Source organism: Marinobacter sp. MBR-105 (assembly GCF_053628895.1).
Genome location: NZ_JBRJHG010000018.1, coordinates 1 through 57,671 on the forward strand (window position 1 = coordinate 1; position 57,671 = coordinate 57,671).

Annotated in this window: 45 protein-coding genes, 1 tRNA gene and 2 pseudogenes (1 of these 48 running past the window's edge); 15 read left to right on the top strand and 33 right to left on the bottom strand. The window is 57.5% G+C overall.

Annotated features, from left to right (window positions below):
* Positions 1 to 721: 721 nt before the first annotated feature.
* The 6 genes from ACSSVV_RS17640 to ACSSVV_RS17665 form a co-directional block, all read right to left on the bottom strand.
* Entirely contained in the window at positions 722 to 1,393 is a 672-nt protein-coding gene (locus tag ACSSVV_RS17640; protein ID WP_454106663.1) for an OmpW/AlkL family protein, read from the bottom strand.
* Between the two features lie 85 nt (positions 1,394 to 1,478).
* Positions 1,479 to 3,113 carry a long-chain-fatty-acid--CoA ligase gene (locus ACSSVV_RS17645; protein ID WP_072678642.1) on the bottom strand — a complete coding sequence of 545 codons (1,635 nt, stop codon included), beginning with the start codon at positions 3,111 to 3,113 and terminating at the stop codon, positions 1,479 to 1,481.
* Positions 3,114 to 3,202: 89 nt separating this feature from the next.
* A complete protein-coding gene (locus tag ACSSVV_RS17650) occupies positions 3,203 to 4,807 on the bottom strand; it encodes a GMC family oxidoreductase (RefSeq protein ID WP_454106664.1) in 1,605 nt (534 codons plus the stop codon).
* A gap of 27 nt (positions 4,808 to 4,834) precedes the next feature.
* A complete protein-coding gene (locus tag ACSSVV_RS17655) occupies positions 4,835 to 6,289 on the bottom strand; it encodes an aldehyde dehydrogenase family protein (RefSeq protein WP_454106665.1) in 1,455 nt (484 codons plus the stop codon).
* Between the two features lie 51 nt (positions 6,290 to 6,340).
* On the bottom strand, positions 6,341 to 6,859 hold the full coding sequence (locus ACSSVV_RS17660) for a rubredoxin (protein ID WP_454106666.1): 519 nt from the start codon (positions 6,857 to 6,859) through the stop codon (positions 6,341 to 6,343).
* A gap of 137 nt (positions 6,860 to 6,996) precedes the next feature.
* Positions 6,997 to 8,217 (bottom strand): alkane 1-monooxygenase, encoded by a 1,221-nt coding sequence (locus tag ACSSVV_RS17665; protein ID WP_454106667.1) that lies wholly within the window; start codon positions 8,215 to 8,217, stop codon positions 6,997 to 6,999.
* A gap of 220 nt (positions 8,218 to 8,437) precedes the next feature.
* Between ACSSVV_RS17665 and ACSSVV_RS17670 the strand changes: the two genes are divergently transcribed.
* Positions 8,438 to 11,074, top strand: coding sequence for a helix-turn-helix transcriptional regulator (locus ACSSVV_RS17670; protein ID WP_454106668.1), 2,637 nt, complete (start codon positions 8,438 to 8,440; stop codon positions 11,072 to 11,074).
* A 166-nt stretch (positions 11,075 to 11,240) separates the two neighbouring features.
* Here the strand turns inward: ACSSVV_RS17670 and ACSSVV_RS17675 are convergent, their stop codons facing one another.
* Both ACSSVV_RS17675 and aupA (ACSSVV_RS17680) read right to left on the bottom strand, forming a co-directional pair.
* Positions 11,241 to 14,438 (bottom strand): Ig-like domain-containing protein, encoded by a 3,198-nt coding sequence (locus ACSSVV_RS17675; protein ID WP_023008021.1) that lies wholly within the window; start codon positions 14,436 to 14,438, stop codon positions 11,241 to 11,243.
* Between the two features lie 11 nt (positions 14,439 to 14,449).
* The gene (gene aupA, locus ACSSVV_RS17680; protein WP_031209721.1) at positions 14,450 to 15,790 is read right to left on the bottom strand and encodes an alkane uptake protein AupA; all 1,341 of its coding nucleotides are present in this window, start codon (positions 15,788 to 15,790) and stop codon (positions 14,450 to 14,452) included.
* A gap of 242 nt (positions 15,791 to 16,032) precedes the next feature.
* On the opposite strand from aupA (ACSSVV_RS17680), the gene ACSSVV_RS17685 reads away from it, so the two are divergent.
* On the top strand, positions 16,033 to 16,434 hold the full coding sequence (locus ACSSVV_RS17685; RefSeq protein ID WP_454106669.1) for a TetR/AcrR family transcriptional regulator C-terminal domain-containing protein: 402 nt from the start codon (positions 16,033 to 16,035) through the stop codon (positions 16,432 to 16,434).
* A gap of 99 nt (positions 16,435 to 16,533) precedes the next feature.
* Here the strand turns inward: ACSSVV_RS17685 and ACSSVV_RS17690 are convergent, their stop codons facing one another.
* The 4 genes from ACSSVV_RS17690 to slyA all read right to left on the bottom strand — a co-directional run bounded on the left by ACSSVV_RS17690 (position 16,534) and on the right by slyA (position 20,447).
* The gene (locus ACSSVV_RS17690; RefSeq protein ID WP_011784156.1) at positions 16,534 to 16,929 is read right to left on the bottom strand and encodes an ectoine synthase; all 396 of its coding nucleotides are present in this window, start codon (positions 16,927 to 16,929) and stop codon (positions 16,534 to 16,536) included.
* Positions 16,930 to 17,148: 219 nt separating this feature from the next.
* Complete coding sequence (locus ACSSVV_RS17695) at positions 17,149 to 18,780, bottom strand: DHA2 family efflux MFS transporter permease subunit (RefSeq protein WP_454106670.1); 1,632 nt, start codon at positions 18,778 to 18,780, stop codon at positions 17,149 to 17,151.
* Complete coding sequence (locus ACSSVV_RS17700; protein ID WP_198324799.1) at positions 18,773 to 19,963, bottom strand: HlyD family secretion protein; 1,191 nt, start codon at positions 19,961 to 19,963, stop codon at positions 18,773 to 18,775. Before ACSSVV_RS17700 ends, ACSSVV_RS17695 begins: the two co-directional genes overlap by 8 nt.
* 13 nt (positions 19,964 to 19,976) lie before the next feature.
* Positions 19,977 to 20,447, bottom strand: a complete 471-nt coding sequence (slyA, locus tag ACSSVV_RS17705; RefSeq protein ID WP_091706665.1) for a transcriptional regulator SlyA — start codon at positions 20,445 to 20,447, stop codon at positions 19,977 to 19,979.
* Positions 20,448 to 20,594: 147 nt separating this feature from the next.
* Between slyA and ACSSVV_RS17710 the strand changes: the two genes are divergently transcribed.
* Positions 20,595 to 21,029 carry a universal stress protein gene (locus ACSSVV_RS17710; RefSeq protein WP_011784160.1) on the top strand — a complete coding sequence of 145 codons (435 nt, stop codon included), beginning with the start codon at positions 20,595 to 20,597 and terminating at the stop codon, positions 21,027 to 21,029.
* A 77-nt stretch (positions 21,030 to 21,106) separates the two neighbouring features.
* Here the strand turns inward: ACSSVV_RS17710 and ACSSVV_RS17715 are convergent, their stop codons facing one another.
* The 4 genes from ACSSVV_RS17715 to ACSSVV_RS17730 form a co-directional block, all read right to left on the bottom strand.
* Positions 21,107 to 21,391: a type II toxin-antitoxin system RelE/ParE family toxin gene (locus ACSSVV_RS17715; RefSeq protein WP_011784161.1), complete on the bottom strand. Its 285-nt coding sequence runs from the start codon at positions 21,389 to 21,391 to the stop codon at positions 21,107 to 21,109.
* Positions 21,384 to 21,677 carry a type II toxin-antitoxin system RelB/DinJ family antitoxin gene (locus ACSSVV_RS17720; RefSeq protein ID WP_011784162.1) on the bottom strand — a complete coding sequence of 98 codons (294 nt, stop codon included), beginning with the start codon at positions 21,675 to 21,677 and terminating at the stop codon, positions 21,384 to 21,386. Before ACSSVV_RS17720 ends, ACSSVV_RS17715 begins: the two co-directional genes overlap by 8 nt.
* 79 nt (positions 21,678 to 21,756) lie before the next feature.
* Positions 21,757 to 21,879, bottom strand: coding sequence for a helix-turn-helix domain-containing protein (locus ACSSVV_RS17725; RefSeq protein ID WP_431474633.1), 123 nt, complete (start codon positions 21,877 to 21,879; stop codon positions 21,757 to 21,759).
* Between the two features lie 7 nt (positions 21,880 to 21,886).
* Positions 21,887 to 22,060 carry a hypothetical protein gene (locus tag ACSSVV_RS17730; protein ID WP_431474634.1) on the bottom strand — a complete coding sequence of 58 codons (174 nt, stop codon included), beginning with the start codon at positions 22,058 to 22,060 and terminating at the stop codon, positions 21,887 to 21,889.
* 169 nt (positions 22,061 to 22,229) lie between these two features.
* Between ACSSVV_RS17730 and ACSSVV_RS17735 the strand changes: the two are divergent.
* Both ACSSVV_RS17735 and ACSSVV_RS17740 read left to right on the top strand, forming a co-directional pair.
* Positions 22,230 to 22,594 (top strand): annotated as a pseudogene (locus ACSSVV_RS17735) (transposase); the annotation flags it as partial.
* 230 nt (positions 22,595 to 22,824) lie between these two features.
* Positions 22,825 to 23,898, top strand: coding sequence for a phospholipase A (locus tag ACSSVV_RS17740; protein ID WP_036149235.1), 1,074 nt, complete (start codon positions 22,825 to 22,827; stop codon positions 23,896 to 23,898).
* A 46-nt stretch (positions 23,899 to 23,944) separates the two neighbouring features.
* Here ACSSVV_RS17740 and ACSSVV_RS17745 read toward each other — a convergent pair whose 3' ends face one another.
* The 4 genes from ACSSVV_RS17745 to ACSSVV_RS17760 form a co-directional block, all read right to left on the bottom strand.
* Positions 23,945 to 25,066, bottom strand: a complete 1,122-nt coding sequence (locus ACSSVV_RS17745; protein ID WP_011784164.1) for an ABC transporter permease — start codon at positions 25,064 to 25,066, stop codon at positions 23,945 to 23,947.
* Positions 25,067 to 25,069: 3 nt separating this feature from the next.
* A complete protein-coding gene (rbbA, locus tag ACSSVV_RS17750; protein WP_023008018.1) occupies positions 25,070 to 27,853 on the bottom strand; it encodes a ribosome-associated ATPase/putative transporter RbbA in 2,784 nt (927 codons plus the stop codon).
* Positions 27,850 to 28,908 (bottom strand): HlyD family secretion protein, encoded by a 1,059-nt coding sequence (locus tag ACSSVV_RS17755; RefSeq protein ID WP_454106681.1) that lies wholly within the window; start codon positions 28,906 to 28,908, stop codon positions 27,850 to 27,852. Before ACSSVV_RS17755 ends, rbbA begins: the two co-directional genes overlap by 4 nt.
* Before the next feature lie 413 nt (positions 28,909 to 29,321).
* Complete coding sequence (locus tag ACSSVV_RS17760; protein WP_014420403.1) at positions 29,322 to 30,200, bottom strand: universal stress protein; 879 nt, start codon at positions 30,198 to 30,200, stop codon at positions 29,322 to 29,324.
* A 146-nt stretch (positions 30,201 to 30,346) separates the two neighbouring features.
* Here ACSSVV_RS17760 and gmk point away from each other — a divergent pair, with 146 nt between their 5' ends.
* The 4 genes from gmk to ACSSVV_RS17780 all read left to right on the top strand — a co-directional run bounded on the left by gmk (position 30,347) and on the right by ACSSVV_RS17780 (position 34,061).
* The gene (gene gmk, locus ACSSVV_RS17765) at positions 30,347 to 30,979 is read left to right on the top strand and encodes a guanylate kinase (RefSeq protein ID WP_023011593.1); all 633 of its coding nucleotides are present in this window, start codon (positions 30,347 to 30,349) and stop codon (positions 30,977 to 30,979) included.
* Positions 30,980 to 31,067: 88 nt separating this feature from the next.
* Positions 31,068 to 31,280, top strand: a complete 213-nt coding sequence (gene rpoZ, locus ACSSVV_RS17770) for a DNA-directed RNA polymerase subunit omega (protein WP_011784168.1) — start codon at positions 31,068 to 31,070, stop codon at positions 31,278 to 31,280.
* 121 nt (positions 31,281 to 31,401) lie between these two features.
* The gene (locus ACSSVV_RS17775) at positions 31,402 to 33,600 is read left to right on the top strand and encodes a RelA/SpoT family protein (RefSeq protein WP_022991872.1); all 2,199 of its coding nucleotides are present in this window, start codon (positions 31,402 to 31,404) and stop codon (positions 33,598 to 33,600) included.
* A 74-nt stretch (positions 33,601 to 33,674) separates the two neighbouring features.
* Entirely contained in the window at positions 33,675 to 34,061 is a 387-nt protein-coding gene (locus ACSSVV_RS17780) for a RidA family protein (protein ID WP_011784170.1), read from the top strand.
* Between the two features lie 3 nt (positions 34,062 to 34,064).
* On the opposite strand, the gene ACSSVV_RS17785 is transcribed toward ACSSVV_RS17780, so the two are convergent.
* Complete coding sequence (locus ACSSVV_RS17785) at positions 34,065 to 34,931, bottom strand: NAD-dependent epimerase/dehydratase family protein (protein ID WP_022991873.1); 867 nt, start codon at positions 34,929 to 34,931, stop codon at positions 34,065 to 34,067.
* Positions 34,932 to 35,007: 76 nt separating this feature from the next.
* Here ACSSVV_RS17785 and ACSSVV_RS17790 point away from each other — a divergent pair, with 76 nt between their 5' ends.
* From ACSSVV_RS17790 to ACSSVV_RS17800, 3 genes are all read left to right on the top strand, one after another.
* Positions 35,008 to 35,967, top strand: coding sequence for a hydrogen peroxide-inducible genes activator (locus ACSSVV_RS17790; protein ID WP_011784172.1), 960 nt, complete (start codon positions 35,008 to 35,010; stop codon positions 35,965 to 35,967).
* Between the two features lie 7 nt (positions 35,968 to 35,974).
* Positions 35,975 to 38,050, top strand: a complete 2,076-nt coding sequence (recG, locus tag ACSSVV_RS17795; RefSeq protein WP_022991874.1) for an ATP-dependent DNA helicase RecG — start codon at positions 35,975 to 35,977, stop codon at positions 38,048 to 38,050.
* Positions 38,051 to 38,166: 116 nt separating this feature from the next.
* Positions 38,167 to 39,537 (top strand): HDOD domain-containing protein, encoded by a 1,371-nt coding sequence (locus ACSSVV_RS17800; protein ID WP_454106671.1) that lies wholly within the window; start codon positions 38,167 to 38,169, stop codon positions 39,535 to 39,537.
* 277 nt (positions 39,538 to 39,814) lie between these two features.
* Here ACSSVV_RS17800 and ACSSVV_RS17805 read toward each other — a convergent pair whose 3' ends face one another.
* From ACSSVV_RS17805 to rpsU, 9 genes and pseudogenes are all read right to left on the bottom strand, one after another.
* Positions 39,815 to 40,273: a DUF2489 domain-containing protein gene (locus ACSSVV_RS17805; RefSeq protein WP_014420409.1), complete on the bottom strand. Its 459-nt coding sequence runs from the start codon at positions 40,271 to 40,273 to the stop codon at positions 39,815 to 39,817.
* A 32-nt stretch (positions 40,274 to 40,305) separates the two neighbouring features.
* Positions 40,306 to 42,600, bottom strand: a complete 2,295-nt coding sequence (locus ACSSVV_RS17810; RefSeq protein WP_113880578.1) for a molybdopterin-dependent oxidoreductase — start codon at positions 42,598 to 42,600, stop codon at positions 40,306 to 40,308.
* 164 nt (positions 42,601 to 42,764) lie between these two features.
* Positions 42,765 to 45,955 (bottom strand): annotated as a pseudogene (aupB, locus tag ACSSVV_RS17815) (alkane uptake protein AupB).
* Between the two features lie 11 nt (positions 45,956 to 45,966).
* Positions 45,967 to 47,304 (bottom strand): alkane uptake protein AupA, encoded by a 1,338-nt coding sequence (aupA, locus tag ACSSVV_RS17820; protein WP_023008010.1) that lies wholly within the window; start codon positions 47,302 to 47,304, stop codon positions 45,967 to 45,969.
* Between the two features lie 299 nt (positions 47,305 to 47,603).
* Entirely contained in the window at positions 47,604 to 48,158 is a 555-nt protein-coding gene (locus ACSSVV_RS17825) for a PEP-CTERM sorting domain-containing protein (protein ID WP_022991880.1), read from the bottom strand.
* A 210-nt stretch (positions 48,159 to 48,368) separates the two neighbouring features.
* Positions 48,369 to 48,445: transfer RNA gene (locus ACSSVV_RS17830), tRNA-Ile, on the bottom strand.
* A gap of 60 nt (positions 48,446 to 48,505) precedes the next feature.
* Positions 48,506 to 50,362, bottom strand: a complete 1,857-nt coding sequence (gene rpoD / locus ACSSVV_RS17835) for an RNA polymerase sigma factor RpoD (RefSeq protein WP_011784189.1) — start codon at positions 50,360 to 50,362, stop codon at positions 48,506 to 48,508.
* A 118-nt stretch (positions 50,363 to 50,480) separates the two neighbouring features.
* Positions 50,481 to 52,232 (bottom strand): DNA primase, encoded by a 1,752-nt coding sequence (dnaG, locus tag ACSSVV_RS17840; RefSeq protein WP_022991890.1) that lies wholly within the window; start codon positions 52,230 to 52,232, stop codon positions 50,481 to 50,483.
* A gap of 154 nt (positions 52,233 to 52,386) precedes the next feature.
* Positions 52,387 to 52,602 carry a 30S ribosomal protein S21 gene (rpsU, locus tag ACSSVV_RS17845; RefSeq protein ID WP_007153483.1) on the bottom strand — a complete coding sequence of 72 codons (216 nt, stop codon included), beginning with the start codon at positions 52,600 to 52,602 and terminating at the stop codon, positions 52,387 to 52,389.
* A 233-nt stretch (positions 52,603 to 52,835) separates the two neighbouring features.
* Here rpsU and tsaD point away from each other — a divergent pair, with 233 nt between their 5' ends.
* On the top strand, positions 52,836 to 53,891 hold the full coding sequence (gene tsaD / locus ACSSVV_RS17850) for a tRNA (adenosine(37)-N6)-threonylcarbamoyltransferase complex transferase subunit TsaD (protein WP_011784191.1): 1,056 nt from the start codon (positions 52,836 to 52,838) through the stop codon (positions 53,889 to 53,891).
* Positions 53,892 to 53,903: 12 nt separating this feature from the next.
* Here tsaD and plsY read toward each other — a convergent pair whose 3' ends face one another.
* Entirely contained in the window at positions 53,904 to 54,497 is a 594-nt protein-coding gene (gene plsY, locus ACSSVV_RS17855) for a glycerol-3-phosphate 1-O-acyltransferase PlsY (protein WP_011784192.1), read from the bottom strand.
* Positions 54,498 to 54,638: 141 nt separating this feature from the next.
* Between plsY and folB the strand changes: the two genes are divergently transcribed.
* Both folB and folK read left to right on the top strand, forming a co-directional pair.
* Positions 54,639 to 55,010: a dihydroneopterin aldolase gene (gene folB, locus ACSSVV_RS17860; RefSeq protein ID WP_011784193.1), complete on the top strand. Its 372-nt coding sequence runs from the start codon at positions 54,639 to 54,641 to the stop codon at positions 55,008 to 55,010.
* On the top strand, positions 55,007 to 55,531 hold the full coding sequence (gene folK, locus ACSSVV_RS17865; protein ID WP_011784194.1) for a 2-amino-4-hydroxy-6-hydroxymethyldihydropteridine diphosphokinase: 525 nt from the start codon (positions 55,007 to 55,009) through the stop codon (positions 55,529 to 55,531). The genes folB and folK overlap by 4 nt, the downstream gene beginning before the upstream one ends.
* Here folK and pgi read toward each other — a convergent pair.
* Positions 55,505 to 57,166 (bottom strand): glucose-6-phosphate isomerase, encoded by a 1,662-nt coding sequence (gene pgi / locus ACSSVV_RS17870; protein ID WP_454106672.1) that lies wholly within the window; start codon positions 57,164 to 57,166, stop codon positions 55,505 to 55,507. The genes folK and pgi overlap by 27 nt on opposite strands.
* A 47-nt stretch (positions 57,167 to 57,213) precedes the next feature.
* Positions 57,214 to 57,671, bottom strand: partial view of a pantoate--beta-alanine ligase gene (panC, locus tag ACSSVV_RS17875; protein WP_454106673.1) — the 3' portion only. The gene runs 391 nt beyond the window's last position; the window shows 458 of its 849 coding nt (coding positions 392-849); its start codon lies beyond the right edge, outside the window — the gene reads right to left on this strand; the stop codon is at positions 57,214 to 57,216.

Genomic DNA, 57,671 nt, shown 5'->3' on the forward strand with positions numbered 1-57,671 from the left:
CCGTCATCGTGGCGCATGTGTGTAGATATCCGATAAGCTTGGCGAACGACCGCTATATTATAAATAATGTTCGCTTACTTTCGTACCCATTAGTAATTCTCTATATGTCCCACTAATAACCTCACCTTGCAATTACCGACGAAAATATGAACTTGATTTTACCCACAAAGAAAAAGCGAAGTCTCTATCGGCCATTATGGGTAGAGGTTCCGATCACTCAATCCTTCATAAGCAACATCGCCCATTCGGTGTCGACCTCTTGTTTTGGTTCATCTGAGCATATGCTTTTTCATGCGGATGGGTGGTGGCAGCCAAGACAGGGCTTTTCAGACTGCAAGCTTCAAGCGGTGTGTAAATCAAACACAGTAAGATTCCGGCTTATTGATGGTGGACATCAAGAACCGATAGTTACGAGCGGTATTAATGTTAAGACACTTGCTCGATTAAATGAAACTTGCGGGACTACTGAAAAGGTTTTCTATAGTAAGGACGTGCCGGTCCTGATGGCTATATACTACTCGACTAAACGATACGAGACCTTTAAATGATGCATAAGGCTGGGGCTATATACCTAAGGAAGATCTGAATAACCGCTGGTTTTTGCCCCTTTTCCGCAATCTTGGCGGAAAAGGGGCGCATTGGTCTTACGCTGCAGGTTTTTTATCAATCAGCAGGTTGCTGAAAGCGACCAGCAAATGCAGACGGTTGGTATACTTGGCATTTAAAAGCGATATGCAACACCGATGCTCACGATAGTGGGGTCCACTTCCAATTTTGCCTGAACAGGGGCCGGGCCCAGGTTACCGGTGATATCCGCCTCGAAGGGTGCATATCTAACGTCAAAATTTGCCGACCAGTTATTGTGTATCCTCCAGCGAAAACCAGCCTGAACCGCAGGGGCCCATGTATCTTCGACGTCGAAGTCGGTTAGTGCGCGATCCTTCTCATCTAAAAAGAGAATCCGTCCTACACCCGCTCCAAAGTACGGAGAGAAGTTGCTACCCGTCAAAACATGATACTGAAGCGAAAGAATTACCGGACCATAATCTGTTTGACCAAGAAAAAGACCGGAGAGAGACTCTTCGCCCTGGAGGTCCGCACTAGCGGGAATGCCGCCAAAAATGTTAAATGCCAGCTGATTACTCAGAAAATACGACACGTCGAATGAAACGGTCGTATCGTTGTTAATAGACAGGTTGGAATTTGGAACGGGGGCACCCCCCGCAGAGGCTGATCGCAAATCTTCATCGGTTAAAACTCTAGTGGCATTCAGTCCAACCACCCAGTCGCCTCTACTGTAAACCGGCTCAGATTGAGCGTTGGCCAGGCTCGCAGCAAGTGAAAGTAAAAGGAACGCCACTAACGAGACTTTACTAATTATTTTAGGTTTCATTTTTTTATTATCCTTTTTGGTATTAAAACAAATTGGCTTTAGGTAAAACTGCAATTTTTCGTAACACAAATGCCACTCATTGATGCTAGCTTGCCGGTTTATTGACTAATACTTCCCCATACTCAGAACGCAGCTTGTTTTTTAATACTTTCCCCGTGGCATTGCGTGGCAATCCTTCCACAAAGATCGCGCGATCCGGGATCTGCCACTTGGCGACTTTCCCCTGATAATGAGCAAGAAGTTCCTCCTCAGTAATATTTGCGTCGGGTATTTTTACTGCCAACAGGATCGGTCGTTCGTCCCATTTATCATGGGAGGCCGCCACTACGGCAGCTTCATTGATGGCAGAATGGCCCATTGCGATTCCCTCCAATTCGACTGTAGATATCCATTCACCACCAGATTTAATAATATCTTTTGAGCGGTCACGTATTGTCATAAATCCATCATCATTGATCGAAGCAACATCACCTGTCTCGAACCAACCGTCTTCCTCAAGAGTCTGATTTGGTTCAACACCGAAGTAATCGGCTACCACCCAATGACCACGGATGCGGAGATTTCCCTGAGCAATGCCATCTTCGGGCAGTTGATGACCGTCTTCTCCTACAATTTTGAGCTGCACCCCGTAGGGAGGCCGTCCCTGGCTTTCACGGATTTTGTTTCTTCCTTCCTCCGAAAGAGTATTGTGTTTCGACAGCAGTGCGTTGACGGTTCCGATCGGTGATGTTTCTGTCATTCCCCATGCATGGACAACTTCTACGCCATACTTACCACGAAACTCCGACATCATTGAGGGCGGACAAGCGCTACCCCCTATCACCGTCCGTTTAAGCGACTGTGCCGAGGAGCCAAGCTCGTCCAAAGCCGAGAGAAGTCCCTGCCAAATCGTAGGCACACCCAGCGCAATCGTTACGCTTTCTGAATCGATCAGCTTGACCAAACTTTGCCCATCCAGGCCAGGACCAGGCAACACCAGTTTGGCTCCAACCATCGCCGTAATGTAGGGTACCCCCCACGCATTTACGTGAAACATAGGAACAACCGGCATCACCACGTCCCGTGCCGATAAATTCAGTGCGTCGGGTTGAGCAGCTACCAGCGCGTGCAGAACGGTGGAGCGGTGTGAATAGAGCACCCCTTTGGGATTTCCAGTGGTGCCCGATGTATAGCAGAGGCTTGAGGCCTGGTTTTCGGCGATTTCAGGCCAATTCGCGTTAGGCGTTCCTCGCTGGAGAAACTCTTCATAAAACAACAATCCTGGAAATTGCGCTGCAATTTCTTCGTCCGGTTCGGACATCAATACAAATTCCTCAACCGTCTCCAGTCGGTCACGGATATTTGAAACAATCGAAAGGAACGTTTTGTCAAAGAATATGGCTTTGTCTTGAGCATTGTTGATAACGTAAACGAGTTGTTCTGGAAACAGTCGCGGGTTAATGGTGTGACACACCATCCCGCCACCAGAGATGCCAAGATAACATTCCAGGTGCCCCACGTTATTCCAACAAATGGTCGCGCACCGATCCCCCTGGACATAGCCTGCCGTTCGAAGCGCCGACGCAAGTTGTCGCGACCGCCTCGAAACAGTTGCCCAGTCAGATCGACTGGGATTTCCATCCGTTCCTATCGACACAATCTCAGCGTCTCCATGGTAGCGAGCAGCATGGTCGATCAAAGAATTCACGGTGAGTTCTACGTTCATCATTTTGCCAAGCACGTTTATCTCCTCTCCATTTCTACTGCTCGTGGGACGGAATAGTTGGCGTCAGTAGTGTCCGCGGTGGGCGTGGGCGTCATAACCCGAGCCTAAACCGTGACATTTCCCAGGAGGATGTCGGCTGCATTTTCGGCAATCATCATGGTGGGTGCGTTGGTGTTACCGGCAACCAAACTGGGCATTATCGAAGCATCGACGACTCTAAGCCCTTCAATGCCTCTGACTTTCAACTCTGGATCAACGACTGACTCCGGATCCACGCCCATACGGCAGGTGCCAACGGGGTGGTAGATAGTCTCTGCATTTTCCCGGATGAAGTCCGCAATCTGATCGTCCGAGGACACAGAGTTTCCGGGCATGACTTCTCGCTTACTATGCAAAGCCATTGTCGGTGCCGCGAGTACTCGTCGCCCGAATTTAACGGCGGAAATCATTGTCTTGATGTCTTCGGGGTCACTCAGATAATTGGGCTGAATCAACGGATCGGCTAATGGATCAGGGCTTTTCAGTCCAATAAAACCCCGGCTTTTGGGCAGCAGATCGCAAATGTGTAAGGTGTAGCCATACCCGGTCATCACTTTTCGCCCATGATCCTTCAAAAAAGTTGGCAAAAAATGGAATTGCACATTCGGTCGTTCACACGAAGGGCTGGATTTAACAAAGCCTCCTGCCTCGGCTACATTACTGGTGAGAAACCCGCGTCGCGCAAAAATATAGGAAAAAAGTGCGCTCACTCCCCGAAGCAGGAAGCTGGGGGCAACACCAATAGGCAAACGTGAGTTCGCCGCGTGCATCAGCGTAATATCCAAATGATCGACCAGATTCTTGCCCACCTCAGGAAGGTGATGGACCAGAGGGATTCCGTGTTTCCGAAGCTCTTCGCTATCACCGATTCCCGAAAGCATAAGTAGTTGTGGTGAATTAACCGCACCACCAGACAATATGACTTCACCGCCGTTATTGAGTCTAAGCTGGCGATATTCGCCCCCCTGGTTCAGTGTCACGCCGACTGCCCGCTTACCGTCCATTACCACCCGGGTTACCCGAGCGTCCGTTAGCACATCGAGGTTAGGCCGTTTCTCTGCGCCACGCAGAAACGCCTGCGCCGAACTCCAGCGCCGACCATTTTTTTGTGTCACCTGGTAGAGGCCCAGTCCCTCTTGCGTTTCGCCATTGAAATCCGTGTTCACCGGGACATCCACATGGGAAGCGGCGCGAACAAAATCCCGACTTAACGGATTGACCGATCTCAGATCGCTTACGCTGAGTTCACCGCCCTTGCCGTGGTAAGCATCCGGTCCGAAACGTTCGTTATCTTCCAGCCGACGAAACAATGTTAATGCGCGGTCCCATCCCCAAAGGTCGGTCCCGGCAGCTTGCCCCCAGCGTTCATAATCGGCTTTGTGGCCTCTGATATAGACCATGGCGTTGATAGAAGAGGAGCCGCCAAGTGTCTTTCCCCGCGGCCAGAACAGTCGACGCCCCTTGAGGTGTTCTTGAGGTTCGGTTTCGAAAGCCCAATTCAGCTTCTTGCTATTGGCAAGAAGTGCAATGCCTATGGGCATATGTATGAGCGGGTTCTTATCCCCAGGCCCCGCTTCAAGCAACGCCACTCGCTTCGAAGGATCTGCAGTAAGCCGGTTAGCCAATAAACAGCCAGCTGATCCCGCACCAACAATAATGTAATCGTACATAATACCTCTCTTGTTATTTGATTATGCTCAGCCCAAAATACGAACAGCAGCATCTATGAGCCGCCGGACCCAGCGTGTATAGGGAGGAAAAAGAAGGTGGATAAGAGAATGCTTATCCTCCATCAACGCCTTTTCATGGGAAAAAGCGCGGAAACCGTATTCACCGTGTGCCGCCCCTATCCCGGAATTATTCACTCCACCAAAAGGCAGGTCCGGATGTAGAAAATGCACGACTGTAAGGTTGACCCCTACAGCGCCGGAACTTGTTCGTTCGATAATACTCCTGGCAAAAGACTTGTTTTTGTCGAATACGTAAAGCGCCAGCGGCTTGGGGTTATCATTTATTTTATTGATAACCGAATCAATATCATCGAACTCAATAACCGGTAATATCGGGCCGAATAACTCCTCACGTGAGATATCCATGTCGCTGGATACATTTGCAATCAACGTCGGAGCAATAAAATTTTCTTCAGCATCTGTAACGCCACCTTCAAAGACTTTTGCGCCTTTGCTTTTGGCATCATCTATAATGTTTGATACGCGCTGGAAATGACGGGCATTTACAATCCGGCAATAGTCAGCCGTCGATTTTTGAGCTTCCGGTGTTTTTCCGTAGGTGCGCCCGATTTGCTTTTTAAGTGCTTCATTGAATTGGTCTGCGATACTTCTGTGTACAAAAACGTGGTCTGGAGCGATGCAGGTCTGGCCGTTATTGGCAAACTTCCCCCAGACAATATATCTGGCAGCCTTCTTTATGTTGGCATCCGGGCCTACGATGGTCGGGGATTTCCCGCCCAGCTCCAGTGTCACTGAGGAAAGGTTCCTGGCAGCAGCCTCCATGACCAGCTTGCCTACCGCAGGGCTACCAGTGAAGAATATGTGGTCGAAGGGCAAGGTCAACAGTTTCTGCGCTACCGCAGCATCCCCCTCAACCACGGAAACCAGGTCAGGAGAGAAGGTTTCGGCGACAATATCAGCGATCACCTTTGAGGTATGGGGTGTCATTTCCGAGGGTTTGATGATCGCACCGTTTCCTGCAGCCAACGCCGAGACCAGAGGTCCCAGCGCGAGATTGAGCGGATAATTCCACGGTGCAATGATCAGGCACACCCCCTTTGGTTCTGGCCGAACATAAGATTTCGTACCCAGAACGCCAACGGAGGCAGCCACCCGCTTCGGACGCATCCATTTACGCAAGTGTTTTTTAGTGTGTCGAATTTCCTGAAGCACCGGCAGGAGTTCAGTTAATTTGACTTCTGGAGCGGGTTTTCGAAAGTCCGCCGCGCAAGCCGCAATGATGTTTGATTCGTAGCGTTTAATTGAATCCCGCAGCTGGTCGAGCTGCGCTATTCGAGCCTCTAAGGTAAAACTTCCGCGACGCGCAAGTTGTGCCCGCTTTAGGGCCGCGAACGTTGAATCAATCGTATCGCTGGTTGACACATTGGGCAGCCCAACCTCCGCCAGACTAGCAATCTGCATTATAAAATCACCTCTTTCCGAACGAGACTGTTGTTATTTTAAATCGGATTATTAGTCTTCATAGAGGACATAGTCCTCTTTTGTGGCACCACAGTCCGGACAGCACCAATCGTCTGGAATATCTTCAAAACGAGTGCCGGCAGGGAAGCCTTCGGCTTCATCTCCGAGAGCTTCATCGTAGATATGGCCGCAAGTGATGCAGACCCACTTCCGATAGGTATCTTTTTGAGTCGAGTCTTTGGGCGATTTTGAAGAGGTAGGCTTCGGTTTCGCTTTGGGCTTTGTTTTATTTTTAGCTGAAGGAGTAGATGCGTCCGTTGCTTTCTGCGATGCTCCCTCGGTCTTAGCTTGGCTGGCAGTACGGACCGCTATATTGGTTGCGGACACCGAAAGTTCCGAGTTCGCTTCTTGAAGCGCAACGAAGTCAACCTTATCCCTGACGGCACAGTCTGGACAGGACCAGTCTTCAGGAATTTTTTCCCATGTCGTTCCTGCAGGAAAGCCTTCGTGCGGATCACCAACCACTTCGTCGTATACATAACCACAATCAGGGCATTGATATTTAGCCATTTAGAGCACCTTTCAAACGATCTTGTTGTCTTTGTTTTGGTAGCGCCCGACGCGCACCTTTTCAGGTGCACGTCAGACACGCTCCTTTATCTACAACGTAAGTAACGTAAACGAGGTATATAACCCCAGCTACCCGCTCATTTAGCAGCTGCGGTATTGGCCTGTTGATGGCCCGTCACACCAAATTTATGCTCATAGTACTCACGCTTGCCGGGCTGGATCTGAATCTTGTCGAGATCTCCTTTCGCCCATTCCACCACCCGGTGATCCATGATCGACCGAAACCATGAGGGAAACATTGCGACCAGGAACATTCCGGGATATCCCGATGGTAAGGAAGGCAGGTCTTTGAAGTCGCGAAGCGATTGATAGGACCTTGTAGGATGGGCGTGATGGTCGGAATGTCGTTGCAAATGAAACAGAATCAGGTTCGACATAATGTGGTTTGAGTTCCATGAGTGGTGCGGTTGTTGACGCTCATAACGTCCATCCGGCATCTTCTTCCGCAGCAGGCCATAATGCTCAATATAGTTGGCGCTGGTCAACTGCCACCAGCCAAAGGCCATCTGGATGGGCAGGAAGATCAGCATTAACGGACCAAAAAACGCCAGCAATGCGGCATACAGCACGACCGTCAGAATCATCGGCTGAAGCACTTCGTTCTCCAGGCTCCAGACACTTTTGCCGCAACGGCTCAGGCGCTGCTCTTCCAGCGTCCATGCCCGCTTGAAAGCACCGGGAATTTCACGCAATGAAAATGCGTAAATGGACTCGCCCATGCGGGATGTCGCCGGGTCCATCGGTGTTGCCACATCACGGTGATGCCCCTTATTGTGCTCAATGAAGAAATGACCATATCCGACCACGGCGAGAACCAGTTTGGCCATCCAGCGGTCAAACGTCTCTTTTTTATGGCCGAGTTCGTGGCCTGTGTTCAGAGCCAGGCCATTGATGATGCCCATGGAAAAGGCCAGTGCGACGAACTCGAAAACATTCATTGGATGCGTGGCCACCCACCAGCAACTGACAATCAGAGATGCGTAGTGAACGGGCACGGTCAGGTAGGTCAGCACCCGATAGTAACGGTCCTGCTCAAGCCGGGGCACAGCCGACTCGGGGGGGTTGGAAAAATCTTCTCCGAACATGGCATCAATCAAGGGAACGGCACCATACCAGAAGATTAACACCAGCCCGTACCAGATGCTCCATCCGGTCTGGGCGACCAGATAAAGGCTGATAAGGGGTGTCGCTGGCCACAGCACGGAAAGGACCCACAGGTGGCGCTTTCTGTCCACATAGTTTTCGGCACCAGGGTCCCTCTGAAGAGACTCTGTTACTACATTTTCTGACATTGACATGAGGATCACCTTATTGTTATCGGATTCATCATCTTTTTACATCTTGTTCTGACCGGGCCACTCAGATGAGCGGGCCGGTTGTACGCAGTTACAGGATTGGCTATAAGTTGGGGTCAAACAACTACCCGAACGGGTAGGTTTGGCGCCGGATAACGGTCGATATACGTCATGCCCTGGCGCGCTCGCGTTCCGGGGTGGCAAAGCAGGAGACTTGACTGTCATGACACGCCATAGCCTGGAAGATTGGTGCAGAAAGATGTCCGCCCGGATGTGGGGTCGTCAGCGTTTCATTACTCAAGGCTGTACAGACCGCCAGCGCCTGAGTGCTTCCGCGGTGCCTGGAGCAAAAGTCGTTCTGTACCGGGCTCCGCCGGGCTACGGAAAATCTGTACAGGTAGCCCTGGCAGCGAACATCCGCGATCCGGAACACGAGAGTGCCGTCTATATCAATAGACGATCGTACCCGGACGCACGGGATGTCACTGACAGCCTGTTTGCGGCGTTGGTTTTATATCAGCTTGAAGGACCTGAATCCCGGGGAGCGCTGAAAAGCGACACCGACACCATCGAAGCGCTTCGGGATGCCTTATTCAATGCAAAAAAGACCATAAGAATTTGCCTTGACGGGCCCGGTGAAGGGGCAGATAACGGGGATCTGATTGAGGATCTGATCTGTGAAACACCGGACAATGTAAAATTTTTTATTGCGCCCGGCAGCGCCGGGGCATTGCCGCGTTTGTCGCTGATGACGGGTGTTGTGACCTATGGTGCTGATGAGCTTGCCTTTACAGAAGAGGACCTAAAGGAGCCGGAGAAGCTTGGTGAGGTAACGGGTATAGGTGGCTCCGAAGCAGGCAACATTATACAAGCCACGGGCGGATGGCCCGCACTCGTCAGACTGATGCGCCAAACCCCGAACCCGGACCTGCCTCCCGAATCCTGGCCGGAAACCCGCTCGTATTTCAGAGACAATCTCTTGTCCGTGCTACCCGATAATGCGCGAAGGTTTGTTTGCAACGCAGCGATGCTCGAGGAGATCAGCGCTGAATGCTATGACTATGTCTATAAAACGCAACAGGCTGATCAGGAAATTTCGTTTCTTAACGAAAAATTTGCACTTTTAGCCCCCACCGCCGCCTCCGGCAAGCACCTGACCATGCACCCTGTGCTGAGAGAGTATTTGCGCAGTGTGTTTAGCGCCACTCAACGGGAGCGCCGTTCGTATGTGCTGAAACGCGTTGCCTTCTGGCATTGGCGCAGGGGAGAGTACCTCCATTCAATCAACGTCGCCCTGGAAGCCAGTGACCATCGCTGGGCGCGCGTGGTCAGTGACAGCATTATTCTGGATGTGGCGCTCCGGCAAGGTGAAATTGAAGTGCTTCGCACATGGTTTGAAAAGGTGCCGGCCCGCACGATAAAAAAAATCGCTTCCTTAAGCATAGGCTATGCCTGGACTCTGTATTTCAGCCAGCAAGCGCGGCAGGCAGAGGAAATGCTGGCGAGTTCCCGCCATCCGATTTCCAGGGGGCTGGGCAGCCTTGATGAGGAAGGGTGGCGGGAACTGGTTAAGGCAATAGGTAAAGCCACACACGATGAATTGCCGGAGAGTCAGGCGCTCTGTGAAAAGTGGATTGACGCCTTTGGCGATCGCAACCTGGTGGGTAAAGGCGCGGCCCTTACATGCCAGGCATTCATTGCCTCCAGCGACCGCCGCTTTGAAGAGTTAGAAGAATTATTGCACAAGGCGGCTGTGGTCAATCAGTCATCCAATCAATTCTACGCGTTTATCTGGCTTAAAACGGCGGAAATTCAGACAGAATTGTTCAAAGGCGACATGGTCCGGGCAATGCACCTGTTGCGTCAGGCGAATAAAACCGCAGAAAAGATTGGCGTACCAAAAAGCTTTTTAAGCAAGATGCTTGGTGTTCTTGAGTTACAAATCCTGCTCGAACAGGATCATCACCTGGTTTCCCCGGAATCTGCACAGGCATCCTTTGATTTCGCCTTGAATTATGGCGTTACCGACATTCTGTGGGGATGTACACAGACCTGCAGCCGTTTGCTGTACCACCAGGGATTCCGGGACAGAGCCATGGCCCTGTTGGAGCAAGCCCGCCTGGCCGCCAGCGAGCGCGAGCTCCCGCGCCTCAATATCCTGACGAAAGTTCAGCTGGCTGAGTTCACTCTCCTGAACAACGAGGAATTGGAGCCACCGATACTTCCCGATGAATCCGAGCTGACATTTACGCCGAATCAAAACCGGGCCATTCAGGCGCACATTGCTTTAGTGCGCTCAATGTACAGGCTAAGGCTTGGGAAGCAGTTTGGTGTGGCCGGGAACTATGCCAGAGAGGCGCTTCAGGCTGCCAGTGCCATCTCAGATGCCAGAACCAGGGTCGCCGCTCAGTATTGCCAGGCCCTGGCAGCCTTTGCCCTCGGTTCCTCAAAACCGGCGAAGCGCATGATGCTTGATGCCAACCTGCATGCGGAGCATCTGAATTGCCACTTTACACCGCTGTGGATAAAAGAAACGCTGCTTTCCCTGAGTCCCCTTGCCCGGAATCTTTTTGATGATCTGCCGGACACCGCTGAAGCTGCCACTACAAAGGACCCCGAGGTCCGGGCAGGCGACCTCAGCGCTGCACCGGTACCGGGACATACCGACGCCGCCATCACGGTCAGGCAGATTTCCATACTGAAGTGCATAAGCAACGGAATGACCAACAAAGCGATCGCTGAGCGGCTTCTTGTGACCGAGGATGCTGTCAAATGGCATCTGAAGAAGATTTTCAGCGAACTTGGAGTAACCAACCGGGTTCAGGCGGTCACTGAAGCGCGACTGCGCGGACTTCTATAGTGAGACGTAACCGGTGCTCTGCTGGTTGCGGAGCCGGGGTATGGGCAGGGGTGTATGGGCAGGGGTGTATGGGCAGAGAGTGCCACCTTTTCGCGGCGCTGGCAGGCGGCCCGGCTTCGCCGGGCAAACAAAAAGCCCTGGCTGGTAAGCCAGGGCTTTTTGGGGGTTACTGCTGTGTCGTTGGTGAGAGATAGGTGAGAGAAAGCTTACCTTCAGGGATTTCAAGACGGATGACGGTGTTTGCGTTCAGTCCCAGCAAATCGATGAGCGGGTTACAAAGGTTAGGAACCAGACTGCATATACCACCTACATTGTTCGAGTTGAGCTTAATATCTCCCCGCACTTCAACGTCAATCGGGACCTTCTCGACATTAAGCAGTTGGATCTGTATGCGGCCATCCGGGAGAAAGGTCACAGGCCCTCTCAGCGTCAGGCGGTCACCACCCAGGTCGTGAATGGGATAGCTGCGCAGGTTATGGTCAAGATAGGCCGGGCCAATGCTCGGGTTGAGGTAAGGTGCATCCAGATAGACGTCCAGAATGAGCTCGAAGGTAAACTGACCCTGATCGTTGGTATAGAGAAAGCCATTCAGCGGTTCCACATTGCCATTGGCATCCCTTGGGTATCTTATGCGCATCATGAGCGGGCCGGTCGGGATACGTTCGTTGGCCTCAATGCCGGTGTTTGCGATATTGAACTGGGCAAACAAATCCAACAACGTAGTATCTATTTTGGCCCACACATCGGTGGATGTGGTGGCTAACACAGAGGGCAGAATTTCCACCGGTACCCGGCCCTGCTCATCCGGCTGTCCTGCTACGATGGTATCGAGCATGGCTGTCAGATAAATGAACTTGTCTTCCGGGCAGCTTTCCCCGACTTCACATCCAATTCCAGCGTCAACAACAAGAGAATCCTGTTGAGGAGGATCCAGTGAGCTGACCCCATTGGATGCCAGGCCTACCGCGTTGGCAACGCTTTCTCCTGCTTGAGAGCCGGCCTCAAGATCTTTTGTATAGTCCAGATCCGCATTGGCATCGGCCGCCGGCAGGTTTCTCAGCGGCAGGTAGGTGGCATTCTTTTTCTCGATGCCGGTGAAGTAGTTCACCAGCGCCGTGCCGCCCTCGGTTCTGTGGGTTGCCTCCCATTTATCCTGGGTGAGCAGGACGGTTTGCAGAGGCAGCCCCGCGGCTGACTCTATCGCGGAGTCATTGGCATTCAGCGTATAGCGGTAAAGCCTGCCTGTCTCCCACGGAACCAGGGGCGTAATGGTCAGGGACCGTGGCTCGGTGGTGAGGGTGTATTCGGAGATATCAAGTTTTTCCCATTGGCCAGTATCCGTTTGCCTTTCAACGGTCAGACTGTCGCCGGGGATGATGGTTTCCGGGTTCATGTTCTGGGAGAAACGGACGATAATGGGCTTGTCGGTTTCGAGTTGACCAATGGGTAGCAGGTCGTCATCGTCTTTGCCCCCGGTACAACGTCCCTGGTTACCATTACTGACATTCGTATCGGTAATATCTTTGGCACAGGGGAACCCCGGGTGGGTTATCAGGGCAAGCGGTGACTGGTCCGTTGGCGTGCCCGGTTCGGTCGGGCTGAGTTGGAAGGGGAGGGCAACCTGGCTGGCAAAGGTGTTTCCGGCCAGATCCCGCAAACCGGACCCGTTTTGCGACGAGGCACCATCGGGATTGAGCCTGAGAACGTAGGCCGGACCATGCTCCAACGGCTCCACGGGATCAATGACAACACTGCCGCCATTGGCTTTCAGGTTCGCATCAACCGGTACTCCATTCTTTTCCAGCTGAATGTTGTCTGAATGGATGGATGAGGGGAGCAGCGGTTCGTTGAAGTAGACCACCAGATTATCGCCCGGGCGAAGCTTGTCCTGATTATCATCCCCGGGCACCCAGCTCTTGATGAAGGGCGCTTCGGTGTCCGCGAAGCCGGCCTGCAGCGGGGCATCTTCGACGTTGCGGAAGCCGTTCAGCTTGAAGGAGATCAGGCCTGAGGCCGTGTCAATGCCCATCACGTCCGGCTCAATAACGCCAACGGCTTCGATGCTCAGCTTGCCGTCCTCGACGATGGCGGTACCCACCAGCTGCACGTGCATGAGCTGCTGGCCAAGGGCACCGTTGGCAATGGTGTTCCCGGTATTGAGGGCCATATCGACGTAGAGTTCGAGCGATCGGGGTGCATCCACTGCATCGGTGTAGGGATTGGGCATCAGGAAGCCATTGGCGTCCGAGAGAAAGCGAACCTCGACGGCGTCGGATTCAAACCCGGCCGGTACGGCACCGGCGACCTTGACCACTACGGAACTCCCGGTCAGCAGGGTGCCCCGGTCGATCCTCAGGGGAATGCTCTGGCCGGCCGCTTCAAATTTGGGAATAAAACCCAGCTCCGCGAACACGGTGCCGGTGACGGCCGTCGGGTTGTCCGGGCCCAGGAGGGGAGAACTCAGGTTCACCGAGTTGTAATCCTCGCCCGTCAGCGGTAGCTGGCCAGACAGGGTTTCAGCAGCCTGGGCCATAATCTGCCGCTTGCCCGTCGGGGAGCGGGAGTCGATCGGGTTGAAGGTCAGTGTGCGATCTTCGGACAGGGCATCATCGAGCAGAGCGCTTTTGATGCCGGTAGTCACTTTCAGGGTATAGGTTTTGGTGGGGTCCAGGTAGCCTTCCGGGTCCACCGTGACCCGGTGACCCCTGACGTATACTTCGGCATTCACCGGTTCACCGGCCTGGTCCGTCAGGCGGATGGTGTCGCCGTAAACCACCGATTGCGGGTCGACGGGCTCGGTAAACTGAAGCCGGAATGTCGTGAAATCCGTGACGGGGTAGTCGCTTCCTCCGTCCGGAATGGTCCGCGCCAGTTCAAATCCGGTGCCTTCGGTCTGGCTCAGAATCGGGCCGGATGTGGCCGGTGCTGTCCTGAATCGGATGCCATCCGCGGTCAGTGACACCGGTGTGCCGCCAACCTCAAGGCCCTCTGCGGTCAGGGTGTAGCTGGTTCCCGGCGCAAGCGCCGTGTCCGGCTTTGCCGCCAGCCCCATCTTGTCTTCACCAGTGAACATCACGTCGGTGAGGGTAACCTCGTTCCCGGTGGCATCCTTCAGGACCAGGACATCGGGAAGGTCAGTCAGCGGTGTATCGATGGACTTGTTGAAGCGCAGGAAGACCGGTGCTGTTGTGGGGACGGTGGACGTGACACCGGGCTGATCGCCGCCGGGGGACGTACTGTCAGCCGGATAGGTAAATGTCAGCGATCCGGGTGTCGGAGCCCGGGTAACGGTCTGCTTGTCTCCGCTACCCCCGCAGCCTGCGAGTGCTGTGGTGACAATCAATGCAATGGTTGTTTTTTTCATGCCGCACCTCTTCAGAATTTCAGCGTAACCGAACCGCTGAACACGTGAATGTCGCCGTCTGCGGTAACGTCTTCTTCATTGCCGTTATAGTCGACAATGGTGAAATCACGCTCTTGCAGCTTCTGGTACTGGTAACCAAGGTCCACGCGAACGGGGTAGGCCAGAAGACGGGTGCGGTTGAATGTGGCGCTTAAGCCAAGCCCGACAGAAATCTTGTCTGTGTCCAGGTAGTTGATTTCCGGGTTTCGGGTGGTTTTCAGAGGGGATTCTTCATAGGCGACGCCGGCACGCAAACTGAAGTTATCGTTCAGCATAAACTCGCCACCGAGACGGGGAATCAGGGTGTCGTCAAACTGCATGCGGGCAGCAGGGGAGAGGCGGTTCTGATCCTTGATGGTGTCGCTGGCAAATTCATCTTCCAGTTCTGACCAGTTCTGTTGTTCTACGCTGCCCCCGATACGCCAGCCGTCACCCTGATACTGGGTACCAATGACCCAGGTTTCCGGCTGAAAGGAGTCGATCGTGGTGACCGCAAGCGCAAGCCCCGGGTCGGGAATCGTCTGGTCGACAATGACGTTTGCGTCGACACTGGTGGAAGCCGATGATTTTGCGCGGTAAGCCAGGGCCGTTTCCCAGCCGCTCAACCAACAGCCGCTTTCAGAGCAGAAGGTTTTGCCCCAGTCGATGGAGGTACTGAGGATCGACTTTACAGAGGGTTCGGCATTGACTGACAGGCGCTCACGCCGTGTCTCACCGGCCAGGTTCGATATCGTATCGAGCTCGGCCGTGGCTTCGAGGGTGACCCTTGCCGAGATGCCGGCATCAATGCCCCGCCAGATATTGGTGGCACCACCGATATTGAGGAACAGGGGTTCCTTGCCATACTCCATGAACTGGCCGCTTTCCGATGTGTTTGAACCGAAGGCCAGCAGTTCCTTGCCATACTTCTCCACTCCCGCGATGAAGCCAAAGTAGATGGGGTGCTTGAAACGGGTCAAGGAAGTAAGATTTGTTTTCATGCCGATCAGCACATGCTGGCTCGGCGAGTCGGCGAGTACGTCGCCATCCCGCAGGGGGCCATCCACTCTCAGTTCCTGTTCTGCATGAAGCAGGCCTAGGGTCAGCTCTCCCCGGGGATCTTTTGTCAGATAAGCCGGGTTATAGTAAGTGGCAGACACCTGATCGTTGAACATAGACAGGGATTGCGCTGTAGCCACGTCGGCTGCCATTACCCCGTAGGTGGTGCCGATGTTGCCCATGCTGGCCTGAGTGGGAAAAGAACCCCCAGCGGACAGAATTGCGATTGCAAGGCAAGAGGTAGGGCCCTTAGTAAAAAGGGGAGTCTTAGGCATTAATATGCTCCGTTTTCTCGTTATTGTTGTCAGTACATCTATACAGCGCTTGTTGAGGCGGTCAGATGCTGTTCAGCAAAAAAGCTTACTTAAACTGTTTTTTCGGAACATTGGCCCTCTTGACGCCACAGATCGTCTTTAACGCAGCCAGGCTTTTTCGTGAGAAAGGTTTTGAAAGGACGTCGCTCAAGTAGATTGCCGAAGCGCTGCTTGTCGAGCTGATGCGCCGGGGAGTCGACCTGGTGACCGCAGAGGTCGAGTCGGCTTACGCCAGCTCGGACGACCCGGTTGAGCGTTTGCGTCTTTGTATCAACGCACATCTGCGAGCCCTGTTGTTAGATTCGGATGCGGTTTACGTGCTGTTGTTTGAATGGCGGGCGCTGGGCCCGGAGGCTAGTAAGGAAATCATCGAACTGCGTGACCAGTACGAGTCCCTATGGGCCGGTATCCTCGAAACAATGATTGCGCAGGGCGTGGTCCGGAAGAATGTTGACGGCCGTTTGCTTCGCCTGATCGGCCTTGGGGCGCTCAACTGGGTTGCAACCTGGTTCGACCGGAACGGAGTCCATTCACTCGACGCCATTGGTGATTTTATCTGGCAGATCGCTATGGACGGTGTCATCAATAAAGGTGTCCAGGCATGATCTGGATTCGCCGGCATGGACGTACCAGTCAAAGCAACAGCGCTACCGCCAGCAGTCGCTCTGGCAGTGTCCCAGCGATCAGATCGGCAGTCAGTCGGATCAGTTATCGCTGCTGTCCGACAGGTAGGCGCCGTCCTCGTCATGGACTTCCTGGCCGGTCACCGGCGGGTTGAAGGCGCAGATCAGGCGCATGTCCTCGGTGCCACCGTACAGGGTGTGCTTGTCGTGGTTGTCCAGGGCGTAGAGGGTACCGTCGGTAATCTCGTGAACTTCACCCGTGGCGAGGTCCTTGATGCGCCCGTTACCGGCAACGCAGTAAACGGCTTCCAGGTGGTGCTTGTACCAGAAAGTGTGCTCGGAGCCTGCCTTGATGATGGTTTCGTGGAAGGAAAATCCCATTCCGTCCTTCTTGAGCAGCAGGCGGCGGCTGGTCCACTGCTTGTCGCTGACTTCACGCTCGGTACCAATGATGTCCTGAACTTTAACGATTTTCATGGGCGTATCTCATGGTTGGTTGGTCAGAATCGGGTGAAACAACTTTATAGTATAAACATTAGGCATCTATATATTTCAAGTGGCCCTTTCCTCCTGCCACTGGTCATACCCCTCTAGCGCTTCCCGGCTGTCATTGCCCGGTGTGGCCCGCTCCGCACGCCGCGAGAGGCTTAACGTACGCTATTTTCCGTTTCGTGAGGTGGCCCCTTGACACGTGCGTCACCGACTCTGCTGAATCGCGTTCTGCGACGATGGCGGGTGACGCATGGCCTCGCTGGCCGGCAGCGCCGGAGGCGTGGACCTCCGGCGCATCATCAGCGCCGGAACAAGGGCGGCCAGGAAGATCGCGCCGACGATAAAGAAGCTGTCCCGGTACCCCAGCATGTTGCCCTGGCTGTAGATCACGCGGCCAAGATAGTTCATCGCCCCGGCCTGGCGTATCGCCTCCGGCACGCCAGCCTGTGCAAACAAGCCGGTTACTTCGTGCAGCATAGCGGTCGTTGCACTGTTGCCTGCATGCTGTGCCGCCGTGAAGCTGTCTACGTAGAGCTGAGATCGCCGCTCCAGAGCGATGGAGAGCAGGTTGACACCAAACGCCCCGCCGAGTTGGCGCACGAAGTTGATGGCGCCGGAGCCCTGACTGAGTAGCGTCATGGGGAGCGCCTTGAGGGCGCCGGCGTTCAGGCTCGGCATGATGAAACCAAGGCCGATACGCCCCAGCATGATCCACCAGGCGAACAGCCAGAACGAGGTATTGGTATCCACGTTGCTCATAAGAAACGATGACAACGCGAAAATCACAAGCCCAAACATGACCGTGGCATAGGCGGGTGTCCTGTCAGTCAGCCGCCCCGCGATGGGGAAGACCAGGGCCAGAATCAGCCCCGCCGGCATTAGCAGCAGGCCCGAGCGGGTCGGCGTGTAGCCCTGGATCGTCTGGACGAACAGCGGGATCAGGAAGGTCGAACCGAAGATGCCTGCTCCGAAAATGAAGGCCACGACGGAGGCGCCCGCATAGACCCGGTTCGTGAAGAGCTTGAGATTGAGCATGGGTGCGGACGTGCGCAGCTCCCAGACGATGAAGCCGATGCCCGCGACCAGGGCGATGGCGAAGTCGCGCAGGATGGGGTCGGAGATCCAGCCGTCACGCTGCCCGTTCGACAACCCGTTGAGCAGGGTCACGAGAAACACCGTCATCAGTCCAAAGCCGATCCAGTCGAATTTGCGCGGCGGACCGGAGGTTGCGCGCCCCGGCATCAAGATCGCGGCCATAAACAGGCCGATGAAGCAGAAGGGCACGGCCATGAAGAAGACATAGCGCCAGCTGAAGCTGTCGACCATGATGCCGCCAAGCGTCGGGCCAAGCGCCGGGGCCAGCACCACGCCGATGCCGTAAATTCCCATGGCCGACCCGCGTTTCTCCGGCGGAAAGACCTGGAAGATCGTCTGCATGGCGAGCGGCTGGAGGATGCCGGCCGCGCCGCCTTGTAAAACACGGGCCAGGATCAGCACGCCCTCGGCGGGGACGAGCCCACCCATGATGGAGGCGGCGATAAAGATGGTTATCGCCAACATAAAGGTCGCGCGCTGGCCGAGGGTATCGACCATCCAGGCATTGAGCAGCATGGTCCCGGTCATCGCGGCGAGGAAGCCGGTGGAGAGAAGTTGCGCCTTGTCCTGGCCCATGCCGAAAGCGCCCATGATATCCGGCAGGGCTACATTGACGATGGTGGCGGTCAGGATAGTGGCGATCGTGCCCATCATGACCGTCGCTGTGACCAGCCAGCGATAGGACGGGCCGAAACGGGCGAATAGCCCCTCGATACTGTCCGGCCGGGGCGCGCTAGTCATCGGCTCTCGCCTCCAGCTCCACCATCATACCCGGCTTGAGTTCGCCGCCGTCCTGCTGCACCGCGATGCGCACTGGCAGGCGCTGGGTGATCTTGGTGAAATTGCCGCTCGGGTTGGGGTTGGGCAGCAGGGCGAACTCGCTGGTGGCGGACTGCCCGACGCGCGTGACCCTGCCCTCAAAGCGCCGCCCCGGCAGGGCATCGACAGTGATCATCACGCTCTTTCCCGGCCGGAAGAAGCGGATGTCGGTCTCCTTGACGTTCGCTTCGACACGCACCCGCTCGGGATCATGCACCATCAGCAGGCGTTGGCCGGGGGTGACATATTCGCCCTTGTCCACAAATACCCGGTCCACCACGCCGTCGAATGGCATGACGATGGTGCGATCTTCCAGGTCGAGTTCGGCCTGGGCTTTTTGTGCACGTAGCCGCTGCTCCTCCGGGCCGAGTTCGGCGAGCTGGGTGCGCAGCACCGTGAGTTCCCCGCGCGCGGCTTCAGCCTCGGCCAGGGCGGCGCGGGCATTTTCCAGGTCCGCCTGGGCGCTCAATGTCTGCTGCTTTGCCGTCTCCAGCGCCGCCCGCGTCTGGTCCAGGCGCGCACGGTTGATGGCACCGCTCGGCGCCAGCTTCTCCGCCCGGTCATTCTCCTGTCTGGCAAGATCGAGTTGCGCTGCCGCTGCTGCCAACCTGGCCTCTGCCGCCCTCACCGCTGCCTGTTTGGCGGTAATGCGGCTCTGTGTCTGACGGTCGGTGAGTGCGATGCGCGCTTCGATCTCCTCGCGGCGGCGGGCAATCCCGGCGAGTTGCGCGTCAAGCGCCTCGACACGGAGACGGCTTTCCCGGTCGTCGATCCGGATCAAAACCCTGCCTCTCTGCGCGGCATCGCCATCGGTCACTTCAAGTACCGTCACCCAACCGGGAACCCGGCTGCTCATGGCAACAATGTCGGCGGCGACACGGGCATCCGTCACAACGACATGGGTGAGCTGCTGATACAGCCACCAGCCGCCACCTCCGAGAACGATCAGCGTCGCCAGGATCGCGCCATACCATCGCCATGGCCGAGGGCGGGCAGGAGGTAAAGCCGTCTCTGACTCAGCCTCCCTCTTCTTGTCGGGGGCGGTGCGTAGATCGGTTTCCTGATCGTCGTCCTGGTGTTCCCGGTGGGTCATATGCTGGTTCACGCTCTAGCTCTCATCAGTTTTTGTCCACAGGCTGCATCGCCCTTGGGGTGCCGCCCAGCTTGTCGGCGATCTTCTCGAAGACCTTCAGACAGGTCGCCACCTCGGCATGGGACAGGTCGGATAAGATTTCCGCCCGCACCGCCGCTGTGGTAGCTTCGATCCGTTCCAGAACAGGGGCAGCCTCCGCACGCAGGTGAACCGATTTGGTGCGCCGGTCGGCGGCTTCCGTGCGGCGTTCGATCAGCCCCTCCGCTTCCAGCCGGTCCAGCGCGCGTACCAGGGTCGGCCCCCGCACCCCGACCGCCTCGGCCAATTCACGCTGGGTTGCCGCCTGGGGCAGGCGAGAGAGATGTAACAGGGTCAACCAGCGGGACTCGGTGAGGCCAAAGGTGGCCAGCCGCCGGTCGATTTCGGCGCGCCACAGTCGGGCAACCAGCCCGAGGCGAAGTCCGAACTGTTCCTGATCGTCGAGAGGTTTGGTCATCGCATTGCCTGCATCATTATGTAGCTGTACTATAATCAATAGATAGCTAAGTATCAAATGGCGAGGGATGTAGCCCCGAAGGCAGCACTGTCTAGAGCAGAGGACCGGGAAAGGCGTTCCATCCCGATCACAGAAAGGAGCACCACGATGTACAGGACGATCCTCCTAGCCTATGACGGCAGCCGGCAAGGCCGTGAGGCGCTGGACCAGGGGGCCGAGCTGGCTTCGCTTTGCCAGGCTCGTGTCTATCTCCTCGCCGTCGTCACCCATGAACTGGGTGTCGCGCTCGCTGAAGCGGCGGCACCCTCAGACCTGCCGGAGCGAGAATATCAGGAAGTGCGCCGCGTGCTGACGGAGGGCGCGGAAGCGCTGCGGCGGGCGGGGCTTTCCGTCGACACGCGCCTCGCTGCGGGCAACCCCGCCGAGGAGATCGGCCGAATGGCGCACGAGGTCGGCGCGGATCTGGTCGTGGTCGGTCACCGTGAACAGAGCGCGATGGCCCGGTGGTGGCACGGCTCCGTCGGCGCTTCGCTGCTCGCCCACGCGCCATGCAGCCTGCTGGTGGCCGTTGCGGACCGGTAGTTGTCAAGGAATATGTCGCAGGGTCTTCATCAAGGTCTTCGCCGGCTAGGCTGAGGAGAAAGCCCTTGATTCAGGTGTTAATCGGTTGGCGGCCACTGCTGCGCAGCATGTAACACGCGCAGTATTCGTACCGTCAAGGCATCCTCCTGGTACACGAGGATATAGTTCGACCAGGCGACGAGTTCCCGGGTCCCTTCAACCCGACCAGGGCGGCCTATTGTGGGGAACTCCGGCAGCTTTTCAGCTTTCATCTCGATATCATCTTTTACGCGCTGTGCTGCATCGGGATTGTCATCAGAGATGTAATCGACAATCCCTAGCAGATCGGTACGAGCCAGTTCCAGCCATTCCAGTTCAGGCACGGCGACGCTTTCTGTCGATCAACGCTTGTGCCTCATCCATTACCTGTTGATGAGGAACGGTAGGTCGGGCATCAGCCAGGGCCTCTTTCACTTTATCGCGGAACCAGGCGTCATGGGCTTCCGGATCAGCCGTTAACCCAACGGGCAATCCGCCCTCTTTGGTTACGCGGGTTAGAAGGATGCGGACGGCATCTGATACCGTCAAGCCGAAGCTGGCGAGCTTTTCCGCTGCATCAGCCTTCAGCTCGTCGTCCACACGAACGTGCAGCATTGAAGTGTGAGCCATGATGAATTCTCCGTTTGTCATGCGTAACTCTACTTTGTATCTCAAATGCGATACAGTCAAGCTGTAGATATTAGCAAAATCACTGCGTTTGGTCAGATGCCAGTATTTTATAGATTGTTGACCGGCCTATCTTTAACCTCCTGGCGATCTCCGTAGCCCCCACTCCCTGGCTGTGCAGGGCACGGACTCTATCCTTGTCCACCCTGGGTTTACGGCCAAACTTGACCCCTTTGGCCTTGGCCTCCAGGCGGCCCTCGTTGGTGCGTTCCAGTATGCGCTGACGCTCGGGCTTGGGCCACGGCCGACAGGATGGTGACTACCATCTTGCCCATGATCCCCTCGGTGCTGATCCCATCGTCGAGGAACCGGATAGCCACACCCATGTTGTCGAACTCTTTGATGAGCTGGCCCGGAGTTGCGTCAATACAAGATCGAATAGCACTGGGATGACATTATTCACATTGCCGGTTCGCTCAAACTGGGGACCGTGCAGGCCTCCGTGGGATGCGCTGGAAGCGTAACTGGAAGCGTTTTACCCCAAAGGCGGTGGGCCGGGGGCGCCCACCCATGGGCCTGGGACGAATGTTGCGGCTGTATGTTAGTGGCCCCAACAGTGCTTTGGCTTCTCGGACCAAGGCATCGAGGATGCGATTTACGACAATCAGGCGATCCGGCGTTTCGTTGGCATTGACCTTGGCCGGGAGTCAGCACCGGATGCGACCACCTTGCTCAAGTGTCGCCGATTGCTGGAGCGCGAAGGGCTCACCGGCAAGCTGTTTGAGGCGATCAACGCTCATCTGGCTGGGCAGGGGCTGATGCTACGCGAGGGCACCGTGGTGGACGCGACGCTGCTTGCCGCATCGCCGTCCACGAAAAACCGGGCCAGAAAACGCGATCCGGAAATGCACCAGGCTCGCAGCCTGCTTCACGGCGAAGAAACAGACGTTATGTACCTGTGCTGGGTTGTGTCAGCCAGCGGTTAAGCTAACATCCGGCACAAGCTGATTTTTCTTCTGCTGGCATTGAGCCTGCTGGGGTCCGGATTTGCAGCATTGCCAACACCTGGATCAGCCTGACCGCTGCCAATTGAGAAGACGCGATGAAAAGATATCCTTACGGTTTTTCAGCAGCCTGGGCGCTTACGCTGATGTTCGCGATGGCCAGCCCCACGGTGGCAGCTCAGGCTGCACCGGATGAACAGAAAGAAACCGTTAACTGTGCGTTGATCCGGGACGGCATCCAGCGACTTGCCTGCTATGACGCCCAGAATGACCCCATTGCCGCCAGAAAAGCGGCGGACGAAGACACGTTACAGCAGGCGGATGAGGAAGCCGCTATTCCGGTGGCTGATGATGCCCGGCGGGAGCAGATCGTCAGCGATGCTCTTGAGGACGACTCAGACACCGGTCTGATGACAGCCCTGGTGGATAATTACCTGACCGCGGAGAAGGCAATTTTTTCATTCACCGGCAGTTTTGTGACCCACCGCCCCAACTACATCCTGCCATTCACCTATGTGGACGACCCTAACCCAAGGCCCACCAGCCCGAGACTGGGCCCCGCCGGCTATGACTTCGCTCTGGAAGAGGAAGAGGCGAAATACCAGATCAGTTTCAAGATTCCACTGCTGACTGGCATTTTTGATGATCGAACCACCTTCTGGTTTGGCTATACCCAGCAGTCCTACTGGCAGGTGTACAACACCAAAGACTCCGCTCCCTTCCGTGAAACCAACTACGAGCCCGAGATTTTCTTCCGGCACCGGCTGGACTGGGATCTTGGGCCTGGCACTCTGAGTGCGGTGTCTCTGAGCTTCAATCACCAGTCTAACGGTCAATCAGAACCCCGGTCGCGCAGCTGGAACCGGATCATGGGCACCGCGGCTTACAGCTATGACCGCTGGCTGTTTATGGTTAACCCCTGGTTCCGGCTGCCGGAGAGTGGCAGCGATGACGACAACTCGGATATCGAGAAGTATCTCGGACATGGTAGTTACCACGCGGTTTACAAGCTGACAGAGGACCGCACGTTCTCGCTGAAGCTTTTGAACAATATGCGTTCTACCAATCGGACGTCGGTGGAGTTCGGGTACAGTTTCCCGATGGGGGATACGATGAAGGGCTTTTTCCAGTACTACAACGGGTATGGGGAGAGTCTGATTGATTATAACGAGCGTATCGAGCGGTTTGGCGTGGGGATTCTGCTGAATAACTGGTTCTAGTCGGAGTGTGCCCGGCGCAACTCCACGCTGCCATGCATCAGGTCCGTCAGGCCATGGTGCTGAGTGTTCGCCGGAAGCGGGTCAGGGCCAAGGCAAAAAGGGTACTCCCGATAACGGCGATGGCCAGGAATTGCGGCCACACGGTGGCGAGGCCCGCGCTACGATACAGAATGGCCTGGGCCAGCATTACAAAGTGGGTGTTGGGCGCGGCGAGCATGATGTACTGGACGGCCTCCGGCATGCTCTCGCGCGGCGTCGAGCCCCCGGAGAGCATCTGCAGCGGCAGCAGCACCAGCATCAGCAGCAAGGCAAACTGCGGCATGGACCGGGCGACGGTGCCCAGGAAGATGCCCATCGAGGTGGTCGCGAACAAATGCAGCGCAGTCCCGACCAGGAACAACGCGAGCGAGCCTTCGATGGGCACGGACAGCCAACCCTGCACCACCGCAGTCAGTGCGAAGGCGGTGGCGGCAAGGACGACCAGCGCCATCGCCCATACCTTGCTGCTCATGATCTCGAAAGGCGTGACCGGCATGACCAGCAGATGCTCGACGGTGCCGTGCTCGCGCTCACGGATGAGCGCCGCGCCGGTGAGGACGATGGAGAGCATGGTCACGTTATTGATGACCTGCATGATGGCGCCGAACCACGACTTGTTGAGCTGGGGATTGAAGCGCATCCGCAGCGCCAGATCGACCGGCAACTCCGGAACCTCGCGATAACGCTGCGCGAAGGCGCGCACCTCGTCGGTGACGATGGTCTGGATATAGCCGCTGCCGGTAAATGCCTGGCTCATGCGCGTGGCATCGACGTTGAGCTGGACCGTGGGCCGCTGCCCTGCCAGCAGGTCACGCTGGAAGTTGGGCGGGATGTCAAGAGCGAAGGTGTCGAGGCCGGCATCCATGCGGGCGTCCATCTCGGCCTGCTCGATCACCTCGGGGAGAACAAAGTACGGCGGGTAAAAGGCGCTGACGATGCGCCAGGACAGCGGCGAGCGATCCTCATTCACCACCGCGATCGGCGCCTTGTTGAGGGTCTCCGGCATGGCCGTGGCCGCCGTGTAGACGGAAACGGTGAAGGCGTAGACGATCAGCACCAGCATGATCGGGTCGCGGACAAGGCTGCGCAGCTCCTTGACACCGAGATGGCAAATATTGGCAAGGCGCATAGACTATCGCTCCTGCTTCTTGAGCAGCGCGGCGGACAGCCCGATCAGGACCGGCACGGCCAGCGCCAGTGGGAGAAAGGCGCCATGCAGGTCGGAGAAGTTGAGGGCCTTCGAGAAGGTGCCGCGCGCGATCGTCAGGAAATGCGTGGTCGGATAGACCTCGCCGATCAGCCGGCCCATCCCTTCCAGGGACGAGACCGGGTCGATCATGCCGGAGAAGTTCGCCGCCGGCAGGATGGTGAGCACTGCCGTGCCGAAGATCGCCGCGATCTGGCTGCGCATGAAGGTGGAGATCAGCAGCCCCACGGCCGTGGCGGCACCAATATAGAGCAGCGCACCCACCGCCAACGTCAGGAAGCTGCCCTTCAGCGGCACGCCGAAGACGGTCACCGCGAGCAGCGTGAGCAGCAGGAAGCTCAGGAAGGACAGGACCACGTAAGGGAACTGCTTGCCGAGCAGGAACTCGAGCCGCGTAGTGGGCGTGACGTAGAAGTTGGTGATCGAGCCGAGCTCCTTCTCGCGCACCACGCTGAGCGCCGCGAGCATGGCCGGGATCAGCATGAGCAGCAGCGGGATCACCGCCGGTACCATTGCCACCAGGCTCTTGACGTCCGGGTTATAGCGGAACCGGGTCTCGATATTGACGAGCCCCGCCAAAGCCTCGCCGTAGCCGGCCTCGCGCGCCTTGGTCGCCAGCCAGTGGGCATGAATCCCCTGCACATAGCCGCGGACGGTCTCGCCCCGTGTCGGCATGGCGCCGTCGATCCAGGCGCCGGTCTCGACCCGCCGGCCCCGGGCAATGTCGCGCGCGAAGCCCGGCGGGATCTCGATCGCCAGACTGATGTCGCCTTCGCGCATTCGCCGGTCAAGATCGGCATAATCGGTGATCGGCGGCCGCTCGACGAAGTACCGGGAGCCGCTGAGGTTGAGCGTATAGTCGCGGCTGACGGTGGTCTGGTCGCGATCCAGCACCGCAAAGGTGAGATCCTCAACATCGAGGCTGATCCCATAGCCCATCACGAACATGAGGATGACGCTGCCGAGCAGCGCCAGCGTCAGCCGGATGGGATCGCGGCGCAGCTCCAACCCTTCACGCCGGGCGTGGCTGATCATGCGCCGGGGATCGAACATGCGCCGCCAGCCCTGGGGTTCGCCATGGCCTGCCGACGCGTTAACCGTATCGAGCGACGCTGTTTGCTCCTCTCCGCCTTCGCCCTCCCCCGACGCCTCCTCCAGATGCGCGACGAATGCCTCTTCCAGGGTCTCTGCGCCCCGCTGCTGTACGATATTCGCCGGCGTGTCGGTGACCAGCACCCGGCCCGCATGCATCAGCGAGATGCGGTCGCAGCGCTCGGCCTCGTTCATGAAGTGGGTGGAGATGAAGATGGTCACGCCGTCGCGGCGCGACAGCTCGACCAGCTGGCGCCAGAAGGCGTCGCGCGCCACCGGGTCGACGCCCGAGGTGGGCTCGTCGAGGATCAGCATCTCGGGCTTGTGGATCATGGCGACCGCCAGCGACAGGCGTTGCCGGTGGCCGAGGGGCAGCTGGCCCGGCAGACTGTCCACCACGGCGGTCAAATCGAAGCGTTCAACCATTTCGTCCACCCGCCCTGAAATCTCGGCAGCGGGCACCTGGAACAGCCGGGCATGCAGCTCCAGGTTCTGCCGCACCGTCAGCTCGGTGTAGAGCGAGAAGAACTGCGACATGAAGCCGACTCGGCGGCGGGTCGCGAGGTCGTGCGGGTCCACCTCGTGTCCGAACAGCCAGGCCCGGCCTTCGCTCGGCGGAAGGAGGCCGGTCAGCATCTTCATGGTCGTGGTCTTGCCGCAGCCGTTGGAGCCGAGAAAACCGAAGATCTCACCCCGGGGGACACGCAGGTTCACATGATCGACCGCGATGAATTCGCCAAAGCGCATGGTCAGATCCCGGGCCTCGATCGCGGGGTCGCCATCGTCTGCCGACCGCGGCGGAATCTCGACCGGCCGATAATTGCGGCGCTTGTCTTCCGGCAGCAGCCGGATGAAGGCCGCCTCCAGCGAATCCGCTCCCGTGCTGTGCAGCAGGCCTTCGGGCGTGTCGCTGGCCAGCACCGCCCCACCGTCCATCGCTGCCAGCCAGTCGAAGCGTGCCGCCTCATCCATATAGGCGGTGGCAACCAGCACGCTCATGCCGGGCCGGGAACGACGGATGCCGGCGATCAGATCCCAGAACTGTCTGCGCGAGAGCGGATCGACACCGGTGGTCGGCTCGTCGAGGATGAGCAGGTCCGGATCGTGGATCAGCGCGCAGCAGAGGCCGAGCTTCTGCTTCATCCCACCGGATAGTTTGCCCGCCGCCCGATCGAGAAACGGCTTGAGCCCGGTGGCCCCGGTCAGCACCTCGATGCGGCGCGCCCGTTCGCCGCCGTCATGCCCGAACAGGCGCCCGAAGAAGTCGAGGTTCTCGAACACCGTGAGTGTCGGATAGAGGTTCCGTCCCAGGCCCTGTGGCATGTAGGCGATACGCGGGCCGACTCTGCGGCGATGGCGCGCATCGGCCATATCGCCGCAGAGCACCTCGACTCGTCCTGTCTGGACCGCGCGGGCGCCTGAGATCAGCGCCAACAGACTGGACTTGCCGACCCCGTCCGGGCCGATCAACCCGGCCATGCAGTTTGCCGGGATGTCGATCGTGACCTCGTCGAGCGCACGCGCCTTGCCGTAGCGCAGGGATACATCGCGCAGGCGGGCAACCGGCACGTCAGCCCCCCCGTCATCCTCGATCAGTGTATCTGCCTCCCGGCTCATTGCGGCAGTCTCGTCTGCAGTTCAGGCGGCCAATCCACCCGCGGGTCGAGCCGCACATAGGCCATGCCCGGCAGGCCGGTCTTGACCTGGAGGAGGTGCTCTCTGAGCAGGTCCGGGGCGATCCGCGCCTTGATGCGGAACATCAGCTTCTGGCGCTCTTCTTGCGTCTCCACCGTCTTGGGTGTGAACTGCGCGACGTCCGCCACGAAGGAGATTTCGGTCGGGACCACGTATTGCGGGGCGGCGTCGAGCACGAGCCGCGCCTCGGCCCCGAGCGCGATCCGCCCGGCCTGTTCTGTCGGCAGGAAGAAGGTCATGTACACATCGGTGAGATCGACCATGTTCAGCACCACGCCGCCCGGGGAGAGAACCTCACCGGGCTGAGCGACACGGTACTGGACACGCCCGTCACGCGGCGATTTCAGCACGCTGTCGTCGATATCCGCCTGAATACGCTGGAGGGTGGCCCGCGCCGCTTCCACCGAGGCCTCCGCGGCAATGACATCCGACCTGGCCCGCCCTATGGCGGCTTGCGCGGCCGCCGCCTGCGCCTCCGCGGCGCCGACCGCAGCCTTCGCCGCCGCAGCCGCGGCACGGTCGTCATCGAGCTGCGCCTCGGAGGCGGCATTTTTTGAGGCGAGCTCCCGGGTGCGGGCAAGCCGTTTTTGCGCGGCGTCGAGCTCGGCCTTCCTCTGGGCTATGAGCGCTTCGGCGGCCTGCTTCTCGGCCTCACGCTGGGTCACCAGGCTTTGCGCGGTCTCGATGCCGATGAGCGCCCGTTGCAACTGCGCCTCGGCCTCCCGGAGCTGCGCCTCCAGAACGGCCGTGTCCATTTTCGCCAAGACCTGGCCGGCGCGGACGAAGTCGCCCTCGTTGACCAGGATCTCCCGGATCCGGCCTGCGGTCCTGGCTGCGATATCGATCTCGACCGCCTCGATCCGGCCGTTTCCGGCGGCGAATCCGTCGGGCAAGTCCTGCGGTTGAAAATGCCACCAAGCCCAAACGCCCAGCCCAATGACAATCGCAGCGGCGACGCCTCGAATACCTGCTTTCATGAATTTTTTCACGTCTTGGATTGCTCCACGCCAGTTGGCTCACTCATTCTTGACCATTGAATTCAGGCTGAGCGCGATCTTTGTAGACCCACATCTTAAGCTGTATCTTACGCACGAACCACAGCAATTAGGCTGATCCACATCATTTTTGTCGACAAACAAATATCCGGGCGAGATTCCCAGTTTCCCTATTATCCCAGTTTATAATCATGGGTAGTAACTACGCGGACTGCTCAGAGATAGAGTTTCTATCCATGGGTAGTAAAATGGGTAGTATTGAGCGGCGATGGCTGTGAAAAATACACCAAGCAACTGTTTATAAATGCTTTTTAATTTTTATTCGTCGAGCAGGTGCAGAATCTGGAGTGAGGTATAAGCCGGGGCGATTGGTGCCTCCCCGGCGTTCGTGCGGTTTACTCCGCCGGCTTGATGGCGAGCAGGTCGGTCCGCAAATGCGTCAGCACCTTTTCGGCCGTGTTGCCGATGACACGGGCGGCCAGGCCGGTTTTACCGGTGGTGCCGATGACGACCATGTCGGCCTTGATCCGGTTGGCAACACTGGGAATGATCTTTTGAGCAGGGCCAGATTCGATGTGGACCTGTTCCGGCATCAGGTGCCAGGTGTTGCACAGGTGTTCAATCTGCGGTTTCAGGGCCGCTTCCCGTTTTCTGGCGTGGGCCAGAGGGTCGATGATGTCCAGGTCGGCCAGAACCACCGAGGTATGAAGTGCGTGCACCAGGTGCAGCTCTGTTTCCAGAGCCTTCGCCAGATGCCAGGCGCGATCAATGATGCGATTGTTCAGGGCTTTCTTCACGGGCTTGTCGGAGCTCAGGTCCACCGCCGCCAGGATTGGCCGAGCCTTGTTCCATTTGTTCTCCGCCACCAGCATCACCGGTGACGGGCACTCGCGAATCAGGTGCCAGTCGGTCGGGGTATACAGGAAGGTTTCTGAGCGATGGCCCGTCTTTACCACGACACCAACGTTCTCTTTCTGGCACTGGGCAATTACCCACAGGTGAATGTGCTTTTCCCAGACCGTTCGGGCATGGATCTTCAGATCATTGCAATCGGCCAGCGCCAGCATCTGTTCCAGCCATTTCTGGCGATGTTCCATGAGCGCCTGTCGGGCCCGTTGTTGTACCTCCGGATCGCCCGGCAGTGCATCCAGATATTCATGCACAAACGCCACGACCTCCACCGCTGCGCCCGTTGCCCGGGCCAGTGCCACGCCACGGGCGAGGGCGGTTTGGTCTTTATGGTGGTGATCCATGATGATCAGGAGTTTTTCCATGGCGGTATCCGTTTACTGTGGGTGTTTGCTGCCATACTAACAGCTGAACCCGGGCCGGGATGCGGAGATAAGTCAAACCCCGTATAATTTGCCGCTTTCTGGCCATGCGTGTTGGCCGCAAACTGTTGTTCAGGAGTCTTCAAGCCATGAAGCAGGCCGGTGGGCAGGGTACTCTGTTTGTGATTTCCGCTCCTTCCGGCGCGGGCAAGACCAGCCTCGTGTCGGAAATGCTCCGTCAGGATTCCCGGCTGGGGGTGTCGGTATCCCACACCACTCGCCCGATGCGCGATGGAGAGCAGGATGGCGTGAACTATCACTTCATCAGCCGGGATGAGTTCGAGGCCATGATTGCCCGGGGTGATTTCCTGGAGCATGCGGATGTTTTCGGCAACTACTATGGCACCTCCCAGGTGTGGGTGCGGGAAACCCTGGCTACCGGGCAGGATGTGATCCTGGAGATTGACTGGCAGGGGGCGGAACAGGTGCGCCGGCTGATTCCGGAATGTGTGAGCATTTTCATTGTGCCGCCCTCGGCTGAAATCCTCCGCCAGCGACTTGTTGGGCGTGGTACTGACGCGCCGGAAGTCATCGAACGGCGGCTGTCGGAGGCGGAGGAAGAGTGCCGGCACGCGGTCGAGTTTGATTACCTGGTGGTCAACGATGACTTTGCGGTGGCATTAGCTGATCTGCTGGCCATTGTCCGCAGTCAGCGGCTGAAAATGGCCACCCAGCAGGTTCGCCACGGTGAGTTGCTGCGGGACTTGTCCGCTCACGGGTGATGGTGGTTTTCACTGTATACAAATTGAGCCGGGGCCAGTAAACTACGCGGTCTGCTAAATCAGTGATTCTTTTTGTTCGGGGAAGATAATGGCACGAGTTACCGTTGAAGATTGTCTGGAAAACGTAGATAACCGATTCCAGCTGGTCATGCTGGCCACCAAACGCGCCCGCCAGATCGCCACCAAGGGTGCCGAGCCGATGGTTGCGGAAGAGAATGATAAGCCGACCGTTATTGCCCTGCGTGAAATTGCAGAAGGCAAGGTGACCCGCGATCTTCTGCTGGAAGAAGACGACGACTGAGTTCGTCCGGTTGCCGGCGATGCGTAAAAATACGTGCCGGTAATTGAGAAGCATTGAAATCTGCCTCCGCAGTTTTATAGTGTAACTATAGAACTTGCCAGGAAGGACAACGGAAGCCCGGATGCACGCATTCGGGCTTTTTTGTCCCCGGTACACTGACAACGATGGAGGCGCGGTGGTCGCAGCAGAGGCAACGGTAGAAGAACTGGCCAGAGAGCTCAGTTCCTACCTCGATACCAATCGCATCAATCAGGTGCGACGGGCTTACTATTACGCCGAACAGGCCCACGAAGGCCAGATGCGTAAAAGCGGCGACCGTTATATTACCCACCCCCTGGCTGTGGCCGGAATTCTTGCCGACCTCCGGCTCGACCATCAGAGCCTGATGGCAGCCATGCTTCACGATGTCATTGAAGATACCGGCATTCCAAAAGATGCGCTGGCGGAACAGTTCGGAGAGGATGTGGCCGAGCTGGTAGATGGTGTCTCCAAACTGACCCAGATTGAGTTCCGCTCCCGGGCGGAGGCCCAGGCGGAAAACTTCCAGAAGATGACCCTGGCCATGGCCAAGGATATCCGGGTGATTCTGGTGAAGCTGGCGGATCGTCTGCACAACATGCGCACCCTTGGCCCCATGCCGTACGAGAAGCGCCTGCGTATTGCCACTGAAACCCTTGATATCTATGCGCCCATTGCCAATCGCCTGGGCATGCATTCCATCTGTACCGAGCTTGAAGATCTGGGCTTTTCCTCGCTTTATCCCATGCGCGCCAAGTACATTTCCAAGGCGGTGGAGAAGCTTCGTGGCAGCCACCGGGAGATCATTGAAGACATCCGGGGAAAATTGCAGGAAAAGCTGGAGGAGCGTGGGCTTCCGGGCCGCATTCTGGGGCGGGAGAAACACCTGAACTCCATTTATAACAAGATGAAGTTCAAGCAGAAATCCTTCCATGAAATCATGGATGTGTATGCGTTCAGGATCATTACGGATACCGAGGATAACTGTTATCGCATACTTGGTGCCGTACACAGTCTCTACAAGCCACTGCCCGGGCGTTTCAAGGATTACATTGCCATGCCCAAGTCGAATGGCTATCAGTCCATTCACACTACCTTGTTCGGCATGCACGTGAACATCGAGATCCAGATCCGGACCGAGGAAATGGAGCACATTGCCAACAATGGTATTGCTGCCCACTGGATGTACAAAAACGAAGCCTCCGGCGTGACCACCATCAATCAATCCCGGGTAGATCGGTGGGTGAAGGGGCTCATGGAAATGCGCGAACGCGCGGATGATTCCATGGAGTTCATTGAACACGTCAAGGTCGATCTGTTCCCGGACGAGATCTATGTGTTTACGCCCAAGGGCCGGATCATGGAGCTGCCAAGCGGGGCCACCCCGGTGGACTTTGCCTATGCAATCCATACCGATATCGGCAATGCCTCTGTGGCGTGTCGGATCAATCGCAATCTGGCATCTCTGAGTCAACCGCTGCAAAGCGGGCAGACGGTGGAAATCATCACCGCGCCCGGCGCCCGCCCGAATCCTGCCTGGCTCAGCTTCGTGGTGACCGGCAAAGCCCGAAGCAGTATTCGGCATGTGCTGAAAACCCGTAAGCGGACCGAGTCCATGGAGCTGGGTCGCACCCTGCTCAAACGTTCGCTCAAGGGTTTTGGTGCCAAACTGTCGGATATCAGCGATGCCCAGAAACAGGCGGTGGTTAATCACAACCAGGTCAACAGCTTTGATGATCTGATCAGCGATATTGGTCTGGGTAACCGTATGGCCTATCTGGTGGCCCGTCAGTTGGTGTCCGGCAATGACGTGATGGACGCGCCGGCCAACCTGGAAAACGCCCCGGACAGCAAGCAGGGCGCCGTCACCATACGCGGCACCGAAGGGCTCTTGGTACGCTTTGCCAATTGTTGCAAACCCATTCCCGGGGACCCGGTGGTTGGTGTGATGGACTCCGGCAACGGCATGGTGATTCATTCAGATACCTGTTCCCGCCTGCCGGAGGACGATGAAGGCCGTGCCCGGCTGACCCACCTGAAGTGGGCCAAGGACATTACCGATGAATTCTCGGTGGAGCTTCGGGTTGAACTGGAGCGCCAGCGCGGGGTGATTGCCGAAGTAGCGAACGCCGTTGCCATGGCAGACGGAAACATCGAGCGCATCAGTGTGGAAGACCAGAACGCGCGCTTCGGCATCGTCAGCCTCGTGGTGCATGTGAATGGCCGCAAGCATCTGGCGCGGGTGATGCGCAGGGTCCGGAACATTCGTGCAGTGACCCATATCGGCCGGGTTCGGCACTGAGACCTTTGCGTGGTTGACAGTGGCTACGCCCAAAGGTGACGATTGGCGTTTTGGAAAAGAGGAAATTGCAGGTCATGACCAACAAATCTGTTATCCAGACCGAAAACGCCCCTCAGGCGATTGGTACCTACTCTCAGGCTGTTAAAGCCGGGGACACCGTGTATCTGTCTGGCCAGATTCCGCTGGACCCGGAAACCATGGAAGTGGTGGCGGGCGACTTTGCCGCCAAGACCCGTCAGGTGTTCGAGAACCTGAAAGCCGTGTGTGAAGCGGCCGGTGGCGAGCTGAAGGACATCGTCAAACTGAATATCTACATGACGGACCTGGCCAACTTCGCCACTGTCAACGAGATCATGGCCACCTATTTCCAGGAGCCGTATCCGGCACGCGCCGCCGTCGGTGTAGCCGCGCTGCCGAAAGGCGTTCCGGTGGAAATGGAAGCCGTTATGGTGCTCAGCTAAGCGTCAGAGCTTGCTGATCATCTCCCGGTACCCCGCCCGATAGTCGGGGTACCGGAATTCAAAGCCACTCTGAAGCAGTTTTCGATTACTGCAGCGCTTGCTACCGGCCCGCCCGCCTTTACGGGCGCCTTCCACCGGGGCTTTGCACGGCACCTGAGAACGCACCCAATCAACCACCTCATCCAGCCGAACCGGCTCGCAATCACTGGCGACGTACAGTGGCTCCAGGTCCTCACCGTTCAGGGCTTTTTGCGCAAGCCATGACACAGCGTTGGCGGCATCCACTTCGTGTATGCGATTGCTGAAAGGTGCGGGTGGTTGGGGGTTCATGCGGCCTTCCAGGACTTCCTCAAGAAAACGCTGACGGCTGGGGCCATAAATGCCACTGAAGCGAACAACGGTGGCTGGATGCCCGCTGTTCAGGGCGGTACGTTCGCCCTGGAGGATTTGTTGACCAGTGAACCGGTCCGGATCGGCAGGGCTGTTCTCATCGACCCAGCTGTCATCATTCTGCGCAAAGACGCTGGTACTGCTGATGAAGATCAGCCGTTTGAGGGATTGCTCACCGATGACGTTGAGCAGGTTCTTGAGACCAGTGACATAGGCTTGATGATAACCCTCTTCGTCGTAGCTGGATGGCGTCAGGCAATAGACGACGATGTCCAGGTGTTCCGGAAGCTTGCCGGCCATGGATTCCGGGCGGGTCAGATCTGCCCCGATCCCGGTCACTCCCTGAGGGACTCGATCCGGGTTGCGGCGCAGCCCGTATACGTCTCCGGCGCCCAGCAGAACCGTGGCAATGTCACCTCCGAGCTTGCCGCAGCCCGCCACCAGAATTTGTGCCTTTTGCTTGTCATCAGTCATTGCCATAGACAATTTCAATCCTTATCCTTTGGCTGATAAAGTAAGTGAAACTTCGACCTGAGTACGTCAACCGGAGCTCACCATGACCCTCACCGAGTTACGATACGTTGTTACGCTTGCCCGGGAAAGGCATTTTGGCCGTGCCGCAGAGCGCTGTCATGTCAGCCAGCCGACCCTTAGCGTTGCGGTTAAAAAGCTTGAGGATGAGCTCGGTATCCCCTTGTTCGAGCGCAGCAAAAGCAGTATTCGGGTGACCGAGGTTGGCCAGCGTATCATTGAGCAGGCCCAGCGGGTTCTGGACCAGGTGGGCGTGATCAAGGATATGGCGCAGGACGGCAAGAATCAGCTCAATTCGCCATTGAAGGTCGGCGCGATTTATACCATCGGACCCTACCTGTTCCCGCATTTATTACCGGAGCTGCGCAGAGCGGCGCCAGACATGCCCCTTTACATAGAAGAGAACTACACCGCCAGCCTGCGCCAGAAGCTGCGGCACTCAGAGTTGGATGCCATCATCATTGCCCTGCCGTTTGAAGAGCCGGAAGTAGTAACCCTGCCGCTTTACGATGAGCCGTTTGTGGTGCTGCTGCCAGCGGATCATCCGCTGACAGAGAAGGAGCAGGTGACGGCCGAAGAGATGGCGAAAGAGCAATTGTTGCTGCTCGGGCCCGGCCACTGTTTCCGGGATCAGGTGCTGGAGTCATGTCCGCCCCTGGTGGATGCCATCACCAAGCGGGCGGACAACGGCAGACCGGAGCTGGTGACCGAGGGCAGTTCGCTGGAAACCATCCGGCACATGGTGGCCTCCGGACTGGGAATCACGGTACTGCCGCTGTCGGCCGCCACTGCCATCAAATACCAGGAAGATATCCTTGCGGTGCGGCCTTTTGCGGCGCCGGTGCCTTTCCGAACCGTGGCGCTAGCCTGGCGTGTAACCTTCCCGCGGCCCAAAGCCATCGATGTACTGTCACTGGCGGCTAGCCAGTGCCGGGTGATAGAAAAAGCCAAAACCGACACACCGGCGGTTGCTGAAAGCGCCTGAGGGCCGTATGACGTCACTGGAGGACATCCCGGTAACCCAGCTCAAGGGCGTAGGAAGCGCCCTGGCGGAAATACTTGCCAGGCTGGGCATCCACTCCATTCAGGATCTCCTGTTCCATCTTCCCTACCGTTATGAAGACCGCACTCGCGTAGTGCCCATGGGCAGCCTGCGTATCGGCGATATTGCTGTGGTGGAAGGTGAGGTCATGAAGGCCGACCTGGTGATGGGCCGCCGGCGCAGCCTGCAGGTGACGTTGCGGGATGACACCGGGTTTCTGGTGATGCGGTTTTTTCACTTCAATGCCGCCCAGAAAAACCAGCTTGCTGAAGGCACACGAGTGCGCTGTTTCGGCGAGGTGCGCCCAGGCCGGGCCGGCTACGAATTCTACCATCCGGAATACCAGACCAATCCTCCTGCCATGCCGCCGGCCGAACAGGCGACGCTCACGCCGGTGTATCCTCTGACCGAGGGCATTCAACAGCCCAGGGTCAGGGGGCTGTGTCAGCAGGCCCTGAGCTATCTGGATCGCTACCCCATCAAGGACTGGCTGCCCCCGGCACTGCTGGCGGACTACCAGTTGCCCGGCATAACCGAGGCTGTTCGCCTGGTGCATTTGCCTCCGGCCGGCGCCCCGGTGCATCTGCTGGTAGAGGGAAAGCACCCGGCTCAGCAGCGGCTGGTGATGGAGGAGTTGCTTGCGCATCAGCTTAGCCTGTTGCAGGTCCGGAAGCAGATACAGGCCCGGGAGGCCTTGCCGCTGCTACCAGCGGGAGACCGGGCAGAGCGATTTCTGGAGCAACTGCCGTTTAGTCTGACCGGTGCCCAGCGCCATGTGATTGCCGATATCCGGCAGGATCTGAGTCAGCCGGTGCCGATGTTACGCCTGGTTCAGGGAGATGTCGGCTCGGGTAAAACCGTGGTTGCTGCCTTATCTGCTCTGCAAACCATCGAAGCCGGCGCCCAGGTTGCCTTGATGGCACCTACCGAGATTCTGGCGGAGCAACACTATCAGAACTTCCGAAATTGGCTGGAGCCATTGGGTGTGGAGTTAGCCTGGTTGTCGGGGAAGGTGAAAGGCAAAGCCCGACAGACAGCGTTGAGTGCGGTCGCCGAGGGTCGTGCGCAGATTGCCATTGGTACCCATGCCCTGTTTCAGGATGACGTGGTATTCCAGCGCCTGGCGCTGGTGATTGTCGACGAACAGCACCGGTTTGGCGTGCACCAGCGGCTGGCCCTGAGAGAGAAAGGGGTTGGCGGAACGCTGGCACCGCACCAGTTGATCATGACGGCGACGCCCATACCGCGAACCCTGGCCATGAGCGCCTATGCCGACCTCGATACCTCCGTGATTGATGAGCTGCCGCCGGGGCGCAAGCCCATCGAAACGATTGTGCTGCCGGAGAGCCGCCGGGACGACATCATTGAGCGGGTACGCAAGGCCTGCAGGGAAGGTCGGCAGGCCTATTGGGTCTGCACTCTGATTGAGGAATCCGAGGCGCTTCAGTGCCAGGCGGCGGAAGTGACCGCCCAGGAGTTGGTTGAGCGGTTGCCGGATCTGGCCATTGGCCTTGTTCATGGCCGCCTGAAAGCCCAGGAAAAAGCCGCGGTAATGGAGCGCTTCAAAAACGGCGAACTGGATTTGCTGGTGGCCACCACGGTGATCGAGGTCGGCGTGGACGTGCCCAATGCCTCTCTGATTATTATCGAGAACCCGGAGCGGCTCGGGCTGGCGCAGTTGCATCAGTTGCGGGGCCGGGTTGGCCGCGGTGAGCAAGCCAGTTTCTGCGTGCTGATGTATCACCCGCCCCTGTCCAATAATGGCAAGGCCAGGTTACAGGCGCTGCGGGACAGTCAGGATGGCTTCTTTATCGCCGAAAAGGATCTTGAGATTCGAGGTCCTGGAGAAGTGCTGGGTACTCGCCAGACTGGCTTGATGCAGTTTCGCCTGGCCGATTTTGAACGCGACAAGGGTTGGATTGCTCCCATTCGTGACATGGCGCCGAGCCTGATGAAGGAGCCTCGGGTAGTCTCAGCACTTATCCGACGGTGGCTGGGTGAGAAAATTCGTTATGGCGACGTATAGTGTTGGTCATGAATTTCATAACGCCTGTGCTCGTGGCCGATATTGGCCTGTTAATGTCGCGTTAATGACTGCAAAATGCATGAAAACTGATTGATAACCTTTGTCCGGAGAATGCTATGGAACTTCCTGTTGTGGTACAGCAGGCACTTGGTGATAACGCCCCCGGTGTATCGTTCCGGAGCGTAAGCCAGATTGATACCGGCCATTTGCTCCGAATGGTACTGCTCAGCGACGATCAAGGTAATCTGCAGGCCATCTGCCGTCGCAACGATATGCTCGATCTGGAAGCCCTGAACAAGCGTCTGGGGCGGGATCTGAGAATGATGCAGCGGCGCGAGCAGGTTCGGGTCCGCCAGAAAGCCGGGCTTCAGGAGTTGCCGGCGCTGCCATCACTCACCGGTTGGCCGACCGTAGTTGACCGGCGTGTGGATGAACTCGAGGCGGTCGCGCTGGAGTTGGGGGAACAGGACCTGGGCCTGATGATGCCGGGCGAAGATTTCCGCCAGTTGACGGCAAAGGCCGCCCGACACGATTTTGCGGTGGATACCGCGAATATATCCGTCAATCTTGACAATCACGCCGCCGACCGTGACCAGCTGCATTCCGCCATCAAAAAGTTCACCGGCTTGCGTATTCAGCAGCGACTGGAGGATACGCTGGAGCTGCCGCCCTTGCCTGAGACTGCTCAGCGCATCATTCATCTGCGGGTAAACCCTAATGCGGTAATGGGGGACCTGGTGGATGTGGTGGAGAGCGATCCGAGCCTGGCAGCCCAGGTCGTGAGTTGGGCATCATCATCGTTCTACGCCGCTGCAGGGCAGGTGCGTTCCGTCCACGATGCGGTGTCCCGGGTACTGGGTTTTGATCTTGTGATGAACCTGGCCATGGGCCTGGCGCTGGGGCGTGCCCTGAAGCACCCGAAGGATCATCCGGACGGTTATGTGGATTACTGGCAGCAGGCCATCTGGCAGGCTCAGTCTGCGGGCATTCTCGCGAGCATGATGCCTCGAGGGCAGCGACCTCTGTTTGGCCTCGCCTACCTGGCTGGTTTGCTCCATAACTTCGGGCATTTGGTACTGGCTCAGGTGTTCCCGCCGCATTTCAGGCTGGTCTGCCGGTCGCTGGAGGTGAACCCGCACATTGATTCCACTGTCATTGAGCATTACCTGCTGGGGATCACCCGGGAGCAGATTGCAGCGCAGTTGATGGAAAACTGGGGTATGCCGGACGAGGTGACACTGGCCATTCGTTACCAGAAGAATCCTTCCTATGACGGTCCCCATAGTGTTTATGCTCGTTTATTGTGGCTGGGACGGCAGTTACTGACGGAACGTGGTGTTGCCTTGGGCGCAGGTGAGCCGGCAACTCAGGCCGTTTATGATGAGCTGGGTCTGGACAGGGAGCTGGTTCAGGAACAGTTTGATGAGCTGGTAAGCCGCAAAGACAGTATTATGGCCATGGCCGGGATGATGAGTCAGGGCGGATAAAAAAGGGCCGGCCATTGAGGCCGGCAAGTTCACCCGCTTGTTGCAGAGTCGTCCAAACTTGTCAGGAGAAAACAACGGGGAGGCTGATCCAGTGTGGTGGGAGCGGCCTCCTGTTTTTAAATTTAGACAAGCTCCAGGAAAAGGAAAGGCGACTGCATGCAGATTACATAAATGAGCATGGTGTCAGCTTTCCTTGAGGCTTAAAGCTATTGATTTGCTTTGACATATTTTTGAGGCGGGCGTCCGGTCGGTAACAAAAAGTTACAAAACCCTGACGTCAGTCAAAACGATGATGCCGGATTGCGGTAGCGGCCCGACGGATTTCATCGGAATACTCCCTTTCCACCGCAAACCGTTCTTTGTCCATTTCCCGGATGGTCGCGGAGTCGGTATTCTTCCTCGCCCGATGGGTGGGCATATGCTGAATCTTGTCGTGCACCGTCTGGAACACCTGAAAGGGTGGCTTTTCCAGCAGTTCCGGGGCCAGGTAATCCAGCAGACCCTTGAATCTCAGACAGGCCTCGGAATACTCAACCTGGTCTTCCTCTACCGCCATGGCGATAATCCGGATACTTTCAATCATTTCGTCCCGGCGCCGGGCCTGAAACTCCTCAGTTTTCTTCTGGCGCAGCCGCTGTTCGGACAGCAGCCTGGATTGGCGCCAGATATAAACCAGTAACACACCGATAATAACCAGCCCGATGGCAATAAAGACCAATTGCAGCCCTCTGGGCATGGTTACACTCCTGTTTGTTCAAGAGGCCACTATCAGGCCTGTTTCTGTTGAGGTTCGGGTTGCCAGACTCTGACATCAACCGCCTGGCCGTTCAAGACCGAGGTTCCCGAAACCGGATCCACCAGGGCATCATCCAACAGATCGTTGATGCTGACCCCGGCGTGGGACGATGCCACTGATTGGCCGGTGCCTGATCGATGGTGACCCCAACCGTGGGGGATGGACACCACACCCGGCATAATGTCTTCGGTGATTTCCACCGGGATCACCACGTCTCGCCCCTGAACCGAAACCTCGGCATGATCTCCGGGGTTCAACGCTCGTTTGCTGGCGTCGTCCGGGTGGATAAGCAGGGTGCAGCGGCCTTTGCCTTTGACCAGACGCTGGCTGTTGTGCATCCACGAGTTGTTGCTGCGGACATGGCGACGGCCAATCAACAGCAGGCCGTCAGCGGGTGCAGATTCAAGGGTAGCCTGCATGCGCTCCACATCCGCGAGATAGCGGCGGGGTGCCATCTGAATCAGACCATCGCGGGTGAACAGCCTTTCCGGTAACGCCGGTTGCAGGGGACCGAGGTCGATGCCATGCGGTGCGGCTTTCAGAGCAGAAAGTGATAGGCCTTTAGGTAATTCATCCCAACGTCGGTTGAGTGGGCTCAGCCGGGCCAGGCCTTTGAGGGGGTTACGCTCCGGAAGAATGTCCATCACCAGTTCGATGGCGGTTTGGGCGAATGGGCGCACCGGGCCGGCGTCGGCACCATAGGGGCCTGTTCGCAAGAGCAGATCCAGAATAGGATCTGGTCCCAGTTTTTTGAACGCCCTCCAGCCCATTTCCGAGCGTAGGGGCAGGCGCCCGCCTTTACGCTGTTGTTCCAGACGGTGTGCGAGCTCCAGCAGAATCTGCCAGTCGTGGCGGGCGTCGTCCGCTGCCGGAAACAGTGCTTCGCTGTACTTGGCTACGTTGCGTACGGCAAACTGGCTGAAGATCAGATCATAGTGACTGCGCTCCAGGGCCGCCGTTGGCGGCAGAATGACATCAGCATGGCGGGTGGTTTCGTTCAGGTAGTAATCCACGGACACCATGAAATCCAGCCCCTCCAGGGCTGACTCCAGTCGCTGGCCGTTAGGGCTTGATAGCACAGGGTTGCCGGCCACGGTCACAAAGGCACGGACCTGACCTTCGCCCGGTGTAAGCATTTCATCGGCCATGGTGCTGGCCGGATACTCTCCCGCAAATTCCGGTAGACCGCGAACCCGGCTGTGGCGCTTACCGAAATGCCCTCGCTGCCCGGACATGGCGCCGAGTGCCACCAGATCCACCGCCGGTTGGGTGAACAGTACGCCACCGGGTACATCCAGCTTACCGGTCAGGATATTCAGGCAGTAGGCCAGCCACGTGGTGGTGCCGCCAAACGCCTGGGTGCTGGTGCCCATTCGGGTATACAGGGCTGCCCGTGGCGTTTTGGCCAGCTGTCGTGCCAGCTGTCGGATGGCCTCAGCCTCAATGCCGGTGTGCCTGGTTACCGCTTCCGGTGAGAACGACAGGGCGGCCAGGCGCAGAAGATCCACGTCTTTCACCAGCCGCTCGGCCGCGCCGGGATCCACCAGGTTCTCTTCGAACAGAGTGTGTACCATGGCCATCAGCAGGAAGGCATCGGTGCCGGGCCGGATAAAATGGAAGTTGTCGGCCAGGCGGGCGGTTTCGGTGCGTCGGGGGTCAATAACGACGAGTTGCCCACCGCGTTGCCGCAGTGCTTTAAGGCGGCCCCGGATGTCCGGTACGGTCATCAAGCTGCCGTTCGAGGCCATCGGGTTGCCGCCAATACAGATGAATAGGTCAGTATGGTCGATGTCGGGAATCGGAAACAGAATCTGGTGACCAAACATCTCCAGGCTGGCCAACATGTGCGGTAGCTGGTCGTTGGACGTGGCAGAGAAGCGATTCTGGGTGCCGATGGCCCGCAAAAACGGCATGGTGGTCATCAGCGCGCCGTGATTGTGAACATTGGGGTTGCCGAGGTAGACCCCGATACTGTTCCGGCCGTAGGTTTTCCGAATTCCATGAAGCTTCTCGGCAACCAGATCAAAGGCGTCCTCCCAGGATAGCTCTTCCCAGCCCTGGGCAGTTTTGCGTATCGGCTTCTTCAGGCGCTCCGGGTCTTCATGCAGATCCTGAAGTGCGACGGCTTTGGGGCAGATGTGGCCCAGGCTCAGAGGATCCTGATCGTCGCCCTTGATACTGGTGATTTTGCCGTTGTTGACCTCAATGGCAACGCCACACATGGCTTCGCAGAGGTGACAGGTGCGGTAGTGGACGCCGTTTTCCATGCAGGCTCTCCCGGAATTCTTGTTGTTGGGTTTCATATTGCAACCAGATTATCAGGAAAACGACCCGGAATGAAAAACCGATTGTGATTGTGGCCCCAAAAGGCCCATAAAAAAGGCCAGTCCGGAGACTGGCCTGAGGAGGGTAGACCTGAGTAACCTGTGTTCTATTCGTACTGAGCCGGAATTTCCTTCACCGGGTTGGATATAAAATTCAGGTAGACGCCTTGCTCGGGGATGATCAATGGGATTTCCGTATTGATGATTCCGAGGGCGACAGCCTCTACGTCGATGTGGGGGACATTGAAGTTCCGTTGTTCGATCTGCATCCGGCCGTCATCAAAGAACACCACACGCCCTTCCAGTTCCAGAGTGAAAGGATAGCCAAAGAGGTTGTGAGTCAGTGGCAAGTCTGTGGGAATTCCGAGGATGGACGCGGTTGCCTTCAACCCGGGGGCATCAAGAAACAGCTCGGCTTTGGTTTTGAAAATCGTCTCACCCTGATCATTCTCGGTGATGTAACCCGGAATCAGGCTGTTTCTGGCGCAGGATGCTCCCGTACATTCAGGATCGTCCTTGGCGTAGCGCATTCTTAATACCTGGGGCCCGGTGCTGGAAACCGTGCTCAGCAACGACAGGTGAACGTCGAGAGACGTGGTCGCCAGTTGGGTTGGGTAAAGCAGCACTTTGACGGCGTCTCGCCCGGTGTCGGGATCCACGGTAGGTCCAATAACCTCCGTATTCAGAGCGTAGGTCTGATAGATGAATTTTTTGCGGGGGCAATCGGCACCGTCAACCGCACAACCAACCCGGGCATCCTCGGCATGGTCCTGGGTTACGAGCAGTTTTGCGGCGTTTGCCGAGGGCAAAAAGCCTTCACTATCGCTCCCCTGGTGATTAAATGGCTCAAGACACGATTCGCTGCCGAGGTCATCGCAGTCAATCGCAAGATTCGAATTGGTGTCCCGAATCGGCAGATTCCGCAGCGGTGTGAAGACTGTGGAGCGCGCTTCTGAACCGGTAAATACGATCTCAAGATTATCAGGGCCATTGTTCCCGTCACCATCATTGAGGCCTTCCAGCAGATCCGTTTTCAGTGGTATGCCGTCCTCGTCGCAAATCGACGTGTACTGTCCAGGAGTGCAAGTGCCGCTCTGCTCTGAGGAGGCCAGAATGTAGCGGTAATGCGCACCGACCTGCCACGGCTGCTCTGGGTAGAACCGGATGCGCTGGTTGTTTTTCTCTAATCGGCCTGCCACCTGTTGGTTCAGGACGGTAACGGTACCGTTTGCTTCCTGTGCAATTTCCTGAACGGTAAAGGTCTCACCGACGATGACTGAATCCAGATCGAGAGACTTGGAAAACACGACCGTGATTGGCCGGTCCGCCGGCATTTTGCTGACGGGTAACACGTCACCGGCGTTGTTGGCGTCGGCGGTCCAGCATTTCCCGAATACGCCGTTTTCCAGATCCAGGGTGTTTTCGTAGTCGGTTTCACATGGGTAGCCAGGGTAGGTCGTCAACGCCAGGGGGAATCCTTTATTTCCCGGGCTACCGTTTTCTTCAATGCTATCGAGCTCAAAGCTTAACGGAGAAACCATCGCGCGGTTGCCCGCCAGGTCTGTAAGTCCGTCGACAGACACGGAATACGGTACGCCATGCTTCAAGCCACCCTGCGGATTAAGCACAAGCGCTGTTCCATCCAACCGAGCCTGAAGGTTAGTTACCGGTGCACCGTTTTCAATGAGTTCGACACCATTCTCGACAGATGCCGGATCAAGCGGCTCATCAAAGAACAGAATGATCGGGTCGCCCGGGCGCTGCATGGACTGACGGGTTGGCGGAACGGCGTTCGCAGGGCCGGGCATCCAGCTCACCAGGCTGGGTGGTGTGGCATCCAGTTCCCGCAGGTTTTCGGCATCCAGAACCGAGTCGGCATCGGTTGCGGCCTGCAGATGGAAGGCAATGGTGGAATCGGTGAATTCCTGGCCCAGCAGGTTTGGTTCCACCATGCCGATGGCGTCGATGGTCAGAACGCCGTCCCGAACCAGAGCAATACCGCGCAGTTCAACACCCATCAGATCCTGGGACAGCGCGGCATTCGGCTGTGCTGCCTCCGTGTTCATGGATACGTCCATGAACAGGGTGATATGCCGCGGGGCATTGATGTCATCGGTGTACTGGTTCGGGCTCATGTAGCCGGATGCATCCGAGAGCATGGTCACTTTGATGGTGCCGGTTTGCTGGTCTTCGCCGGTCGCGGCATCCAGAACCTGTACCTTGCCACCCACGAGTACGTTCAGGCTGGTGCTTTCCAGCACACTGCCTTTGGGAATACGCAGCGGCAGTGCTTCGTCAGCATCAAACGCCGGGGCGTAGGCGAGCTCGGCAAACAGGTCCCCGGTTTGTTGAGAGGGGCCGGCTTCGCCCTGGAGTACCGAGTTGAGCGTTACGGCATTGAGGGCCTGGCCGTTGAGCACGGAGCTCAGTTCACCGTTGCCGGAATCTACGGCGGTTTGTTGCAACACAACCGTTGGGCCGGTCTCTCTCGGGGTAAAGGTGAATTCCCCGGTGAAGCGGTTCTCCTCACTGCTGTCGGTCAGGCTGGCGAGGTTGGTCAAATGCAGGGTGTAGGTTTCACCGGTGTCGAGAATATCCTGTTTGCTGCCGCACTGCGACAGTTCGGGGGTTACGCAGGGGTCAACCGTAATGCGGTTGCCTTTAACCAGTACGGTCGCCGGAACCTCTTCACCGTTGGCATCCTGCAGCTGAATACTGCCGCCGAGTGATTGCCATTCAGGATGCACCGGTTGCGTCATGGCAAACCGGAAAGTCGAAAAATTCATGGCCTGGAATGGGCTGTCGCTGGCGGGTACTTGCCAGGCAATGTCGAAAGTGTCTGCGGTGTTGGCCAGCCCCGCGAGACCCGCATAGGCGCCACGGGTTGCGAACTGGATGCCGTCATCACCAGTAGCGTTCGGAGTAGTGATTTGCCGGCCGCCCTCGGCGGCCAGCGGCTCCTGGAAGGTTACGGTGAATTCTTCGCCGGTCGCAAGCGGGTTAGCAGGCTCAAGCTTCAGACTTTTGCCATTATCGATCAAGGTCACGGTAAATGGCTGGGGCTGGTCGTTACTCTGCAGGGTGATCTTGTTCTGCAGGGTTGCTTCATCATCGATAATCGCATGAGAGAAGCGCAGCACGATGTCGGCTTTCGGGCTGATATCAGCCTGCCCATCCATCGGGAAGGAATAGACCATCGAGCCGGGTCTGGGTTTTCGTCAATGGACTGTTTGTCGCCACCGCCGCAGGCGGCCAGCAAAATGGCCGGAATCAGTGCCAGGGTCTTGTTGTACTTCATGGCAAGCCTCCTCAGAACTTCAGGGTGATGGATCCGCTGAATACGTGGATATCACCATCGGCAGTGACACTGGTTTCGTCACCGTCGTAGTCCACCACGGTGAAGTCGCGCTCCTGCAGTTGCTGGTACTGATAGCCCAGGTCGAGCCGCACCGGGTAGGCGAGCAGGCGGGTTCGGTCGTAAGTGGCACTGATACCAAGGCCAACCACCAGTTTGTCGGTATCCAGGTAGTTGAGCTCCGGATTACGAGTGGTTTTAAGGGGAGACTCTTCGTAGGCAACACCGCCACGAAGGGCGAAGTTCTTGTTCAACTGATATTCCGCACCAAGGCGGGGAATCAGGATGTCGTCGAAACCGATCCGGTTTCCGGAGGCCACGGAACCTTGATCCTTGATGGAGTCGCCGCTGAATTCGTCTTCCAGTTCCGACCAGTTCTGTTGTTCGATACTGCCGCCGATGCGCCAGCCGTCACCGGAGTATTGTGTGCCGATGGCAATCGTTTCCGGCTGGAATGAGTCGATGGTTGTCACAGCCAGGCTGAGCCCGGGATCCGGGATAGTCTGGGTCACGATGATGTTGGAGTCGACTGTGGTTGAGGCCGATGACTTCGTCCGGTAGGTCAGCGCCGTTTCCCATCCGTTCAGGAAACAGTCAGATTCAGGACAAAATGTGCTGCCCAGATCGATGTTCGTGCCCAGAATGGTCTTCAGAGAAGGCTCGGCATTGACCGCAAGGCGCTCACGGCTGGTTTCGCCGCCCAGCGTCGAGACGGCATCAAGATTAGCGGTCGCTTCGAGCGTTACCCGAACCGAAGCACCGGCGGAAATACCGCGCCAGATCGGGGTTGCACCACCGATGTTAAGGAACAAAGGTTCTTTCCCGTATTGAAGGAACTGTCCGCTCTCGCTGGTTTCAGAGCTGAAAGCCAGCATCTCCTTACCGTACTTTTCCACGCCCGCAATAAACCCGAGATAGATGGGGTGCCCGAACCGGGTGAGTGACCCAAGGTTGGTCTTCATGCCGATCAAAACGTGTTGGCTCGGAGAGTCCGAGACAATGTCACCGCTGGCGTTGGGATTGTCGGAACGCAGCTCCTGTTCGGAATGAAGGATACCCGCCGTAAGTTCGCCACGAGGATCTTTCGTCAGCGCTGCCGGATTGTAGTAGGTGGCAGAAACCTGCTCATTGAACATCGAAAGGGACTGGGCGGTGGCCACATCGACCGGCATTACACCATAACTGGTGCCCAGGTTGCCCATACTGGCACTGGTGGGCATGGACAGGGAGGCGGAAACTGCTGCAACGGCAAGGGATACCGCCCGTACTGAGAATCGGGGGGAAAGAACCATGTATACACTCCGTTCACTCATTGTTTTTGTGCTCAGTCCCGAGGGATTCCTTTCAGGACTGGTACGCTTGTTCAGGTTTTAGTGTATGAGGCTTGTCTGATCGGGACGTTGGCATTTTTGACACGACAGGGTGTCGGTAGAACCGCGTACCTCAAGAATTGTCTAAAACGGCCGAAAACTCATGAGCTTAAAAGGTGGGCTTCCGTGTATTTCTGTTACTTAATGTTTGCGGTTTTGTGAACGGGCACAAAAAAAGCTCCCCAAGGGGAGCTTTAGTGGCATGTAAAAAATGTCGACACTCAGGCGGATTTTTGTAACTTTCTTCTGATTGTGAGCATGCCCAGAATGCCAAGTCCCAGCAGGCCCAGTGTTCCTGGCTCAGGAACCTGTACAGGAACGGACTTGCCAAAGATCGCTACATGAGAAATGGCGCCTCTGTTTGGATAAAAGCCCTGAAGATCCAGTACGTCCTGGCCATTCCAGCTGCCGATGTTGAACAGGTATTGTGGCTCGTTGCCGTCTTTGACAACCAGGTAACACTCAGGGCACACAATGTAGTCCGGGCCATCCCAGCTGATCACCGCGTTGTTAGGGTCTCCGGTGAAACTGGTGGAGTAGAAGGATTGGTAGGAGCCTTCTTCCGGGCCTTCGTAGTTGGACTTGTAAAGCAAAGTGAGGTCGGACGTTCCAAAAAGGGCTGCAACGTCACCGGCGTCAAGCGCTGGATTTGGGGGGCCTACGTCGACAGTTTTGTCGGCGTCTGCGGGGCCAAGGATCAGGGCCATAGCCCCAGCAGACCAGGTTAATGCCAGAGCCGCAATAACGTGTGTTATCTGCTTTGTAATCTGTTTCATTTTTCACCTTCTCTCAGGGCAAGCCCTGAACGCAGTGCGGCGAAGCCGCGATCTGTACTTACGTCTGACTTTCAGCACAGTGTGTGCCAATAGGATTATTTGACGTTAAAACAGAGGCTTGGGCAGTGCTTAAGAGAAGGTTGGAGGCGTATGTGTAAATAAGTTGGACAGGAGTGAGTTGGGTGCGGGTTGGGGGAGGAGTTTGGGAGATGGTGGGCCCAGCTGGACTCGAACCAGCGACCAAGGGATTATGAGTCCCCTGCTCTAACCAACTGAGCTATAGGCCCGGAAAAGAAAACGGGCGCCATTATACCCACGAGGGGTGGCGCCCGCTACTGTCTTGGGGATTAACCGTTGCCCTGGTCGTCAATGAAGCCGCGCAGGTGATCGGAGCGGGAAGGGTGGCGCAGTTTGCGCAGGGCCTTGGCTTCGATCTGACGGATACGCTCCCGCGTAACATCGAACTGCTTGCCGACTTCTTCCAGAGTGTGGTCGGTGTTCATCTCGATACCAAAGCGCATGCGCAGTACTTTGGATTCCCGAGCGGTCAGGCCGGCCAGCACGGAGCGGGTGGCTTCGCGCAGGCCTTCAGCCGTGGCTGAATCCACTGGCGACAGAGCCTGGATATCTTCGATGAAATCGCCCAGATGACTGTCTTCGTCGTCACCAATGGGTGTTTCCATGGAGATCGGCTCTTTGGCGATCTTCAGCACCTTGCGGATCTTGTCTTCCGGCATGTCCATGCGCTCGCCCAGCTCCTCGGGTGTGGGCTCGCGGCCCATCTCCTGCAGCATCTGGCGGGAGATGCGGTTGAGCTTGTTGATCGTCTCGATCATGTGCACCGGAATCCGGATCGTGCGGGCCTGATCCGCGATGGAGCGGGTGATGGCCTGGCGAATCCACCAGGTAGCGTAGGTGGAGAACTTGTAGCCACGACGGTACTCGAACTTGTCGACCGCCTTCATCAGGCCAATGTTGCCTTCCTGGATCAGATCCAGGAACTGCAGGCCGCGGTTGGTGTATTTCTTGGCGATGGAAATAACCAGACGCAGGTTGGCCTCAACCATTTCCTTTTTGGCGCGGCGGGCTTTCGCCTCGCCGATCGACACCCGGCGGTTGATTTCCTTGATGTCGGCCACGTCCAGATCCACTTCGGTCTGAACGTTCTGGATGCGCTTCTGCAGGCGAACGATTTCATCTACACGCTCACCGATAGCGGCCGCATAGGGCTTTTTGGTGGCGGCAATTTCGCCGGCCCACTCAAGATCAGTTTCGTTGCCCGGGAACCATTTGATGAAGTCTTTGCGCGGCATTTTGCAGTCGCGTACACAGATCTGCATGATGGCGCGCTCATTCTCGCGGACCAGGTCGTTGGTTGAACGAACGACGTTCACCAGTTCGTCAAACGCCTTGTTGGCCAGCTTAAACGGGGCGAAAACCTGGCCCAGTTCGTTCAGGGCTTCCTGGGTTTTCTTGTGCCCACGGCCGTGTTTGGCCAAGGCCTTCTCGGCAGCGTCCAGCTTCTCTTTCAGCAGCTCGAAGCGCAGCCGGGTTTCTTCCGGATCTGGCCCGTTGTCGTTGTCGTCTTCGCTGGAGGTGTCGTCATCGTCGTCATCGCTGCTGGTATCGCTGTCATCAGCAGAGGTGTCTTCGGTGCTGGTGTCTTCACCCATGAACGGCTCGGCGTCGTCCGGGTCGAGGAAGCCGGTGACGATGTCGCTGATGCGACCTTCATTCTCGATGATGCGGTCGTAGGCCTGAATCACGGTGCCGGCGGTGCCCGGGAAATGTGCTACAGCGGCCATGACATCGCGAATGCCTTCCTCGATGCGCTTGGCGATGACAATTTCGCCTTCGCGGGTCAGCAGCTCAACGGTGCCCATCTCGCGCATGTACATGCGCACCGGATCGGTGGTGCGGCCAGCGTCGGTCTCAACGGCGGCAAGAGCAGCAGCGGCTTCGGCGGCAGCAGCTTCGTCGGCAGTGGAGTCACCTTCGGTCATCAGCAGGGTATCCGCGTCTGGTGTCTCTTCGCACACCTGGATACCCATGTCGTTGATCATCCGGATAATGTCTTCAACCTGATCCGGATCTGCGATATCTTCCGGGAGGTGATCGTTTACCTCGGCGTAAGTCAGGTAACCTTGTTCCTTGCCTCGTGCGATGAGGTCTTTCAAACGTGATTTCTGCGAATTGCCTGACATAGACACCCTGTGAACTCGCTTTTAAAAAGGAAAAAAGTTAAACAGCCATTATAGCTGTCGCTCGGTTGCGCTGCCACCGAATGGTTAGATGGTGATCAGGGCAACAGGTTTCAAGTGCTCAGCTTTCAGCCTTCGGATTTAACGTACCGGCGCTGAGCGTTCGCAGCTCCTCCCGTTCTTCCGGGGAAAGCTGTGCCAGGTTCCGGAGCAGGGTTGCCAGCCTCTGCTGACGCGCGGCCTCTTCATTCGGGCTTAACAGCTCTCTGGCAGCCGCCAGTGTGCTTTCCCGGGCCGGTATGTGCTCCAGTTCGTCAAACAGGTTGTAAAACCTGTCCCTGGCCTGTTTGTTCGTGGCCAGCCCCGCGACCAGTGTCTTGCGGGTCTGAATTTTTTCTTCCAGTAACCAGCGGGCAAAACGCCCCGCGCGTTCAAGCTGCCGGGTGCTGTCTGCCAGAGCTTTCACTTCGGTTGCCAGTTCCGGTGCTTCCAGCAAGGCCAGGCACAAGGTGCTGTCTTTGCTGAGTTTTACGTCAATCCGCTCTTCCGTGGGCCGGCTCTGGCCTTCACCGCGCCAGCCCCGTGCCTTGTAATTCTGGCCCTGCTGGCGGTTCTGCCACTGGTTGCGGCCGCCGCAAAGGCGCAGCATTTCGTGCCACATGGCGTCCCGCAACGTGCTGCGGGGCATCTTGTTCAGCAAGGGCTCAACCCGTGCCCGAAGTTCGCCTCGGTGTTCGGGCAACTGCAGATCAAGGCCCTCGCTCTGGCGATCAAACAGATAGCGTGAGAAGGGTGTGGCGCCCTCAATACGCTTCTGAAATGCGTCCGGCCCTTCTTTGCGCACCAGTGTGTCCGGGTCTTCGCCTTCTGGCAGCATGAGGAACTGCAGGTGCAGCCCGTCTGCCATCAGTTCCAGGGCATTCTCCATGGCCCTGTCCGCTGCCCGAAAACCTGCCTGGTCGCCGTCAAAACAGAACACGATATGCCGAACGTGCCGAAGCAGTGCGGTCAGGCTGTCCTGGTTGGTGGCCGTCCCCAGAGTCGCCACCGCGTAATGGATGCCGTGCTGGGCCAGCGCAATCACATCCATATAGCCTTCGACCACCAGCAACTTGTCCAGTTGTCGAATGGCTTGCCGGGCCTCGAACAGGCCGTAGATTTCCCGGCTCTTGTGGAAAACGTCCGATTCCGGCGAGTTAATGTACTTGGCCTTGTCGTCACCCAGCGTGCGCCCGCCGAAGGCGATGGTTTTGCCTCGGGTGTTCCGGATGGGAAACATAACCCGGTTGCGGAACAGATCCCTGGGGCGGCCGTACTGGTCCGACACCGTGCGGGTCTCAATCAGTGGTGCTTTTAGATCCTTCGGGGCGGCGTCGTAAAGTGCCGTGCCGGTGCCCGGTGCAAAACCAATCTGATACTGCTGGATAATGTTTTCATCCAGTCCCCGCTGCTTCAGGTAGTCCCGGGCATAACCGCCTTGCTGACTGGTCAGTGCTGAGTGATAGAACCGGTTGGCAAACTCCAGGGCATCGGTCAGTGTCCGCGCCTGTTGCATTTCCTGTTTGGCAGCTCGGTCGTACGGCACTTCCAGCCCGGCACGCTTGGCCAGTTCTTCTACCGCTTCGGTAAAACCCAGGCCCTCAAATTCGCGAACAAAGCTGATGGCATCGCCATGGGCTCCACAGCCAAAGCAGTGATAGAAGCCTTTGTCCGGTCGAACGTTAAATGATGGCGTCTTCTCGTCGTGAAACGGGCAGCAGGCCTTGTAGTTGGCTCCGGCTTTTTTCAGCGTGATGCGCGAACCGATCAGCTCCGCCAGATCAATGCGATCCAGCAGGTCTTCAACAAAGCGTTGAGGGATCAATCCGCTCATGGTGGCTCCACTTCAGCCGGGGTGCCGGGTGCGAAGGCATTTTCGCCATAGCCAAAAATGCCGCCGAAGCCAGGCCTCGGCGGCATTTTCAGCTTGCCGGGTGGGGCGAAACGCCGTTCCGGCAATCAGTTGTGCAGTCGATGCGCGCCTGAACTCAGTACAGACGCTCGAACTTGCGCTGTTCCCGCTGAAGCTTCTTGAGATGACGCTTAACGGCAGCAGCTGCTTTACGCTTACGAACAGCGGTCGGCTTCTCGTAGTGCTCACGACGACGTACTTCAGACAGTACACCGGCCTTCTCGCAGGAACGCTTGAAGCGACGCAGTGCTACGTCAAACGGCTCATTCTCTTTCACTTTAACAGCTGGCATTCGAAAATCACCTACCTGATAGATTCGGTTTCAATTTGTTCCGTCGGCCAGTGCCGTACGGGCTCGATCCCTGGTCAGATTGGCTAAAACTCGACCAGTGCTAATTTAGGGCGGCAATGATAGCCGCTGGGCTGGCCAAGGTCAATCACTGTTCAACGAAACTGCCGGAAGCTTTCGGGTTTCTGCTAAAATGCCGCCCACGTACCCGACACCCCTTGGATGTAGTGCCCATTATGCTGATTCTTGGTATTGAAACCTCCTGCGATGAGACCGGTGTAGCCCTGTTTGACGCTCAGCGGGGACTGCTGGCCCATGCCCTTTACAGTCAAATCGGTATGCACGCCGATTATGGCGGCGTGGTGCCTGAGCTGGCCTCCCGGGATCATGTCCGCAAGCTGCTTCCTTTATGCGATGAGGTACTGGCTCAAGCCGGTAAAGCCCGTTCCGATATCGAAGGTATCGCCTATACCGCCGGGCCGGGGTTAGTGGGTGCCCTGATGGTGGGCGGCTCGGTGGCGCATGCCTTGGGGTTTGCACTGGGGATTCCGGTGTTGGGCGTGCATCATATGGAAGGTCACTTACTGGCGCCCATGCTGGAGGACAATCCGCCGGCGTTCCCGTTTGTCGCGCTGCTGGTGTCCGGTGGCCATACCCAGTTAGTGCGGGTGGATGGCATTGGTGAGTACCAGATGCTGGGTGAATCGGTGGATGATGCCGCCGGCGAGGCGTTCGATAAAACTGCGAAAATGCTGGGGCTGGATTATCCGGGTGGCCCCCGGGTAGCTGCCCTTGCGGAAAAGGGTCGAGAGGGGCAGTACCGTTTTCCCCGCCCGATGACCGATCGTCCCGGCCTGGATTTTTCCTTCAGCGGCCTGAAAACCTTCACCCTGAACACCGTGAACGACGCAAAAGATAAAGGTACGCTGGATGAGCAGGTAAAAGCAGACATTGCTCTGGCGTTCGAAGCTGCGGTAGTTGATACCCTGGTCATCAAATGTCGCAGAGCCCTGGAGCAAACAGGGTGTAAGCGGCTGGTCATTGCCGGCGGGGTCAGCGCCAACAAGCGGTTGCGGGCGTCACTGGAAGCCATGGCAGAAAAGCTGCGTGGTTCAGTGTTCTACGCTCGTCCGGAGTTCTGCACCGACAACGGTGCCATGATTGCCTATGCCGGTGCGCAGCGGCTAAAGGCCGGTCAGCAGGATGGCGAGCGGATTGTGGCGGTCCCCCGGTGGCCTATGAACACTTTGCCGCCAGTGGCGGAACCGCGTCAGAACGGCCTCGTGGACTAGCCTGATCAGACGCTAGAGCCCGGTTTCCCGCCCCTGGGCCAGGCGAATCAGGTTGTTGCGGTGACGCACCACAATCAGCAGGGTCAGCAGTCCGAACAGGGGCAGGGTTTCCGGCTCCAGCAGGGCGCTGATGAGTGGGCCGCTGGTGATCGCCACCAGAGAGGCCATGGCTGAAATGCGCCAGCGCCACATCACGCCCAGCCACAAGCCTGCCATGATGGCGGTGGTGAGCGGCGCCAGTGCCAACCCTGCCCCGAGGGCCGTGGCAACGCCTTTGCCCCCTTTGAACCGATAGAATGCCGGGATCATGTGTCCGGTCACCGCGCACAGGGCAATCATGGCCTGCACCAGAATGGACATGCCAAGGCTTTGACCGAGCCAGACGGGCAACCAGCCCTTGAACGCATCCAGCACCAGGGTTGCCAGCGCGGGTTGCCAGCCACCTGCCCGGTACACATTGGTGGCTCCGGGGTTGCCGGAACCCAGGGCGCGAGGATCTGGCAGTTTCCAGAGGCGGCACACTGGTATTGCGAACAGCACGGAACCCGCCAGATAAGCGCTGGCGCAAAGCAAGACAATCGCAACGGGTTGGCTAAAGACGTCCATGGCGTAACCGCTGTACAGAGACTGGGCCCTGTGTTCTGTGAGAAAATGCCGCCCGCATCAAGGCAGGCTGGTTGTCCGTCACAGTATCGTCTGCCTGTGTAATATTCAATCAGCCATCAGTGGAAGGCTCGGGAGACCGGTTTGGCAAATGGCAAATGGGACACAGTCCTGATCGAAGGACTGGCGGTGGAAACCGTGATCGGGGTGTACGATTGGGAACGCGAAGTCACACAGCGGCTACTGGTGGATCTGGAACTGGCGTGGGATAACTCGGTGCCCGGCGCCAGTGACGATGTTGCCGATGCACTTGATTACGCCGCCGTTAGCGAGCGGGTCAGTCAGTGCCTGAAAACGCTGCAGCCGGAGTTGCTGGAGCGGGCCGCAGAGGAAGTTGCCCGTTTGCTGCAGAGCGAGTTTGGCGTGCGTTGGCTGAGGCTGACGTTGAGCAAGCCCGGTGCTGTGCCGGCCGCACGCTCGGTGGGCGTGAGAATTGAGCGGGGGGCACGGGCATGAAACGTGTATACATCAGTATCGGCAGTAATATTGAACGCTATCGCCATGTCAGCGCGGCGCTGGATGCTCTGGCCGGTTGGTTTGGAGAATTGGCCATTTCTCCGGTTTACGAGAGCGAATCGGTCGGCTTCGATGGCTCGGATTTTCTGAACCTGGTGGTGGGTGTGGATACCGATATGTCGGTAGGAGAGCTTTCCCGGCGCTTCAAAAAACTTGAGGCAGACAACGGCCGCAAAGCTTCGGCGCCCAAGTTCAGTCCAAGGACTCTGGATCTGGATATTCTCACCTGGGGCGATGCGACCGGCACCCTTGATGGGGTTGAACTGCCCCGGGCTGAAATCCTAAAAAACGCATTTGTCCTGAGGCCGCTGGCCGATATTGCTCCGGACGAATTGCACCCTGTGTGTGGAGAGAGCTATCGCAGCCTCTGGCAGTCTTACCAGAAGGACCAGAAGCTCTGGCCCGTCGATTTCACCTGGCAGGGGCGTCAGATCTCAAGTTCCGGAGCGGTCGCGGAATAACCGGATCAGGTTGTCGGTGGCGCTGTCTCCAGCGCTGCCATCTTCACTCTCGCCCAGCAGTTTCGGAAGAATTTCGTTGCCAATCTGTTTGCCCAGCTCCACGCCCCATTGATCAAAGCAATCAATATCCCAGATCACGCTCTGCACGAAGGTGCGGTGTTCATAAAGTGCAATCAGTGCCCCCAGGGTGTGCGGAGTCAGGCGTTCCATCAGCAGGATGTTGCAGGGCCGGTTACCGGGAATGGCCTTGTGTGGGGCCAGTTGGCGGGCGGCATCACCATCAAGACCGCCGGCCACCAGTTCCTGTTCGGCCTCTGCTTCCGTCTTTCCGGCCATCATGGCTCGTGCCTGAGACAGACAATTGGCAAACAGAGCAGCATGGTGGCTGGCCACCGGATTGTGGGACCTCAGGGGAATGATGAAGTCGGCAGGAATCAGCCGGGTACCCTGATGAATCAGTTGGTGATAGGCGTGCTGGCCGTTAGCGCCCACGCCGCCCCAGAGCACGGGCCCGGTAGGGTAATCCACGCTGATGCCATTCTGGGTTACGCGCTTGCCGTTACTCTCCATATCCAGCTGCTGAAGGTGCTCCGGCAGGTATTTCAGGTATTCGTCATAGGGCAGTACCGCATGGCTCTCGGCGCCCCAGAAATTGTTGTACCACACGCTGAGCATGGCCATGATTACCGGCAGGTTTTCCCGCTCGGGCGCTTCCCTGAAATGGGTGTCCATGGCATGTGCACCGGCGAGTAGCTCCCGGAATGCCGCCATGCCAAGCGTTAACGCAATCGGCAGGCCGATGGCGGACCAGAGGGAATAACGACCACCTACCCAATCCCACATGGGAAAGGTGTTGGCGGGTTCGATGCCGAACCGGGCCGCTTCTTCGACGTTGGCCGTGACTGCCATGAAATGCTGGGAGACCGAGGCTGCGTTGCCACCATTATCGAGAAACCATTGCCGGGCGAGCAGGCTGTTCTCCAGGGTTTCCTGGGTACGGAAGGATTTTGACTGCACCAGAAACAGCGTGGTGTCCGGGTTCAGGCGGGTGAGGGTTTCAGTAATGTCGGTGCCGTCGATGTTGGCAACAAAGTGACAGTTAATGGAACCCTGCCAGTAAGGGCGTAGAGCTTCGACGGCCAGCTTCGGCCCGAGAAACGAGCCGCCGATGCCAATGCTGACAACGTCGGTAAACCGGGCGCCGGTGTGGCCGGTGCGTTCACCACTGTGAATGCTTTCAACCAGCGCTTTCATCTTCCCCAGTGTGCGATGGATTTCGGGAATGATGTTGTCGCCGTTAACCCGAACCTCGCCCTGTTCACCCTCACGAAGGGCGGTGTGCAGGGCGGGGCGTTGTTCCGTGAGGTTCACCAGACCGCCCCGGAACAAGGCCGTGCGACGTTCCTCCAGACCACAGGCCTGGGCCAGGTTGAGCAGAGCCTCCAGCACTTCGTCCGTCAGCCGGTTGCGGGAGAAATCCAGCGACAGGCCGGCACCCTCTACCAGGTAACGCTGGGCACGGCCCGGATCCTGCTGAAACAGCTCCCGCATGGGTAGATGTTCGAGCCGGGCTTTGGCGTCGTTGAGAGCTTGCCATTCTGCTCGGCTGGTGAGCGCAGGGTGTTTCTCAGGCATCAGGGGGTCCCTTCCGTTGTCTGGGGGTGAGGCTCCATAGTAAGGTTTCAGCGCGTGATCGAGAGGTTATCAATCAAACGGGTGGTACCCAGGAACGCTGCGACCAGTAGTGTGAGCTCGCGGTCATCCTTGCTGGCGGGCTTCAGGGTCAGGCTGTTGACGATGTTGAAATAGTCCGGCCTGAGCCCTGCCTCAGACAGTGCATCGCGTGCCTCCTGCTCGAGGATGCTGTAGTCGGTGCGTCCCTGTGCCAACTGGTCAGCGGTATGACGGAGTGTCCGGAACACCACCGGAGCGATGCCCCGCTCCTGCTCGGACAGATAGCCGTTACGGGAGCTTTTCGCCAGGCCATCGTCTTCCCGCACCGTCGGCGCGCCAATCACTTCCACCGGAATCATCAGATCCCGGGCAAGTTTGCGTATCACCGCCAACTGCTGAAAATCCTTTTCGCCAAACACGGCAATGTCGGGCTGAACCATGTTGAACAACATGGTAACCACGGTGG

What these genes read in the sequence shown, in the direction of transcription:
- ACSSVV_RS17755 (WP_454106681.1), bottom strand. Translation starts at nt 28,908, where the DNA reads ATGAAAGCAGGTATTCGAGGCGTCGCCGCTGCGATTGTCATTGGGCTG.
- aupA (WP_031209721.1), bottom strand. Translation starts at nt 15,790, where the DNA reads ATGCCTAAGACTCCCCTTTTTACTAAGGGCCCTACCTCTTGCCTTGCA.
- ACSSVV_RS17665 (WP_454106667.1), bottom strand. Translation starts at nt 8,217, where the DNA reads ATGTCAATGTCAGAAAATGTAGTAACAGAGTCTCTTCAGAGGGACCCT.
- rpsU (WP_007153483.1), bottom strand. Translation starts at nt 52,602, where the DNA reads ATGCCAGCTGTTAAAGTGAAAGAGAATGAGCCGTTTGACGTAGCACTG.
- ACSSVV_RS17805 (WP_014420409.1), bottom strand. Translation starts at nt 40,273, where the DNA reads ATGCCCAGAGGGCTGCAATTGGTCTTTATTGCCATCGGGCTGGTTATT.
- ACSSVV_RS17695 (WP_454106670.1), bottom strand. Translation starts at nt 18,780, where the DNA reads ATGACTAGCGCGCCCCGGCCGGACAGTATCGAGGGGCTATTCGCCCGT.
- ACSSVV_RS17650 (WP_454106664.1), bottom strand. Translation starts at nt 4,807, where the DNA reads ATGTACGATTACATTATTGTTGGTGCGGGATCAGCTGGCTGTTTATTG.
- ACSSVV_RS17670 (WP_454106668.1), top strand. Translation starts at nt 8,438, where the DNA reads ATGACACGCCATAGCCTGGAAGATTGGTGCAGAAAGATGTCCGCCCGG.
- rbbA (WP_023008018.1), bottom strand. Translation starts at nt 27,853, where the DNA reads ATGAGCCGGGAGGCAGATACACTGATCGAGGATGACGGGGGGGCTGAC.
- slyA (WP_091706665.1), bottom strand. Translation starts at nt 20,447, where the DNA reads ATGACCAAACCTCTCGACGATCAGGAACAGTTCGGACTTCGCCTCGGG.
- plsY (WP_011784192.1), bottom strand. Translation starts at nt 54,497, where the DNA reads ATGGACGTCTTTAGCCAACCCGTTGCGATTGTCTTGCTTTGCGCCAGC.
- ACSSVV_RS17810 (WP_113880578.1), bottom strand. Translation starts at nt 42,600, where the DNA reads ATGGAAAACGGCGTCCACTACCGCACCTGTCACCTCTGCGAAGCCATG.
- ACSSVV_RS17780 (WP_011784170.1), top strand. Translation starts at nt 33,675, where the DNA reads ATGACCAACAAATCTGTTATCCAGACCGAAAACGCCCCTCAGGCGATT.
- ACSSVV_RS17660 (WP_454106666.1), bottom strand. Translation starts at nt 6,859, where the DNA reads ATGGCTAAATATCAATGCCCTGATTGTGGTTATGTATACGACGAAGTG.
- tsaD (WP_011784191.1), top strand. Translation starts at nt 52,836, where the DNA reads ATGCTGATTCTTGGTATTGAAACCTCCTGCGATGAGACCGGTGTAGCC.
- aupA (WP_023008010.1), bottom strand. Translation starts at nt 47,304, where the DNA reads ATGGTTCTTTCCCCCCGATTCTCAGTACGGGCGGTATCCCTTGCCGTT.
- recG (WP_022991874.1), top strand. Translation starts at nt 35,975, where the DNA reads ATGACGTCACTGGAGGACATCCCGGTAACCCAGCTCAAGGGCGTAGGA.
- ACSSVV_RS17745 (WP_011784164.1), bottom strand. Translation starts at nt 25,066, where the DNA reads ATGCGCCTTGCCAATATTTGCCATCTCGGTGTCAAGGAGCTGCGCAGC.
- gmk (WP_023011593.1), top strand. Translation starts at nt 30,347, where the DNA reads ATGAAGCAGGCCGGTGGGCAGGGTACTCTGTTTGTGATTTCCGCTCCT.
- ACSSVV_RS17775 (WP_022991872.1), top strand. Translation starts at nt 31,402, where the DNA reads ATGCACGCATTCGGGCTTTTTTGTCCCCGGTACACTGACAACGATGGA.
- ACSSVV_RS17740 (WP_036149235.1), top strand. Translation starts at nt 22,825, where the DNA reads ATGTTCGCGATGGCCAGCCCCACGGTGGCAGCTCAGGCTGCACCGGAT.
- ACSSVV_RS17710 (WP_011784160.1), top strand. Translation starts at nt 20,595, where the DNA reads ATGTACAGGACGATCCTCCTAGCCTATGACGGCAGCCGGCAAGGCCGT.
- ACSSVV_RS17730 (WP_431474634.1), bottom strand. Translation starts at nt 22,060, where the DNA reads ATGGGTGTGGCTATCCGGTTCCTCGACGATGGGATCAGCACCGAGGGG.
- ACSSVV_RS17640 (WP_454106663.1), bottom strand. Translation starts at nt 1,393, where the DNA reads ATGAAACCTAAAATAATTAGTAAAGTCTCGTTAGTGGCGTTCCTTTTA.
- ACSSVV_RS17720 (WP_011784162.1), bottom strand. Translation starts at nt 21,677, where the DNA reads ATGGCTCACACTTCAATGCTGCACGTTCGTGTGGACGACGAGCTGAAG.
- ACSSVV_RS17825 (WP_022991880.1), bottom strand. Translation starts at nt 48,158, where the DNA reads ATGAAACAGATTACAAAGCAGATAACACACGTTATTGCGGCTCTGGCA.
- pgi (WP_454106672.1), bottom strand. Translation starts at nt 57,166, where the DNA reads ATGCCTGAGAAACACCCTGCGCTCACCAGCCGAGCAGAATGGCAAGCT.
- ACSSVV_RS17655 (WP_454106665.1), bottom strand. Translation starts at nt 6,289, where the DNA reads ATGCAGATTGCTAGTCTGGCGGAGGTTGGGCTGCCCAATGTGTCAACC.
- ACSSVV_RS17800 (WP_454106671.1), top strand. Translation starts at nt 38,167, where the DNA reads ATGGAACTTCCTGTTGTGGTACAGCAGGCACTTGGTGATAACGCCCCC.
- rpoZ (WP_011784168.1), top strand. Translation starts at nt 31,068, where the DNA reads ATGGCACGAGTTACCGTTGAAGATTGTCTGGAAAACGTAGATAACCGA.
- ACSSVV_RS17760 (WP_014420403.1), bottom strand. Translation starts at nt 30,200, where the DNA reads ATGGAAAAACTCCTGATCATCATGGATCACCACCATAAAGACCAAACC.
- ACSSVV_RS17675 (WP_023008021.1), bottom strand. Translation starts at nt 14,438, where the DNA reads ATGAAAAAAACAACCATTGCATTGATTGTCACCACAGCACTCGCAGGC.
- dnaG (WP_022991890.1), bottom strand. Translation starts at nt 52,232, where the DNA reads ATGAGCGGATTGATCCCTCAACGCTTTGTTGAAGACCTGCTGGATCGC.
- ACSSVV_RS17785 (WP_022991873.1), bottom strand. Translation starts at nt 34,931, where the DNA reads ATGGCAATGACTGATGACAAGCAAAAGGCACAAATTCTGGTGGCGGGC.
- rpoD (WP_011784189.1), bottom strand. Translation starts at nt 50,362, where the DNA reads ATGTCAGGCAATTCGCAGAAATCACGTTTGAAAGACCTCATCGCACGA.
- ACSSVV_RS17690 (WP_011784156.1), bottom strand. Translation starts at nt 16,929, where the DNA reads ATGAAAATCGTTAAAGTTCAGGACATCATTGGTACCGAGCGTGAAGTC.
- folK (WP_011784194.1), top strand. Translation starts at nt 55,007, where the DNA reads ATGAAACGTGTATACATCAGTATCGGCAGTAATATTGAACGCTATCGC.
- ACSSVV_RS17790 (WP_011784172.1), top strand. Translation starts at nt 35,008, where the DNA reads ATGACCCTCACCGAGTTACGATACGTTGTTACGCTTGCCCGGGAAAGG.